The organism is Bradyrhizobium sp. ARR65, from assembly GCF_000472385.1.
Lineage (GTDB): Bacteria > Pseudomonadota > Alphaproteobacteria > Rhizobiales > Xanthobacteraceae > Bradyrhizobium.
On sequence record NZ_AWZU01000020.1, the window covers coordinates 1 to 56,557 of the forward strand.

The following is a 56,557-nucleotide window of genomic DNA, read 5'->3' on the forward strand; positions in this document are numbered from 1 at the left end:
AAACCACTGCGCAGGGAAGGCCGGAGTGTTCTCCGCCTACACCTGTGGTCTTCGCGCTCTTGCGCGTACTTTTTCGCGCGAGGGCCCACGGGTGCCGGCGGGCACCCGGTCTTCCCTGCGCCCTCTGTTTTCTAAGAGGGTGATGGATCCTGCAAAACTCGGACGCTGTGCGCCGCGAGAACGCGGAACTGCGGCAGCGGTCTCTTATGGCCGATCCTTGGGGACGCTTGCTTCGCAAGCTCCTTAAGATGAGGTCATCATGCGTGGCGCGCTCTGAAATCCTCATGGTGAGGAGGCGCGCAAGCGCCGTCTCGAACCATGAGGCCCGGATGTATGCCGCCATTGCAATGACCGACCGAATTGGAGCCAGGCGCATAGCCCCATGCCCCTGCCGCAGCTTGATCTCACTTCCGCCCTGCCGTTAGGTGGCCCGATCAAAACATCGGGAGGAGAAATGGGGCCGCTGCAGGGCATAAAAGTCGTCGACATGACCACCGTGCTGATGGGGCCGTATGCCACCCAGATGCTCGGGGATTACGGCGCCGATGTCATCAAGGTGGAGTCGCTCGATGGCGATGTCACGCGGCTGATCGGCCCGACGCGGCATCCCGGCATGGGCCCGGTGTTCCTCAATACCAACCGCAGCAAGCGTTCGATCTGCCTTGATTTGAAGAAGCCTGCGGGACGTGAGGCCGTGCTGCGTCTGATCAAATCCGCCGATGTGCTCGTTTACAACGTGCGGCCGCAGGCGATGGCGCGGCTCAATCTCGGCTACGATGTGGTGGCCGACATCAATCCGCGCCTGATCTATGCGGGCGTGTTCGGCTTCGGCCAGGACGGGCCCTATGCCGCCAAACCCGCGTATGACGATCTGATCCAGGGCGCGACTGCGCTGCCTGCGCTGATGGCGCAGACCGGCGACGGTGTTCCGCGCTACGTTCCGAATGCCCTGGTCGATCGCATCGTCGGCCTCACAGCCGTCGGCGCCATCTGCGCCAGCCTAGTGCATCGCGACCGCACCGGGCGCGGTCAGCGCGTCGACATTCCGATGTTCGAGACCATGGCGAGCTTTGTGATGGGCGACCACATGGGCGGCCTCACCTATGAGCCGCCGCTGGATAAAGGCGGCTATCCGCGGCATCTGTCGCGTGACCGCAGGCCCTACAAAACCTCCGACGGCCATATCAGCGTGATCGTCTACAACGACAAGCAATGGGAGAATTTCTTCCACGCGACCGGCCGTGACGATCTGCGCGCCGATCCGCGCTTCGCGACCTTCTCGGGGCGTGCTGCCAATATCGATATGGTCTATGGCGAGCTTGCGCGCATCTTCGAGACTCGCACCACGGCCGAATGGATGGAGCTTCTCAACAAGGCCGACGTCCCTGTCATGCCCATGCACGACCTGCAAAGCATCTTGCAGGACGAACATCTGGTTGCGACCGGCTTCTTCCCGGTGGTTCAGCACCCGACCGAGGGGCCGATCCGCAGCATGAAGGTCTCTGCGAACTGGTCCGACACCAAGGCCGAGCCGGTGCGACTTGCTCCGCGCCTCAATGAGCAGGGCGAGGAGATTTTGCGCGAGGCCGGTTTCTCAGGCGAGGAAATCGCCGCCATGCTCCGCGATGGCGTCACTCGGCCATCGCCGGCTACGGAAGGATAAGAGCCATGGATTTCGCGCTCACTCCCAACCAGGAATCGATCCGCGATGCCGTGGCCAAGATCTGCGCGCGCTTCGATGACGCCTATTGGCTGAAGAAGGACAAGGAGGGCGGTTTCCCGGCCGACTTCCACAAAGCGCTCGCGGAAGCCGGCTGGCTCGGCATCTGCATCCCCGAAGAATATGGCGGCTCAGGCTTGGGCATTCTCGAAGCCGCGATCATGATGCGGACGATCTCGGAATCCGGTGCCGGCATGTCCGGTGCCTCCGCGGTGCATATGAACGTGTTCGGGCTCAATCCCGTGGTCGTGTTCGGCACGCAAGAGCAGTGCAAGCGCATGTTGCCGGGCATCGTGGAAGGGCGCGAAAAAGCTTGTTTCGCGGTCACCGAGCCGAACACGGGCCTCAACACCACGCAGTTGAAGACGCGGGCGGTTCGCCAAGGCGACAAATATGTCGTCAATGGCCAGAAGGTCTGGATCTCGACCGCGCAGGTGGCAAACAAGATCTTGCTGCTCGCCCGCACCACACCTCTGGAAGAGGTGAAAAACCCGACCTTTGGCTTGAGTCTGTTCTACACCGATTTCGATCGCAGCCGCATCACGGTGCATGAGATCGAGAAGATGGGCCGCAAGCCCGTCGATTCCAACGAATTGTTCTTCGAGAACTTTGAAATCCCGGTCGAGGATCGTCTGGGCGAGGAAGGCCGCGGATTTGAATACATCCTGCACGGCATGAACCCGGAGCGCATCCTGATTGCGGCGGAAGCCGTGGGCCTCGGCCAGCTCGCACTGTCGCGCGCCAGCGGCTATGCCAAGACGCGCAACGTCTTCAACCGTCCGATCGGCACGAACCAGGCGATCCAGCATCCGCTCGCGAAGAACTGGATGGAGCTGGAGGCGGCCTGGCTGATGACGCTGTCGGCGGCATGGCACTACGACAAGGGCCTGAGTTGCGGCCCCGCGGCGAATTCGGCGAAATATCTGGCGGGCGAGGCCGGTTTCCACGCCTGTGAGCAGGCGGTCATGACACACGGCGGCTTCGGCTACGCGAAGGAATTTCACGTCGAGCGCTATTTGCGGGAATCGCTCATCCCGCGCATCGCACCCGTCAGTCGCGAACTGATCTTGAGCTTTATCGCCGAGAAGGTGCTGGGCCTGCCGAAATCGTATTGAGATGCTGGTGGCCCTCAACCCTTGCTCGTCATTCCGGGGCGCGCGCAAGGCGCGCGAACCCGGAATCTCGACATTGGCTTGCGTGCGTTCCCACTTCGAGATTCCGGGTTCGGCCCTGTCGGGCCGCCCCGGAATGACGGAACGAGAGGCATCAGCATGAGCTACATCACCGGCGTTGGGCTCACATCATTCGGTAAGCACGAGGGCTCGTCCTCGCTCGACCTTATGAGCAAGGCAGCAAGCCTGGCGCTTGGCGATGCCGGGCTGAACCATGGCGAGATCGACGGCATCCTCTGCGGCTACAGCACGGTCTCGCCGCATATCATGCTGGCCACCGTCTTTGCCGAGCATTTCGGCATCCGGCCGTCTTATGCGCATGCGGTGCAGGTCGGCGGCGCGACGGGACTCGCGATGACCATGCTTGCTCACACGCTGGTCAATGCCGGTGTCGCCCGAAATGTGTTGGTGGTTGCCGGCGAGAACCGGCTGACCGGCCAGAGCCGGGACGCCTCGATCCAGGCGCTTGCCCAGGTCGGCCATCCCGATTACGAGGTGCCGCTCGGGCCGACCATTCCCGCCTATTACGGCCTCGTCGCCTCGCGCTACATGCACGAGTATGGCGTGACGCAGGAAGACCTCGCGGAGTTCGCCGTGCTGATGCGGCGCCAAGCGTTGACCCATCCCGGTGCGCAGTTCCACGAACCGATCACGGTCGCGGATGTGATGGCATCGAAGCCGGTGGCGCTACCGCTGAAGCTTCTGGACTGCTGCCCGGTCTCCGACGGTGGCGCCGCCGTCGTCGTGAGCCGCGATCCGACGACGGAGGCATGCGTGCGTATCCGCGGCTGCGCGCAGGCCCATACGCATCAGCATGTCACGGCGGCGCCGGCATTAAGCGAGTTCGGCGCGGAGATCGCGATCGCCAAGGCGAAGGCCGCCGCGGGCGTCGGCATCTCCGACGTGCGCTATGCTGCCGTCTACGACAGCTTTACGATAACGCTAGCGATGCTGCTGGAGGATCTGGGACTGGCCGGCCGCGGCGAGGCGGCGGCGCGGGTTCGCGCCGGCTATTTTTCTCGCGATGGCGAGATCCCGCTCAATACCCATGGCGGGCTATTGAGCTATGGCCATTGTGGCGTCGGCGGCGCCATGGCGCACCTGGTTGAGACGCATTTGCAAATGACGGGCCGCGCGGGCGACCGCCAGGTGCGCGACGCCTCGCTCGCGCTCCTGCACGGCGATGGCGGCGTGCTCTCCTCACACGTCAGCATGTTCTTGGAGCGGGAGCGATGAACGAGAAGCTTGGCGATTGGACCATGGGCGAAGCCGCGATCGTCTATCAGAACTGCAGGTCCTGCGGCGCCAAGCAATATTTCCGCCGCGCCTTTTGCGCGTCCTGCGGGGCGACGGATCTGGTCGAGCAGCGCGCCAGCGGCGAGGGGACGATTTACGCCACCTGCTTGGTCTGCCGCGCCGCAACGCCGGAGACCCGCGCCCATGTGCCGTATAATCTTGTGCTGGTCGATACTGTGGAGGGCTTTCGGATGATGGCTCATGGCGAGAGGAATCTCGCCATTGGCGATTCCGTCACTGCGCGCTTTGTTCAATTTGGTGGACGGCTCGTGCCTTGCTTTGCGAAGGCCTCTCAACCCGATAAAACAGAATGCTGGCGATGACGAGCATCGCCGTCACCGCCAGCAAATGCGCAAGCGCCTCCGAGGTTGCCCTCTTGGTGGCATGCTTCATGCCTGTTTTCTCCCTAAACTTGGGCGCGACTCATCGTTGCGCGACGTCCGCGCTCGACGGTCAGTTTCTTGACTCGGAACACCCCACGAAACGTATTCGCCCGATTGAGTCCCCACTCGGCGAATATCGACTGTATCAAGGTCGAACAGTAATGCGGCGGCAATTTGACTCACTTATGTTGCCCTTGCGTCGGACGCGCGAGACTCTTTCAGCAACTGATCGCTGAAGAAATTAGCAGAAGGTTGGAAAGCTCAAGGTGGATCATGGCCCGAATTGCATACAGCGATCCCGCAAAGCACAATGAGCGCACGCAGGAACTCCTGGGCAAGAATCGCAACGCCAACATCTTCCGCATGATGGCGCATTCGCCGAGCTATCTTGAGCAGTATTGCCGGCTGGGTGGCGCTATCAGGCACAAGGGCGAGCTCGATCCGGTGGTGCGGGAGCTTGCGATCACCCGCACGGGCATTTTGTGCGAAGCGCCCTATGAAGTCGCGGCCCACAAGCGCATCGGCAAGAACGTCGGGGTTACCGATGAGCAGAATGAATCGCTCGAAGACTGGCAATCGGCGGCCTGCTTCAACGAGGTGCAGCGCGCCGCGCTTGCTTTCACCGACGAGATCGTCAAGCTGCGCCGCCCACAAGATGCGACCTTCAACGCGATCGCGTCCAAGTTGACGCCCGCGGCCCTGGTCGAACTGCAACTCGCGGTCGGCTTCTACATCATGACATCGAAGTTTCTCGAAACCTTCGATATCGACATGCAGCCGGTGAGCGAGGTTGTGTAAGGCGCAGGCCCCGTATCTTGACCGTCACAAGCCTCGATCCGACGCCGACTCCGCTTGAGACCGCACGCTCGAGGCCGCTGCCCGTGAAGTGTCAGGGCTGCATTTGCGAGTATCAAGTGGTTGGCCAAAGCTTGAGCAAGCAGCGCGTCAGGTCTCGAGGATCGCCACCACTTGGCCTTCGGCCACGACATCGTCGATCGCGACGAGAATGGACTTCAATGTGCCCGCCACAGGCGAGGCGACCGGAATTTCCATCTTCATCGCTTCGACGAAGATGATGTCGTCGCCGCCGCCGACGCTCGCGCCAGGCTCGACGGGAAGCGCGCAGATGCGTCCGGCGACCTCGGTAACGATCCTGATATCTGGCATGCCAATTCACTTACTGTTGTCGGCGCAGATTGCCTGAGGTAGCTTGTTCTGCAAGCGGAATTTTATTCCGCACAACGGAATTGGGTGGAAGCTATGGGACGACGCTCGGAGCGGCTCAGCAGGCCGAGAATGCTTTGCGGTGATGCAGCAGGCGAGGGCGACGTCATTCAGGTGGTCTCACGCGCCTTCGACGTGCTCAGATGTTTCGAGGGCCACGAAGCGCGGCTTGGCAATCTCGAAATCTCCAATCGCTGCGGCCTGCCGCGCTCGACGGTGTCGCGCCTCACACACACGCTGACGCGGATGGGCCAGCTCGTATACCTGCCGCGCGATCAGAAATATCGCATCGGTCCGAGCGCGGTGGCGATGAGCACCTCGATGATGAAGGGCTTGCAGCTGCGCAACCTGATCCGCCAGCGGCTGCAGGACGTCGCGGAGCAGTTGCCCGGCACCGTCGGTTTCGTGATCCCCGATCGCTTCCACCTCGTCTATCTCGAATTTGCTCGCTCGGCGAACGCGCTCGGCCTGCATGAGGTCACCGGCAGCCGCATCTCGATGGCGAGCACGGCTGCGGGCCACGCCTATACCGCTGCATTGGAGCCTGAAGTCGGCGATGCGCTGCTGGCCGAGATGGAGCGTGAGGTGCCGGAAAGCGCCAAGGTGCTGAAGCCGCGGATGGAGAACAACCGTCGCTTCCTCAAAGAGAACGGTTATGTCGTTGCTTGCGGCTTGTGGTCGCCGCATATCAATGGCGTCGCGGTGCCGCTGTGGTCGCCGCAATATCAAACTTTCGTCGTGGTGACGATCGGACTGCTCGCTGCGATGTATGACGAACAGCGTCTGCACCAGGAGGTCGCGCCGTCTATGCGCGAGCTCGCTACAGCGATCGGCAGCCTGCTCGAGAGTGCGGAAGGCGATCTCTTCAACAACCGGTTGGAGCGAAAGCCGCTGGCGATGGCCGCACCAAATAACAAGATCACCCGGACGGAGGAAGCGAATGAACTGGAAGCCCGAACTCGACGAGCTCGCTCGGCGCGAGGCCTTCGCGCGCGAGATGGGAGGCGTTGAGAAGGTCAAACGACAGCGCGACCAGGGCCGCCTCACCGTCCGCGAACGGATCGACAAATTGGTCGACCCGAAGAGCTTCCACGAGATCGGCGCGATCTCCGGCATCGGCGAGTATGACGAGAGCGGCGAGCTCAAGCATGTGACGCCGGCGAATTGCGTGTTCGGCCGTGCCAAGCTCGACGGCCGCACCGTGGTCGTGGTCGGCGACGATTTCACCGTGCGCGGCGGCTCCGCGGATGCATCGATCTCGGCCAAGCCCTTGATGGCGGAAGAAATGGCGCATGATTTCCGCCTGCCGATCATCCGCATCATCGAGGGCTCCGGCGGCGGCGGCTCAGTGAAGACCATCGAGACCAAGGGCGCGGCCAATCTGCCGGGCGGCATCGGCGGCAACCGTTGGTACCGCTACACGACCGAGAATCTCGCGCATGTCCCGGTCGTGGCTTTGGGGCTTGGTTCGGTCGCAGGTCTTGGCGCGGCGCGGCTTGCTGCGAGCCATTACTCGATCATGACGCGCAACTCCGCCATGTTCGTCGCGGGGCCGCCGGTGGTGAAGCGGCTCGGCCAGGACTTGTCCAAGCAGGAGCTCGGCGGCGCCGACATCCAGACCCGCGCCGGCGGCGTCGATGACGCCGTCGACACCGAGGAGGAGGCGTTTGCGCGCGCACGCCGCTTCCTCTCCTACCTGCCGTCTTCCGTGTTCGAGTTGCCGCCGACGCTGCGCTCGAGTGACGATCCGGAACGCTCGGAGGAAGCGCTGGTCCGGGCGGTGCCACGCAACCGCCGCCAAGTCTATAAGATGCGCCCGATCATCGAGTCCGTGGTCGACAAGGGTTCGTTCTTCGAGGTGAACAGCAATTTCGGCCGTCCGATCATCGTGGGGTTGGCGCGACTAGAGGGACGGGCGGTGCTCTTGCTCGCGAGCGATCCTTTCCACTATGGCGGCTCGTGGACCGCGGAGGCCTGTCAGAAGGTGGTGCGCTGGGTCGACTTCGCCGAGACCTTCCATCTGCCGATTGTCTATCTGATGGATTGCCCCGGCTTCATGATCGGGCTGGAGGCGGAGAAGGCGGCGACCATCCGCCACGGTGTGCGCGCAATGGCAGCAGTCAACCAGACTACCGTGCCTTGGTGCACGGTGATCATCCGCAACTCCTTTGGGGTCGCAGGGGTCGTGCATCAGCCGGCGGATCGCTTCTCGATCCGCTACGCCTGGCCCTCGGCCTATTGGGGTTCGCTGCCGCTCGAGGGCGGCATCGAAGCGGCGTACCGCGCCGAGATTGACGCGGCAGACGATCCGGTCGCAAAGCTGAAAGAGATCGAGGACCGCCTCAACAAGCTGCGCTCGCCGTTTCGCTCCGCCGAGAAATTCTGGGTGGAGGAGATCATCGATCCCAGGAAGACGCGATCGTTGCTCTGCGAATTCGCGCGCCTCGCGGAGCCGCTGCGAACGCCGGGACTGGCGAAGAACATGGCGATCAGGCCGTAGTCCTCGTCGTTCAACCACGATGGTGCTTCCGCCTGCGCAGGCAGTGGCTTGGGCTTACTCCGCACAAAGCATCATGCTGGGCACCGGTCTGCACAATTAGGTCACCACCGGCTTTGGATGGCGCGAAATTGCGAGCACGCTCGCTGCCGCGATGATACAGAGCGCACCGGCGGCGAAGAAGGCGGGCAGATAGCTTGCGAGCAGCGTCCGCGACAGCCCGGCGCCGAAGGCTGCGGTTCCGGCACCGAGCTGGTGGGCGGCGAAGATCCAACCGAACACCAGATTGGCGCGCTCGGGGCCGAAGCGCTGTGCCGTGAGCCGCACCGTCGGCGGCACGGTCGCGACCCAATCGAGCCCATAGAACATCGCAAACAGCGACAGGCCGTAGAAGGAGAAGTCGCTGAATGGCAGGAACACGAGCGACAGCCCGCGCAGGCCGTAATACCAGAACAGGAGCCAGCGATTGTCGTAACGATCCGACAGCCAGCCGGACACGATGGTACCGAAGAAATCGAAGATGCCCATCGCCGCGAGTAGGCTTGCGGCCTGGACCTGCGGGATGCCGAAGTCGAGGCACATCGGAATGAGGTGAACCTGGACCAAGCCATTGGTGCTGGCGCCGCAGATGAAGAAGGTCGCGAACAGAATCCAGAACACGCTTGACCTGGATGCATCGCGGAGCGTGCCGAGCGCGGCGGCCATGATCGGCGCGTTGCTGGCGGGTGCTACGGGTAGCGGCTCGGTGCCTTTGTCGCCAAACGGCCGCAGGCCCACGTCACTCGGGCGGTCGCACATCACCATCGCCACCGCAAGCGCGGATGCGCCAAGCACCACGCAGACAAGGCCAAGTGCAATGCGCCAGCCGAAACGCTCAGTCAGGCTGGCGAGCAGCGGCAGGAACACCAGTTGCCCGGTAGCGACGCTCGCGGTCATGATGCCTACCACAAGCCCGCGGCGCGCGGCGAACCAGCGGGCGGCAATCGTTGCGCCGAGGACCAGCGCGGTCATCCCGGTGCCGATGCCGATCACCACGCCCCACAGCACTATGAGCTGCCAGACCTGCGTCATCTCGAGCGATGCCAGTAGGCCGCAGACCACGATGAGCTGCGCTGTCAGCGTCACGTTGCGAAGGCCGTAGCGGTTCATGAGCGCCGCCGCGAATGGCGCCATCAGGCCGAACAGCACGAAGCGGATCGAGAGCGCAGAGGAAATTTCGGCGGTGTTCCAGCCGAACTCGCGCTGCAAGGGAACGATGAAGACGCCGGGGGAGCCGACCGTGCCGGCCGCGATCAGCGATGCAAAGAAGGTGACGCCCACCATCACCCAGCCGTAGTGAATGTTGCGGCGGGCGAGGGCCGCCGCGAGCCAGTTCGAAATCATTGATCCTCAGAAAAATCTACGTGGAGGTGCGTTTGACCCTGGCCATCCTGACGCAAGGCTTGCGTGACTTAAATGCCGTACTTCCCTCATTTTCGGACATGCCCGAAACACTAGATCCTAAACGGAATCGGACCATGATCTCATCTCTTTGTTTGAGCATGATCTCCGCGCGAACGCTTCGCGTTTGTCGGCTAAGGGCAACCGGTTTCCACTCTGCGTCAACGCGGCCCGCCGGGTCCGGATCATGCTCTAATGCGCGATCCGTTCCACCGCGATCGCAGTTGCCTCTCCCCCGCCGATGCAGAGTGCGGCGATGCCGCGCTTGGCGTTGTGGGCTTCCAGCGCATGCAAGAGCGTCACAATCAACCGCGCGCCGGTGGCGCCGATGGGATGGCCGAGCGCGCATGCACCGCCATTGACGTTCAGCCGATCACGGGGAATGCCAAGGTCGCGCTGCGCCGCCATCGCCACGACCGCAAAGGCTTCGTTGATCTCGAATAGATCGACATCGGAGACTTGCCAGCCGACTTTGTCGAGCAGTTTGCGTATCGCAGGAATCGGCGCGGTGGTGAACCATCGCGGTTCCTGGCTGTGAGTGGCGTGGCCCCTGATTTCCGCGAGGATCGGGAGGCCCCCGCGGTCCGCAAGCGAGCGCGTTGTCAGCACCAGCGCGGCGGCGCCATCGGCGTTGGCGGAGGAGGCCGCGGGCGTAATGGTTCCGTTGGTGCGGAAGGCCGGCTTCAGCGCGGGAATTTTGGCCGGATCAACTTTCAGCGGATGCTCGTCGTCGGCAATCATTTTAGGACCGGTCTTTTCATCGATGGCGACCGGCGCGATCTCGGCCCTGAAGGCACCGCTCTCGACTGCCTTGCGCGCCCGCGTGAGCGTCTCCATCGCGTAGGCATCCTGGTCCTTGCGGGTGAATTGGTAGGCTTCCGCGGTCGCCTCGCCAAAGTCGCCCATGGAGCGGCCAGTCTCATAGGCGTCCTCCAGGCCGTCCATCATCATGTGGTCGATGATGCGGTCATGGCCGGCGCGATAGCCGGAGCGCGCCTTGGCGAGCAGATAGGGCGCATTGGTCATGCTCTCCATGCCGCCGGAAATGACGATATTGGCGGACCCGGCCCTGATAATGTCATGCGCGAGCATGGTTGCCTTCATCCCCGAGCCGCAGACCTTGTTGACGGTGGTGGCGCCGGTCGCATCCGGCAATCCGGCGCCGCGCGCCGCCTGTCGCGCCGGTGCCTGGCCCTGTCCGGCCGGCAGCACATTGCCCATGAAAACCTCGTCGATCCTTTCTGGCGCGAGTTTCGCGCGTTCCAGCGCGGCACCGATCACGTGGGAACCGAGCTTGTGGGCGCTCAGCGGCGAAAGCCCACCCATGAAGCGGCCGAGCGGGGTGCGAGCGGCGGATACGATGACGACGGGGTCGGAGGCGGCGGCCATGGCGGATCTCCTTGGCATCAAAGTTGTATGATTATCATCATATGATGCGCCGCAAGATTTGCAATGGTGGGGAGGGAGGAACCTCGGCAGCGAGCTGAGAGCTGCCACTTGCCGCCATCAGGCTCGACGTCGGCCGAGATGGTACAGGAGTGGCGGACGTCAGGCTTGGTCGCGAACTCCACCGTTTCTCTCGCTGTGGGAAAGATGTCCGGGACGTACTCCGGGAGCTTTGTTGCCGCTGATTACCCCGGTTTTTGCCACGAATCAGCGCTTACCATCGGCTTGCCATCTCGAACGGGCGGTCCCCCGCCGGATGGTCAAGGCCCGAGGAGTGCCGTCCGGACTCGTCGCGCATCGGGCCGCTTTTGCTCACGGGGTAAAGTCCGGTCCCGAGTAAAAGGATGGACCTATGGCAAATGTCGAGCAATTTCCAAAGTCCAAGTCGCTGGACCTAGCCAAGCTTGAAGCAGATGTCACAGCGAACCTTCCGGTTCCGGCCAAGGGGACGCCTGGTCAAGCTGAGCCGTTGCCAAGCTATGTCGAGCACCAAAAGGGCGTTCCGCGCGTCGGCGTACTCAGTGCCGAGGCGGTGGTGCGCGACTATGAAGCGGCCGCCAAGGAAATCGAAGCCATGGGAGCCGAACTGATCAGCGCGGCGAAAAAATGCGAGGCGATGACGGCCGAGGTGCACAACGCGATCGCGTATATGCGTGATACGGCAGCGGCTTATCGTGAAGAAGCCAAGAAAATATTCAAGCGCATCGAGGATTGCGCGATGTTCACTGAGGACGTTCGCAAGACCTGCGAAAGCGTTAAACGTAGAATGATGGACGGCGGCGGCCCCGCCTAGACGGATCATAGTCAACCCTGCGGCGCAGCAGGCCCGACGTGATTTTCGTGCGCTATGTCGAGCGTCGGGGCGCTTCGTTTACGCCATTGTGCCATGAGCGAGGCCACCGCTTTGAGCGTAGCGCTCGTGCCGTTCCCGGGTGTCGCTTCGCTCCCCGGGGCCGCGCTTTCTGTGTTCCAATCTCGGATCCACCATCAGCTCAGACCGCGTGGCTGGAACGCCGTTCCCGCAGCGAGCGTTTTCCTCAATGCGGTATTAGGAGGAGAGCATGACCCGGATCCTGTTCATCACGATGACGGTGGCGGCGTCGCTTGCTGGTTCACCTGCCTTGAGCCAAGTCACCTCACATAAGCAGCAACAGGCGATCGAATCGACCGGCGAGTCGAATTCACAGAAGCAACTCGGCGGCCTGAAGCGCGATCGTCAGATCACACGTCACATCCTGCGGCATGAGCGGCACGGATACCGCCATGCCCACGCCCAGTATTCAGGGCGTTGATCGACGACTGGACGACGGAAGACGATATCGGCTACCGCTTCCGATCAATGAACGCCTGCATCAGATGCTTCGGCTCATCGGTGAGAAATGACTGGCCGAACACGCCGATGCTCAAATCGACCGACTGCTTCAATGGCAGTTCCTCCCACGCGCGCAGCAGCGCCTTTTGTGCGCGGAGCGCTTCCGCACCGCACTCAAGCAGCGCGCTCAGCGTATGCTCCACCGCTTCATCCAGCCCACCTTCCGGGGCAACCTTGTCGACCAGTCCCCAGGCGAGGGCGGTGGGGGCATCGATATTTTCGGCCGTCATCACCAGCCAGCGCGCGCGACCCCAGCCGATCAGCCGCGGCAGCAACGCGGCGTGAATCACCGAGGGAATGCCGACCCGCACCTCGGGCATGCCGAATCTGGCATCATGCGCTGCAATCCGGAAATCGCAGGCCGCCGCGACCTCCAGCCCGCCGCCGAGGCACCAGCCGGGCATGCGGGCGATCACAGGTGCGGGAAAGGCGCGCACGGCCTCGCAAAGATCGCGCAGGCGCGTGATGAAGGCTTCAGCGGAGGGCTGGTCGAGCCGTGCCATTTCCTTGATGTCGGCGCCGCCGATCAGGCTCTTTTCGCTGCCCCCTTTCAGCACCAGGGCGCGAATACCCCGATCCCCCGCGAGCTGCTCCAGCCCCTCGCGCAACGCACTGATCACGGGCGAGCTCAAAATATTGAGCGAGCCCGCATTGATGACCGTGAGCGTGATGACGCCGCGGCCGTCGCGATCGACGCCGCAATGGTGATTGAGCATGTGCATCAGAGGTCCCGTCGCTTGGGGTTGAGCGAGAATGCACTTCCGGCTCAAGCCTGGGCGTTGTCAAGCTGCGAATAGCTTGGACATGAACGCGAGTTAACGAAATAGGGGCAGCTTTTGCCCGGCCTCGATGCTATTATATGACTACGGACATTCCATAGGACGCCCATGCGCTATTCCAAGGAACACAAGCAGGAAACCCATGCGCGGATCGTGCGCAAGGCCGCGGTGCGGCTGCGCGAGAAGGGCGCGCATGGCGTCGGCGTTGCCGACCTGATGAAAGAGGCCGGGCTCACTCATGGCGGGTTCTATGCCCATTTCGAATCGCGAGACGCCCTGGTCATCGAGGCCTTCGCCTATGCGATGGATCGCTCGATCGAGCATTGGCGCAAGATCGCCGAGCAAACCGCGCCTGACAAGCGGCTGGCTGCGATCGTGGAGAGCTACCTGACGCCGGCCCACCGCGACGATCCCGGCCATGGCTGTGCCATCACCTCGCTGGGTGCGGAAGTCGCCCGGGAGAGCCCGAAGACTCGCAAGGCTTTCGCGGCGAAGGTTGAACAACTGATCGACCTCATGGCTGAGCAGATCCCGGGCGTGCCGCGCAAGGCGGCGCGCAAGCAGGCCGCCAGCCTGCTCGCCACGATGATGGGAACGCTGGTCCTGGCGCGGATTGCCGGCAATGGCGAATTTTCGGATGAGATCTTGCAGGCCGGGCGCGACGTCGCGCTCGGACGTGCGGCGAAGCCGCTGCCGAAGAAGCCGGCCGCCAAGAAAAACGCGGTGAAAACCGCGGCCGCGCGCCATTAAGCCGCAGATTTTTAGGGTATTGGCCTACGCCTTTAGGCGAAGCCGCGCCTCGTTGGGCCTAGGGCAGCATTTTCGCAAAACCGCCGCGCGGAAAAGAACTTCCCAAACGCTCCAAACACTGCAAGATGCCGCCCCAAACCGGCATCGAACAGGATTGGAGGAACGCATGCGTTCAATCGGACATTTTATCGGCGGACGCGAGGTCAAGGGCACTTCAGGGCGGACTGGCGACGTTTTCGAGCCGATGACCGGGGATGTTCAGGCCAAGGTCGCGCTCGCCTCGAAGGCGGAAGTGCGTGCGGCGGTGGAAAATGCCAAGGCCGCGCAGCCGGAATGGGCCGCCACCAACCCGCAGCGTCGCGCACGGGTGATGATGAAGTTTCTCGAGCTGGTGCAGCGTGACTACGACAAGCTGGCCGAGCTGCTCGCGCGCGAACACGGCAAGACCATTCCTGACGCGAAGGGCGACATCCAGCGCGGCCTGGAGGTCGTCGAGTTTGCGATCGGCATTCCGCATCTGATGAAGGGCGAATATACCGAAGGCGCCGGCCCCGGCATCGACATCTATTCCCTCCGCCAGCCGCTCGGCGTGGTCGCGGGCATCACGCCCTTCAATTTCCCCGCGATGATCCCGATGTGGAAATTCGCCCCTGCCATCGCCTGCGGCAATGCCTTCATCCTGAAACCCTCCGAGCGCGATCCCGGCGTGCCAATGCGGCTCGCCGAGCTCATGATAGAAGCGGGCCTGCCGCCGGGTATCCTGAACGTGGTCAACGGGGATAAGGAAGCGGTCGATGCGATCCTCGACGATCCTGACATCAAGGCGGTCGGCTTTGTCGGCTCGTCGCCGATCGCGCAATATATCTACGAGCGCGCGGCCGCGACCGGCAAGCGCTGCCAATGCTTCGGCGGCGCCAAGAACCACGCCATCGTGATGCCCGATGCCGACATGGATCAGGCCGTGGATGCGCTGATCGGTGCGGGCTACGGCTCGGCCGGCGAGCGTTGCATGGCGGTGTCGGTTGCGGTCCCCGTCGGCAAGGCCACGGCCGATCGGCTGATGGAAAAGCTGATCCCGCGCGTGGAGTCCTTGAAGATCGGCACCTCGATCGATCCGTCGGCCGATTACGGCCCGCTGGTGACGCGCGAAGCGGTCGAGCGGGTGAAGAACTATGTCGAGATCGGTATCAAGGAAGGCGCGACGCTCGCGGTCGATGGCCGCGCCTTCAAGATGCAGGGCTACGAGGACGGCTTCTACATGGGAGGCTGCCTGTTCGACAACGTCACCAAGGACATGCGGATCTACAAGGAAGAGATATTTGGGCCCGTGTTGAGCGTGGTGCGCGCGCATGATTACAACGAGGCGCTGGCGCTGCCGTCGGAGCATGATTACGGCAACGGCGTTGCGATCTTCACTCGCGATGGTGATGCCGCGCGCGATTTTGCGACCAAGGTCAATGTCGGCATGGTCGGGATCAACGTGCCGATCCCGGTGCCGATCGCCTATTACACGTTCGGTGGCTGGAAAAAGTCGGGCTTCGGCGACCTCAACCAGCATGGTCCGGACTCGATCCGCTTTTACACCAAGACCAAGACGGTGACCTCGCGCTGGCCATCCGGCGTGAAGGAGGGCGCGGAGTTTTCGATTCCGACGATGAAATGAGAGGCAAGGCTCCCACTAAACCGCCTAGTGCCGTCATTGCGAGCGAGGCGAAGCACTCCAGAGTTGGTCCCGGGCAGTAGCTGGATTGCTTCGTCGCTTCGCACCTCGCAATGACGCAGACGTAGGCCAAAGCTGAAGGAACGTGGACAACGCATGCAGTTCGCTCTGAACGAGGACCAGCTTGCGGTTCGTGACATGGCGCGGGATTTCGCCGCGGAAAAGATCGCGCCGCATGCCATCCGCTGGGACGAGGAGAAGCATTTTCCGGTCGAGGTCATGCGCGAGGCCGCCAAGCTCGGCATGGGCGGCATCTATATTCGCGACGATGTCGGCGGCTCTGACATGACGCGCTTCGATGCGGCGCTGATCTTCGAGGCGTTAGCGATGGGCTGTCCGACGGTGTCGGCCTTCATCTCGATCCATAACATGGCCTCGTGGATGATCGATGCCTTCGGCAACGAGGCGCAGCGCAAGAGATGGCTGCCAAAACTCTGCACAATGGAGTATCTGGCGAGTTACTGCCTGACCGAGCCTGGCTCGGGTTCGGATGCGGCGGCGCTGCGCACCCGCGCCGTGCGCGACGGCGATACTTACGTACTGAACGGCCAGAAGCAGTTCATTTCAGGCGCGGGCGGCGGCGATCTCTATGTCGTGATGGTGCGCACCGGCGGCGACGGGCCATCGGGCATTTCGACGCTGGTCGTCGAAGGCGACACGCCCGGCGTCTCGCTCGGCGCCAATGAACGCAAGATGGGCTGGAACGCGCAGCCGACGCGCGCGGTGATTTTCGAGAACGCCCGCGTGCCGGTTGCAAATCGGCTGGGCGAGGAGGGTATTGGCTTCAAGATCGCGATGGCCGGGCTCGACGGCGGACGGCTCAACATCGCCGCCTGTTCACTCGGCGGGGCGCAGGCTGCACTCGACAAGGCACTCGCCTATATGAAGGAGCGCAAGGCGTTCGGCAAACGGCTGGATGAATTCCAGGCCTTGCAGTTTCGCATCGCCGACATGGCGACCGAACTCGAAGCAGCCCGCACCTTTCTCTGGCGTGCCGCGGCGGCGCTCGACCGCAAAGACCCCAATGCGACCATGCTCTGCGCGATGGCGAAACGCTTCGGCACCGATGTCGGATTCGAGGTCGCCAACCAGGCGCTCCAGCTTCATGGCGGCTATGGCTATTTGAGCGAATACGGCATCGAGAAGATCGTGCGCGACTTGCGCGTGCATCAGATCCTCGAAGGCACCAATGAAATCATGCGTCTGATCGTGGCGCGCAAGATGATCGAGGGCGCGCGATGACGACGGCTCCCGCGACGGAGGAAAACGAAGGGGACCTGGTCGTTCGCCGCGAAGGCTCGGCCGGCATCATCCGGCTCAACCGCCCGAAGGCGATCAATGCCATGACGCTGGAGATGTCGCTCGGGATCGATGCGGCGCTCGACCGCTTCGAGGCCGATCCTGCCGTCGCGGTCGTTCTGCTGGAAGGGGCCGGCGAGCGCGGCCTGTGCGCGGGCGGCGATATCCGCGGGCTCTATCAGAGCTCGAAGGCCGGCGGCGATCTTGGCAAAGTGTTCTGGCGTCAGGAATACGTCATGAACGCGCGGATCGCGAAATATCCCAAACCCTATGTCGCGTTCATGGACGGGCTCGTCATGGGCGGCGGCGTCGGCCTGTCCGCACATGGCCGGCATCGCGTCGTCACCGAGCGCACCAAGCTGGCGATGCCTGAGGTGGGCCTCGGCTTCTTCCCCGATGTCGGCGGCACCTGGCTGTTGTCGCGTGCACCGGGCGAGCTCGGCACCTATTTCGGTCTCACCGGTCAGACGATGAACGGGCCGGATGCGATCTACGCGCGCTTTGGAGATGCGGTCGTGCCCTCAGGCAAGCTTGCCGAGCTGCGAGATGTCCTGACCAAGGTTCGACCGGGAACGTCGTCGGACGAGATCGCGTCGCTGATCGAAGGCTTTGCCACGGGCGAAACCTCCGGCCCCGTGGCAGCCTTGCGGCCGCGGATCGACAAATGGTTCGCCTTTGACCGCATGCAGGATATCCTGGCCGCCCTGCGGCAGGATGGATCGGACCTTGCGTTGTCGACGCTGAAGACTCTCGGCGAAAAATCGCCGCGCGGCATGGTGGTGACGCTCAAATTGCTGCGGCTGGCGCGAAGCGCGTCCTCGCTGGAGCACTGCCTGGTGCGCGAATATCGTGCCGCGCTCGAAGTGTTCCGGAGCGATGATTTTCGCGAAGGCGTGCGCGCCGCCGTAATCGACAAGGACCGCGATCCAAAATGGTCGCCCGCGGCAATTGAGGATGTCACGATGGAGATGGTCGCGCCTTATTTCGCCGAAATCGGCGCCGACGAGCTGGTGTTCGATCCGGCCAGATAAGATCGTTTTGAAGGGGAGGAGATCGAGATGGCAACCGTCGCATTCATTGGCCTCGGTAACATGGGTGGACCGATGGCGGCCAATCTGGTGAAGGCCGGCCACAAGGTGGTCGCCTTCGACCTGGTGGAAGCCTTGCGCAATCAGGCGGAAAGCGACGGCGCCGCGATCGCCGACAGCGCCGTGTCCGCGGTGAAGGGCGCCGAAGTCGTGGTCACCATGCTTCCCGCCGGCAAGCACGTGCTCGTGGTCTGGAACGACGTCGTCCCCGCGATGGATAAGGGCGCGCTGATCATCGATTGCTCGACCATCGATGTCGAGAGCGCCCGAGAGGCGCATACGCTGGCGGCCAAACACGGCATCCTCTCCATCGACGCGCCGGTCTCGGGCGGCACCGGCGGCGCCAAGGCGGCGACGCTGACCTTCATGTGCGGCGGCGAGGAGAAGGCGTTTGCGGCCGCAAAGCCGGTACTGGAGAAGATGGGCAAGAAGATCGTGCATTGCGGCGGCGGCGGCGCAGGCCAGGCGGCCAAGATCTGCAACAACATGATCCTCGGCATTTCCATGATCGCGGTGAGCGAGGCCTTCACTCTCGCCGAGAAGCTCGGGCTCTCGCACCAGGCGCTGTTCGATGTCGCCTCGACGTCATCGGGGCAGTGCTGGTCGCTGACTTCCTATTGCCCGGTTCCGGGCCCGGTCCCGGCCTCGCCGGCGAACAACGACTATAAGCCCGGCTTTGCCGCGGCCTTGATGCTGAAGGATCTGACGCTGGCGCAGGATGCGGCCAAGGCTGCTGGCGCGGCGACCCCGCTCGGCAAGCACGCGCAGGAGATCTACAAGTCGTTTGAGGCCGCCGGTCACGGCGGGGTGGATTTTTCGGGCATTATCCGGCACGTTAGAAGCCTTGCCGGGACGAGCTGATGACCACCTTTCAGGAAGCGCGCGCCTTTCTGCTGAAACATCGGACCGACTACGAGGCGGCCGTCAAAGGTTTTCGCTGGCCTAACCCCACCCCGTTCAATTGGGCGCTGGACTGGTTCGATGCGGAGTTGGCGCGCAATCCCGAGAGCAGGGATCGCGCCGCGCTGTGGATCGTCGATTCCGGCCAGAACCGCGAGACAAAGCTGTCCTTCGCCGCGCTGTCGCGCCGTTCCAACCAGGTCGCAAACTTCCTGCGCGCGCAAGGCTTGAGGCGCGGCGACCATCTGTTGCTGCTGCTCGGCAACGTCGTGCCGCTCTGGGAGACCATGCTGGCGGCGATGAAGCTGGGTGTCGTCGTGATCCCCGCGACCACGCTGCTGACGGCAGACGAGTTGCGCGATCGCCTCGATCGCGGCCGAGCGAAGGTGGTGGTAGCGGCGCAGGACCAGGTCGCGAAATTCGCGCAGCTCGGCGGCAGCGATCTGGTGCGCATTGCCGTTGGCGGAACCGCTCGAGACGGCTGGCTGCCGTTCGACCAGGCGGCGGCTTTCCCCGAGACATTTGCTCCGGATGGTCCGACGCAGGCCGACGACCCGATGCTGCTCTATTTCACCTCGGGCACCACGGCTAAGCCGAAGCTCGTGCGGCACAGCCAGCGCAGCTATCCGGTCGGCCATCTCTCGACCATGTATTGGCTTGGCCTGCAGCCCGGCGACGTTCACCTGAACATTTCTTCGCCCGGCTGGGCCAAGCATGCCTGGAGCTGCTTCTTCGCGCCGTGGAACGCCGGCGCGACGGTGTTCGTGGTCAACCAGCCGCGCTTTGATGCCAAGGGCCTGCTTGCCACCATCGGCCGCTGCCGCGTCACCACGCTCTGCGCGCCACCGACGGTGTGGCGGCTGTTCATTCAGGAGCGGCTGTCCGATTTCAAGGTGAGCTTGCGCGAAGCCTGCGGCGCCGGCGAGCCGCTCAATCCGGAAGTGATCGATCAGGTGCGCGCCGCCTGGGGTCTGACCATCCGCGACGGCTACGGCCAGACCGAGACCGCCGCGCTTGCCGGCAACTCGCCGGGACAGAAGGTCAAAGTCGGCTCGATGGGCCGGCCGCTGCCCGGCTATCGCGTACAGATCATCGATCCCGATGGCTATCCGACCACGGAAGGCGAAGTGACGTTGCTGTTGGGGGCCGATCGGCCCGCCGGCCTGATGCAGGGCTATCAAGGCGAGGACGGCAAGCTGTCGGGCGCCGACGGCGCGCTCTATCGCAGCGGCGACGTGGTGTTCGTCGACGACGAGGGCTATCTGACCTTCGTTGGCCGCTCCGATGACGTCTTCAAATCCTCCGACTATCGCATCAGCCCGTTCGAGCTGGAAAGCGTGCTGCTCGAGCATGAGGCTGTCGCGGAAGCCGCCGTGGTGCCGTCACCCGATGCGATCCGGCTGGCCGTGCCGAAGGCGTATGTGCTGCTCGCCGCCGGCGCTGGGCCGTCGCGGGACACTGCCCTTTCGATTTTCCAGCATCTGCACAGCCATCTTGCGCCCTTTAAGCGGATCAGGCGGATCGAGCTCGTGACGGAATTGCCCAAGACGATCTCCGGAAAGATCCGCCGCGTGCAACTGCGGCGGCTGGAGCAGGACAACGACCGCCACGATCCGCTGCGCGGCATCGAATTCCACGAAGAGGATTTTCCGGAACTGCAGAAGCTGCGCCCCGCAGGAGCGGCGGAGCATTAGCGCATGATCCGGACCCGGAGGGTCGCATCAGCGCAAAGTGGACACCGGTTTTCCTCGCGACAAACGCGAAGCGTTTGCGCTGAGATCATGCGCCAATAGAGAGAAAATAGCAGAGAATGAACGAAGTCTGGAAGAAGCCGCCGATCTCCCTGGAAGCATATCGGAACATGGTCGGCCGTGAGATCGGCGTGTCCTCATGGCATCTGATCGATCAAAGCCGTATCAACCTCTATGCCGATGTGATCGAGGATCACCAATTCATCCATGTCGATCCGGAGCGGGCGAAACGCGAAACGGCGTTTGGCACCACGATCGCCCATGGCTTTCTCACGATGTCGCTGATGAGCATCATGTCCTATGAGGTGATGCCCGTGATCGAAGGCACGACGATGGGCGTCAATTACGGCTTTGACAAGCTGCGCTTCATCTCGCCGGTGCGCGCGGGCTCGCGCGTGCGCGGGCGATTCACGCTCGCCGAGGCCAAGCTGCGCAAGCCCAAGGAGCTGCAGTCCCGCACCAATGTCACGGTCGAGATCGAGGGCGAGGACAGGCCCGCGCTGGTCGCCGACTGGATCGGTCTCATTTATTTCAGCTAGCTCTGCGGTCATTGCCGGGCTTGACCCGGCAATCCATCATTGCTCAAAGGACTTCTAGATTTTTGATGGATGCCCGGGTCATCCCTGATCGGATCGCGGACAGGCGCCGGGCATGACGAAAAACGAACATCCGGGAATTGCACTCATGACAATCAGGTTTGACGGACGCGTGGCCATCGTGACCGGCGCGGGCAATGGTCTTGGTCGGGCGCACGCGTTGGGGCTCGCCAGCCGCGGCGCCAAGGTCGTGGTCAACGATTTCGGCGGCGCGCGCGACGGCACCGGCGGCTCGCTCACGCCGGCGCAAGCCGTGGTCGAGGAAATCAAGAAGGCCGGCGGTATGGCGATGGCCGACGGCGCCGACGTCTCCAATTTCGAACAGGTCAAGGCGATGGTCGACTGCGCGACCAAGGAGTGGGGCCGGGTCGATCTGCTCTGCGCCAATGCCGGCATCCTGCGTGACAAGTCCTTTACCAAGATGGAAGCGGCCGATTTTTCCAAGGTGCTCGACGTGCATCTGGTCGGCACCTTCTACTGCTGCAAGGCGGTGTGGGAGGGCATGCGCGAGCGCAATTACGGGCGCATCGTGCTGACCACCTCGTCCTCCGGCCTCTACGGCAATTTCGGCCAGGCGAATTATGGCGCGGCGAAATCCGGCATGGTCGGCCTGATGAACGTGCTCGCCGAAGAGGGGCGCAAGTACAACGTCCGCGTCAACACGATCTCGCCGACCGCGGCAACCCGCATGACGGAAGAACTGCTTCCGCCGCAGGCGCTGCAGCTCATGAAGCCGGAAGCAATCACGCCGGCGGTGGAATATCTGCTGAGCGAAGACGCGCCGACCCGCACCATCATGGGCGCGGGCGCCGGCTCGTTCGCGGTGATCAAGATCTTGGAAAGCGAAGGCATCAACCTGTCGGAATCGGAATGGACGCCGGATGCGGTCGCCGCGCACTTTGCCGAGATCGCCGACATGTCGAAGGCCAGGGCGCTGGAGGGAGCCTTCCAGCAGACGCAGAAATACGTGGCACAAGCCGCGGCACGGCTGGGGATCAAGCTTTAACTGCTCGGACGCGGCCACATTCTCCGCCGTCATCGCCGGGCTTGACCCGGCCATCCACGAAAGGCCACTGGAGGGAAGGCGTGGATGCCCGGCCCTTCGCCTCGCCGAGGGGGCTTCGGCCCGCAGGCGGGACAAGCCCGGGCATGAGGACCCTTTGTGGCTCTGCACGGTGCATGATGTCTTCTACCACAAGCGACGTCGCCATCATCGGTGCCGGCCCCGCCGGGCTGATTGCGGCCGAGGTGCTGGCGCAGGGCGGCGCCGGCGTCACGGTGTTCGACGCTATGCCGTCTGCGGGGCGCAAGCTTCTGATGGCCGGCCGGGGCGGGCTCAATCTCACCCACAGCGAGCCGTTGCCGCAGTTTCTGGCACGCTATCGCGAGGCAAGGCCGAAGCTGGAAGCTGCGATCGCGGCGTTTCCGCCGGAACGCTTGCGCGAATGGAGCGAGGCGCTCGGCCAGCCGACCTTTGTCGGCTCCAGCGGGCGGGTGTTTCCCGAAGCATTCAAAGCCTCTCCTTTGCTGCGCGCCTGGCTGCGGCGGCTCGATGCCGCGGGCGTGCGCTTTGGGTTTCGTCATCGCTGGGCCGGATGGGACGCCGAGGGCCGCTTGCTGTTTCGCGCTCCCGACGGAGAAAGGCTCGTACAGGCGCGCGCCACCGTGCTGGCGCTCGGCGGGGCGAGCTGGCCCCGGCTCGGCGCGGATGCCGCGTGGGCCGAGATCCTCGCAACAAAGGGCGTCACGATTGCGCCATTCAAGCCGGCCAATTGCGGCTTCAAGGTTGACTGGTCGGATCTCTTTCGCACCCGTTTTGAGGGACAGCCGCTCAAGGGCGCTGCGTTGTCGTTCGGCTCGGAAAGCGTCCGAGGCGAAGCGATCGTGACGCGTAACGGGCTGGAGGGCGGCGCAATCTATGCGCTTGCGGCGGACTTACGTACTGCAATCGAAAGCAATGGCGCGGCGATGCTGCAGGTTGCCTTGCGTCCCGATCTCGAGCAGAGCGAACTTGCAAAGCGGCTGGCGGCGCCTCGGGGAAAGCAATCGCTGTCGAATTTTCTCCGCAAGTCTGTCCAGCTATCGCCCGTCGCAATCGGGCTGCTGCAGGAAGCGGCGATCGCTTCCGGTGTTTCCCTGTCCTCGCTGTCTCCGGAGAAGCTTGCCGCGCTGATCAACGTGGTACCGATCAGGCTGACCGGCGTGGCGCCGATCGCGCGCGCGATTTCGAGTGCGGGCGGCATAGCGCTTGATGAACTCGATACGGATTTCATGGTCCGCCGCTTGCCCGGCGTCTTCGCCGCGGGCGAAATGCTGGATTGGGAGGCGCCGACCGGCGGCTATCTGTTGCAGGCCTGTTTTGCCACCGGCGTCGCTGCTGGCGAGGGCGCGCTGCGGTGGCTGAAGAGGATTGAGTGCGATACGCCAGCGCGGATCGTGCGCTGAGGCCTGTGGGAATTTCCAAGATGGTTCAAGTGTGATTCACGCTGATCAATTCCCAACGTGGCCTAGCGTTTGACGCATCACCGGGCATCCTCTCGAAGGGTTCCGATGCCGGCCAGGATCAGGTCGATGCCTGCAAGGAATTGCTCGCGGTCGTCGTGCTCGCGTAGCTGCGTCGCCACCTGACGCACAAAGGAGTACTCTGAGGGGTCGAGCTGCGCCCACCGTGCGGCCACGGCCCCGAGAAACGTCGCCCGATCCGTCCCAGGCGGGACGAGGCGGGCATTCGCGGCGTTCTGTCCGGCGACGCCGAGGACGTAGTTCACGAGCGCAGACGCGGCGTCGAACTGCGCGCGTTCTGGGACACCAAGCGCCCGGAGCCGCCCGCCGATGCCCTCGAGGATCTGTAGCATTGCGGGCCGCCACGGCTCTCGGAAGAGCTGGGCGCCCGCCCAGGGGTGCGCATCGATCGCGTCGAACACACCAAGGGCGATGGCGCGGATTGCCTCCCGCGGCTCCGCGCCACTCACGACCCCAGTCATGACACGGGCGACGACCTCGTCGGTCGCGGCCGCGAGCAGCTCGCTCTTGTCGGCGACATGCCAGTAGATCGCCCCGCTCCCTGTCGCCAGACGAGCCGCGAGTGCGCGGAAGGTCAGGGCGCTCTCGCCGTCGGTGTCGAGGATCTTTATCGCGGCCTCGACGATCCGCTCCTTTGAGAGCGCGTCCATGCGCCGTTCGGTCCGTGGAGTCTTGGTTTGAGTCTTGGTCGCCATGAACTGTATCTTGACATGGATGGAACGCTGTTCCAATACCGCCAACTATGGAACGCCGTTCCAGTCCACTTCTGCCAGTCCACTTCCGAAAGGCACCAGATGACGATGCCCATCACGATTGTCGGTGCGGGCCTTGGCGGCCTCACCCTCGCACGCGTCCTCCATATTCACGGCATCCCCGCGACGATCTACGAGGCGGAGCCCTCGGCGGACGCCCGCACGCAGGGCGGGATGCTCGATATCCACGAGGACGACGGCCAGTTCGCGCTCAAGGCGGCAGGTCTGTTCGACGCGTTCCTCGGCTTGATCCACGAAGGTGGCCAAGCCTCGCGGGTGCTCGACCGGCACGGGAAGGTGTTCCTTGAGGAGCCCGACGACGGCAAAGGCGGACGGCCCGAGGTGCGTCGGGGCGATCTGCGGCGCATTCTCCTCGATTCCCTGCCTGCCGAGACGGTGCTGTGGGGGAAGAGGCTCACCGGTGTCGCGGCGCTCGGCGACGGCCGACATGAGCTGACATTCGCGGACGGCTCCACTGTGAGCACCGAACTCCTCGTCGGGGCCGACGGCGCCTGGTCGAAAGTCCGGCCGCTGCTGTCGGGCGCCAAGCCCGAGTATGTCGGCACGACGTTCATCGAGACTTACTTGTACGACGCCGACGCACGGCACCCCGCGGCGGCCGAAGCGGTCGGCGGCGGCGCAATGTTCGCGCCCGCCCCGGGAAAGGGGATCTTCGCGCATCGCGAGCCAGGGAGCGTCCTCCACGCATACATCGCGCTGAACCGTCCCGCCGAGTGGATTGCGGGCATCGATTTCACCGACGCCAGCACCGCGACGGCCCGGATTGCGGCCGAGTTCGACGGGTGGGCGCCGGCGCTCACCGCGCTGATCACCGACGGCGACACCCCGCCGGTCCCGCGCGTGCTTCACGCTCTTCCGAACGGGCATCGATGGGACCGCGTGCCTGGGGTGACGCTGCTTGGTGACGCCGCGCACCTGGCGCCGCCAGCGGGCGAGGGCGCGAACCTGGCGATGCTCGACGGCGCCGAACTCGGGAAGGCGATCGCCGCGCGCCCCGATGACGTCGAAGCGGCGCTCGCCGCCTACGAAGAAGCGATGTTCCCTCGCAGTCAGACGGCCGCCGCAGAGTCGCACCGGGTACTGGCGCTCTGCCTCGACGACCGCGCGCCGCTCGGACTCATCGACTTCTTCACCGGTGCGATCAAGGGGGAGCGCGACCGACCCGCACAGTCCTGATGCACCCCGCCGGCGTGCGACGGCGCGCGGCGCTTCTCATTCACCTGGAACCAGGCTCCTGAGTGGCTGCCGCGAGACTCGCTTGAGCTTCCGGCGCGACAGATACAACAGAATGCCCGTGATCATGAACAGCGGCATCAGGCCCGCCGCCAGCATGAACAGGAGCTTGCCCGGCCAGCCAAGAATGCTGCCGCGGTGAATGTCGAGCACGCTCGAAAGGATCCGCTCGCCGATGGTTTTGTCCGCGTAGATCTCGGACGATAGGATCTGGCCGGTAACGGCATCTACGCGAAATTCGTCGCGCGCGCCCTCATGCGACACGCCCTGCACCCAGGACCGGATGCGCACGATCGTCCCGGCGCCGGCCGGCAGTGTGAGCTGGGCGGTTGCAAAGCGGCTGCCCTGTTCGTGCAAGAAGGTGGACCATGCACGATCGAGTGCGATCGCTCTGCCATCGGCTGTGCCGGTGCCGCGCGGCGGTTTTGGTTGCGTCATCGCAGCGGTCGGACGCGACAGCAGCCAAGTGGCGCCGTTGCGATACCATTCGAATGAATACCAGAGGCCCGTGGAGGCGATCACCAAATAGATCGGCAATACCCAGGTGCCGACGACAGCATGCAGCGACCTGTGCAGGCCCCGGCCGCGCAACATCAGATTGGGCTTCAGCCACATCTTCACGCTGCCGGCGCGAGGGGGCCATCGTAGCACGAGGCCTGAGATCAGGAGCACGACCAGGCAGACGGTTGTGATTCCTGTGATCGTTCGGCCATAACCATTGCCGTCGCCGGGCAATAGCAGCCAGCGATGGAGTTTGCGGATAGTGACGAAGAAGTCCTCGCCGCGAGGTTTGCCCAGCACGTGCGCATCGTAGGGATCGACATAGACCGAGGATGGCCGCGAGCTGTCCTCGCTGCGAACAAACCGAACGCGCGCCGCCACGGCGAGATTGCTCGACAGCGTCACCGCCGAAACTTTCCCAACGCCGCCAGCCGCCCGCAGTCGTGCGATCAGCTCATCGGGTGTCAGCCTCGGAGTCGGGCGAGCCTCAACCCGCATTAGCCCGGCATTCAAATAGGCCTCGATTTCATCTTCGAAGCTCATTGTCGCGCCGGTGATCCCCATCAGGGCCAGCACCAGCGAGAATGCAAGGCCGATGATCGAATGAACCTGCAACAGCGCCGGTTTGATTGCGCGCATGTTCATGAATGAAAGCATGTGCGGCGCGCTCAAAACTTCACCGTCGCCGAGAGCGACACGCGCCGCGCATCACCGATCGCGACGTTCAAGATGTTCACGGCCGACGGATAGTAGACGGTGTCGAACAGGTTGTGGACGTTCAACTGGTAGATGACGGGCAGGTTTTCGTATTTTGTCTCGTAGGTCGCAAAGACGTCCGCGACGGTATAGGCCGGCAGCACGAACGTGTTGCTTGCGTCGCCGGGCCGATCGAGATCGAACTTGATGCCCGTCTCCCATTGCGTGCCTTCTTCGGGCGGGATGTTGGAGCCGATGACGATCCCGCCCGTGAGCGGCGCGATGGTCGAGGACGGCTTCGCCGACTGCATATAGCTTGCGTAGAGCGAAAGCTGTTCGGTGAGCTTGAGAATGGCCCCGCCAAGCGGGAGCACCTTGTCTCCGCTCAGATCGGTGTTGGTGACGAACGGCCGTCCTTTTCCGGCCAGTTGATCGAACTGCATGTAACGCACGCCGCCGACGAGCGCGAGGCGGTTGGTCAGGTGCAGCGTGTCCTGAAAAAACAGGGATTGCTGGCCGAGCTTGTCGGTCTGGTCGCTGTCGCTGGCCGAGACTGTCGTGCCCGGCTGGACCAATTCGTAGGCTGGATTGTAGAAATTGAAGTTGGGCGTCGCCTGCCGGATCATGTCCTTGCGGTAGATCGTGCGATATTGGGCGTCGCCGCCGAACAGCAAGTCGTTCCGCAGACCGCCCAGCCAGAAGCCGCCTTGCAGGTAGGACGTGCCATAACTGACATTGCTGAGCGAACCTTGCGTTCCGTCATCGCTGCGCTTTTCGATGCCAGTCTTGGCATCGACCGAGGTGATGCGGAGCTGATTGGCGCTGAAGGTTTCGGTATCGTAGCTGTAGGCCGCAAAAACCTTCCACTCCTCGTTGAGCCGCTGCTCGACGGAAGCCTGCATCAGGTCGGAAGTGCCCCACATGTTATTGAAGGGCTCGTCGAGCCTGCGCGTCGCGGGAATCGCAAGCGGCGCTTTCGTCGCCGCGTCGAAGGCGGTGCCGCGGTCGAACGGATAGAGAAAGTCGCGATGCTCATAGTTGAGCTGGACCGTGGTGGTCTCGCCATACCACGCGAGCGACGGGGCGATCAGCGTTTCGCGGTGGCGCCCGAAATTGCGCCAGTAGTCCTCGTTGACGCCATAGGCGATGAAGCGGTAGGCGAGACCATCCTGGCCGATCGGGCCGGTGATGTCGAACGTCGCGTCGGCGCCGTTCTTGTTGCCGTAGGTCGAGCCGAGCAGCGTGATCGAGCCGTGCTGATAGAGCTCGGGGCGCTTGCTGATCGTGTTCACGATGCCGCCGGGGTCCATGATCCCGTACAGCAGCGACGCTGGGCCTTTCAGGACCTCGACGCTTTCGACTGTGGCATTGAGGCTGCGGCCCTGAACCAGCGGCATGCCGTTGCGCATGATCGAGCCGTCGCGATTGTCGCCGAAGCCGCGCCGGATGACGGCGTCCTGGGTGCCGGCGAGCGTGTTGGTCTGGGTGATGCCGCTGACATTGACGAGCGCGTCGTCGAGGTTGCGCGGCAACTGATCCTTCAGCACCTGCTCGGGCACGACGTTGACGACCTGCGAGGTGTCGAGTGGCGATGCGCCGCTGCGCAGAGTGGTCGCGCTGGGCGTAGCACGATAGCCGAGCTTGGCTTCAGACAGCGCTGCCGCTGCAGCGGCGGCGCGCTCAGACGGCGTGGTTGAGCGGGCGTGGCGTTTCGATCCTGTCGATGCGCTGCCGCCGCTTGGGTCCACCGAACTGACGACGCGGTCGCCGTCGCCGGCTTCCGCCTTTGTGCCGGTGCATCGACCGTCACAGATGGCAGGGGCACACTCGATTGGGCACCTGCGTTCGTGTTGGAAAGGGAAACATCGGCAAGAAGGATGACGGCCCCGATGAGAAGGTGCGCGTGACACTTTCCGGTTCGATTTTGATCATCTCCTGTCCGCAGACAACGACAATCGACATTGATCGTCACTTCGATTCACTTCCAAGTCAGGCAACAACATTCGCGACGGCGCCTCTAGCAGCCGCTGCGGATGAAGAGAACATCTGCCGGAATTGAATCTCTCTAAGCGCGAATGAACATCGCGAGCCATTCGTGGGCAGCGGCCGCGCATGCGCTTGATAGTTCGCGACTCGCACCTTGGGGAGCGTCGACCAGCGGCTTTCTGTCGCAGCCTGCCCGTAAGGTGGCTTGTGCAGCAAAATGCACTGAATGATGGTGGCACGGTGATGGATTTCGCGGAGCCTGTCATCGGCGTGCGTCCGCCCGACCGGTTAACTCTACCTCATCGTATCGATCTGCGCTGAAGGATCCTGCCGCTCACATCGCACCACCGAGACAGCGAACCTGTCCTGTCGGAAGGGGGGAACGTTGACAGACCGGCGGCATTGACGGTCGTCGGCAACTAGGCCGGCGTGCAAAGAGGAGGGAATGCAGATGAGCAACGTTTATCTCGCGGCAGCATGCGGCATCGCGTTCCTGGGCGTTTGCAGCTTCGCAAACGCGCAAGGAACTGGGACGGGTTCAACTGCGACCGGCACGGCTACGAACCAGTGTTGGGACGTGAGCAGCAATGTGGTCCGCGACAGAAGCGGCACCAATGCAACCGGGCCATCTGGAAACAGCACGGTCGGATCGGCCACATCGCAGGGGCCAAGCTCCAGCACTTCTGCTTCGGGGTCTTCTGGTACCGGCGCTTCTTCAGGGACCAGCGCTAACGCCAATGCGTCGGCACGACCGCCGGGAATGCCAGACTGCTAGGTGCTGAGAATCCGAGGTAGTGTAGCGCGGCGAAAGCCGAACGAGTGCGACGGGGTGATGGGTTTCGCGGAGCCTGTCATCGGGTACATCCGCGTGACGCATTGGGTCAACTCCAGCCGAGATTGCTGGCCTCGTCGCGATAACGCGGCGCGTTACCGCAGCTTGCCGCGCGCGGCAACCGGCAGCGTGCCCAAGATCTCCTCGCCGCGCACCATGACGACCTCATCCATCATGTTGACGACGACGCACACGTGGTTCGGCACGATCCGTACGACGTCGCCGACATTGGGGCGGGTATTGCTGCGAGAGAGATCGAGAAAGCCGTGCTCCTCGGCAAAGCGCGCGATCCTGGCTTCGGGATGTTCGAGGATCAGACCATAACCCTCGAGGCCGCCCGAGTCGGAGGTCAGCGTCTTGGAGCCGGCGTCGAGAATGCCGCGCTCCGGCGCGGCGCGGCTCACCACCGTCGAATAGATGTTCAGCGCGCAATCGTCCCAGGTTGCAACACCGGCAGCGACCTGCATGCGGTCGTTATAGATATAGGTGCCGAAGCGGTGTTCGGTCGCGCCCTTGAGGCTGCCGAGGTTTTTCAGGTTCGGCGTACCGCCCGTCGAGACGATCGAGGCATCGAGCCCGTGTTCCCGCACACCAGCGAGGGCCTGGTCGAAAAACTTCTGCGCCTCCGGCCAGCCGGTTTCGGTGGGATAGAGCATGAAGCCGGCAAATCTCAGCCCCTTTGACGCGGCGATGTGGCGCGCGAGCGCAATCGCTTCCGCCGGCGTTTCGACGCCGGCGCGCTTACGCCCGGTGTCGCATTCGACCACGACCGACAAGGGACGCCCGGATATTTCGGCGGCTTGCGGCAAGCCGGCGATGACCACAGGATTGTCGGCGGCAACGGTCATATTGGCCTTCGCCTGCAGGGCGCCGAGGCGCGCCATCTTCTCCTCGCCGATCAGATTGTAACTGATCAGGATGTCGTCGATACCGGCCTCCGCCATCACCTCGGCTTCACCCAGCTTCTGGCAGGTGATGCCTTTCGCGCCCGCCGCAATCTGCATCTTGGCGAGTGTGGGATTCTTGTGCGTCTTGATATGCGGCCGGTTGGCGACGCCGGCTGCATCGCAGGCCGCCTGGATCCGCGCGATGTTGCGCTCGACCTTATCCATATCAATGACGGCGCAGGGCGTGCCGTATTCGCGGGCGATTTTTGCGGCGAGGGGAGTTGTCATTGGTTAAGCCTGTTCAATTTCTTCGCGTAACAATTCGAGCTCCAGCCAGCGATCCTCGGCCGCAGTCAGCTCCGCTTGCGCGGTCGCGATCGCGGTGGAAGCTTCGTCGAAGGTCTTGCGGTCTTTCTGGTAGAGATTGGGATCGTCGAGGAGCTTCTGCTGCTTGGCGATCTCGGCCTGCAATTTTGTGATCGTCTTCGGAAGCGTCTCCAGGGCGTGCTTTTCGTTGAAGCTCAATCGGCGCTTCGGCGCCGGTGCGGCCGGGGATGCAGCCTTCGTCTCCCTTTTCTCTTCTGTCGCCTGCTCCTTCGCGTCCTCGCGCTTTAAGTCCGCGCCGCGCTGGGCGAGCATGTCGCTATAGCCGCCGGCATATTCGACCCACTTGCCGCCGCCTTCGGGGACGATCACCGAGGTCACCACGCGATCGAGGAAATCGCGGTCGTGGCTGATCAGGATCACCGTGCCCTCGTAGTCGCCGAGCATGTCTTCGAGGACGTCGAGGGTTTCCAGGTCGAGATCATTGGTCGGCTCGTCCAGCACCAGCAGATTGGAAGGCTTTGCCAGCGCGCGCGCCAGCATCAGCCGGCCGCGCTCGCCGCCGGAGAGCACCTCTAAGGGCGTGCGCATCTGCTCCTGCGCGAACAGAAAGTCCTTCATGTAGCTGACGACGTGCTTCGGCTTGCCGCCGACCATCACATGGTCGCCGCGGCCGCCGGTCAGCGCCTCGGCCAGCGTCGATTTCGGATCGAGGCTTTCGCGGTGCTGGTCGAGCGTGGCCATCTCCAGGTTGACCCCGAGCCGCACGCTGCCGCTATCAGGCGCGATCGCGCCGGTTAGAAGATTGACAAGCGTGGTCTTGCCGGCGCCGTTCGGCCCGACAATGCCGACGCGGTCGCCGCGCTGGATGCGAATGGAGAAATTGTCGACGATCTTGCGATCGTCATAGGCCTTGCTGATGGCCTTGGCCTCGATCACCAGCTTGCCGGATTTGTCCGCCTCCGCCGCGGTGAGATTGGCGTTGCCGGCGGCGCCGCGATAGTTGCGCCGCTGCGCGCGCAGGGCGTGCAGATTGGCGAGCCGTTTGACGTTGCGCTTGCGCCGGCCGGACACGCCATAGCGCAACCAGTGCTCCTCATCGACGATCCTGCGCTCGAGCTTGTGCTGCTCGCGCTCCTCTTCCGCCAGCACCTCGTCGCGCCAGGCCTCGAAAGCGGCAAAGCCGCGGTCGATCTGCCTGACCTGGCCGCGGTCGAGCCAGGCGGTCGAGCGCGAGAGGTTGGTGAGGAAGCGACGATCGTGGCTGATCAGGACCAGCGCGCCGCGGCGGTTTTCGAGCTCGGCCTCCAGCCATTCGATCGTCGGCAGATCGAGATGGTTTGTGGGCTCGTCAAGCAGGAGAATGTCGGGCGAGGGCGCGAGCACCCGCGCCAGTGCCGCGCGGCGCGCCTCGCCACCGGAGAGATGGGCAGGATCTTCGTCGCCGGTGAGTCCGAGTTGCTCCAGGAGGTAGCGCGCCGGATAGTGGTCATCGCCGGGACCGAGGCCGGATTCGACGTAAGCCAGCGTCGTCGTGTGGTCGCCGAAATCCGGCTCCTGCGGCAGGTAGCGGATGGTCGCCCCCGGTTGCGCGAAGCGGGTGCCGCTGTCAGGCTCGACCAGGCCTGCCATGATCTTCAGCAGCGTCGACTTGCCGGAGCCGTTGCGGCCGATCAGGCAGACGCGCTCCATCGGCGACACCGAGAGCTCGACGCCGGTGAGCAGCGCTGTGCCGCCAAAGGTGAGGCGGATGTCCTTAAGCTGGATCAGCGGCGGGGCCATGAATTCGGTCGTCCGTTCCGTCTTGCGTGATTTGCGCGGGTGGTACTCCATCCCGGCATAAATGGCGAGCGAAAGGCGGGCCTTGCCAGCGCAGTTCCCGGGCGTACCATGATGGCCCGGAGCGGCCCATCAATCACGGGAAATGAGCCATGAGCAGCGCGTTTCAAAGCTATCGCGTGTCGGCCTACAACACCGCGAAACAATCCGAAAACAAGATGCATGACGATACGGTCGCGCGCCGGTTCGGCTTCTCGGGTGGCCTCGTGCCCGGTGTCGATGTCATGGCCTACATGATGCATCTGCCGGTCGCGAAGTGGGGCCGCGCGTTTCTGGAGCGCGGCCTGATCGAAGCGCGCTTCGTGAAGCCGGTCTATGACGGCGAAACTGTCGACCTCAGGGCTATCGAGAGCGACGGGGCGTTGTCCATCGAGGTCGAAAGCCGCGGCGAAGTCTGCGCGACCGGCAGTGCGTCCTTGCCCGCCGCTGCGCCGGCGGTTTCGCTGGCCGATTTCAAGGAGGTTGCCGCGGTCGCCGAGCGCAAGCCCGTGAATGCGAGCTCATACGAATTTGGCAAATGGCTCGGCACGGTGCCGCGGAGCTGGGCGGGCGACGCCGCCAAGGACTATCTCGCCGATATCAGGGAGACCGATCCGATCTACTTACGCGAAAGCCTCGCCCATCCCGGCATGCTGCAGAAGATCATGAACCGCGTGCTGGTCGACAATGCCATTCTGGGGCCTTGGATTCATGTCGGCAGTCGCATGCAATTGTTGTCCGCCGGCAAGGCTGGCGATGAGATCACCGCGCGGGCCAAGGTGACTGGCAATTATGAGAAGAAGGGCCACCGTTTCGTCGAACTCGACGCGCTGGTGGTGGCCAACGGCGCCACGCCGCTGGCGCATTGCTGGCACATTGCGATCTACCAGCCGCGCGAGCAGGCCGCGGCATGAGAGAGTTACAGCCGCCAATCTTTCCGCTCGTCATGCCCGGGCTTGTCCCGGGCATCCGCGTCTTTCCGCACGTGATGCGCCACGTGGATGGCCGGGACGAGCCCAGCCATGACGATCGTGGAGTGATCGTCCGTCCCTCGCATCCTCACGCCGCCTTGGCTTTCGCCTCCTGAATCGCCCGCCAGACGCGCTCGCTCGTCAGCGGCATGTCGATGTGCTTGATGCCGTAGTCGGAGAGCGCATCGACCACCGCGTTGACGATGGTGGAGAGGCTGCCGGCGCAGCCGGCTTCGCCGCAGCCCTTGGTGCCCAGCGGATTGGTCGTGGCCGGCACCGGATGGTCGCCCACCGTCATGAACGGAATGTCCTCCGCGCGCGGCATGGCGTAATCCATGAACGAGCCGGTGACGGGCTGGCCGCTCTCGTCATATTGCACGTGCTCCATCAGCGCCTGGCCGATGCCCTGCGCGACGCCGCCGTGGAGCTGACCTTCGACCAGCATCGGGTTGACGACCGTGCCGAAGTCGTTGACGCCGGTGTAGCGGACCACTTGCACCACGCCGGTGTCCGGATCGACCTCGACTTCCGCGACATGGCAGCCGTTCGGGAACGCCGAGGGCACCGGCTCGGTGGTGTGGTCGACATCGAGCGAGTTGGGCACGCCTTCCGGCATCTTGCCTTCGCGCAGGCGCTTTGACAGCTCGATGATGTCGATGCTGCGGTCAGTGCCCGCGATGGTGAAGCGGCCGTCGCCGAATTCGATGTCCGCTTCGGAGGCCTCCAGCAAATGCGCAGCGGCGCGCTTGCCTTGTTCAATCACGAGCCTGGAGGCCTCGACGATGGCCATGCCGCTTGCCGTGATCGAGCGCGAACCGCCGGTGCCATTGCCGGTGTGCACGATGTCGCTGTCGCCCTGTTCGAGCTTGATGCTCTCGAAGGGCACGCCGAGCTGGGCGGACAGCACCTGCGCGAACGGCGTGGCATGGCCCTGGCCGTAGTCGAGCGTGCCGGTGATCAGCCGCACGGTGCCGTCGGCCTCGAACATGATCTTGCCGAGCTCGACGCCAGGAGGGGCCGTGACCTCGAGATAGGAGCCCACGGCAATGCCGCGCAGCTTGCCGTTCTTCTTGCTCTCGCGCTTGCGCTTGGGGAAGTTCTCGTAATCCGAAAGCTCCAGCGCCTTCTCGAACACGCCCTGGAAATCGCCGCTGTCATAGGTGACGCCGGAAGCCGCATTGAACGGCATCTGGGCCGATTTGACGAAGTTGCGCTTGCGCAAGGTGAGACGGTTGATGCCCATTTCGTCCGCGGCGCGGTCGATCAGGCGCTCCATGTAGTAATTGGCCTCAGGCCGCCCGGCGCCGCGATAGGCGCCCATCAAGGTCGTGTTGGTCAGCACCGTTTTGATGTCGATTTGAATCAGCGGCGTGCGGTAGACGCTGGGGAGATTCTTGCCTGTGTTCAGCGACAGCGGGCTTGGCGCGACGCCCGTGATGTAGGCGCCGAGATTGCCATAGCCGGACAATTTGACCGCCAGGAAATGGCCTTCGGCGTCGAGCGCGAGCTCGCCATGGATTTTCTGTGCGCGGCCCTGGCTGTCGGACAGAAAGCTGGTCGAGCGCTCGTCGGTCCATTTCACGGGGCGACCGAGTTCCTTCGCGGCATGCAGGATGCAGATATATTCGGGATAGTTGATGTTCTTCATCCCGAACGAGCCGCCGACATTGGCGGTCAGCAGATGAACCTTCTCGGGCTCGACCTTCAGCAGCGTCTTGAGCATGTTGCGGTTGCCGGACACGCCTTGCGTCGGCACCTGGATCGTGTAGCGGCCGCTGTTCTTGTCGAAGGAAGCAAGACCTGCGCGCGGCTCCATCGGTACCACGGCGACACGGGTGTTGATCATATCGAGCTTGGCGATATGCGCGGCCTTGGCAAAGGCCGCCTCAATCTTGTCGGTATCGCCATAGTGATAGTCGAGCGCGACATTGTTGGGGATGTGATCATAGAGCTGTGGCGCGCCGGGCTTTGCCGCCTCCTCGGGGTCGGTAACCGCGGGCAGCGGGTCGATGTCGACGACAACCGCCTCGGCCGCGTCGCGCGCCTGAGCTGCCGTCTCCGCCACCACGAACGCGACGGGATCGCCGACGAAACGCACCTTGTCGGTCATCAGCGCGGTGCGGTTGGTCTGCAGGAGCGGCGTGCCGTCGCGATTCTTCAGCGGCAGGCCGCAAGTGAAGGGGCCGTAGCCGGCGGCGGCAAGATCGGCGCCCGTCCAGACGCCGAGCACGCCGGGCATGGCCTTGGCGGCCGAGGCGTCGATGCCCCTGATGATGCCGTGGGCGTGAGTGGAACGCACGATCCAGGCATGCACCTGGCCGGGCAGGTTGAAATCGTCGGTGTATTTGCCCTTGCCGCGCACCAGCGTATCGTCCTCCTTGCGGCGGACGGGTTGGCCGACACCGAATTTTTGCAGTGCGATAGCGGTTTCCAGAGCGGACGCGGGCGTGTGATCTTGCATGGGAAAATGCCTAATTTGCGCGAATTCGCGGGGCATTCCTCAAATATCGCACCGATACCTCCCGGACAACGCCCGTTTGGACATGGTCCCATTGGCCTGTTGCACACCCCCTTGGCACTGCTAATGTTTCAGCCGAATGAGAAATTCCGGGCCGGTCGACGAGGCCGGCGGAAAGACTTTTTGAATGAACGATGACACGCGGCTTCGCGACGGCCCCGCGCTGGCCGAAGAGCTGCAAAGGCCTGTTGCTGTGGATACGGCACCGGAGCTTTCGCGCGCCTCGGGAACCAGCGTCTACGCGGCGCTGGATCTCGGCACCAACAACTGCCGCCTGCTGATCGCCTGTCCGTCCGACGACGGCTTTCGCGTGGTGGATTCCTTCTCGCGCATCATTCGCCTGGGCGAGGGTATTTCCGCCACGGGGTGCATCAGCGAGGCCGCGATCGAGCGCGCCATCGCCGCGCTGTCCATTTGTCGCGACAAGATCGAGGCGCGGAAAGCGAAACGGCTGCGGTTGATCGCCACCGAGGCCTGCCGCGCGGCCTCGAACGCGGACCGTTTTCGCGACAGGGTGGCCGCCGAGACCGGCATAGCGCTCGAGGTGATCGACCGCGAGACCGAGGCGGCGCTGGCGGTGATCGGCTGTTCGCCGCTGGTTGACCCCAGAGGCCGCGGCGCCATTCTGTTCGACATCGGGGGCGGCTCGACCGAGCTGGTGCGGATCGAGCGCGATCCGGGCGAGCCCAATTCCGAGCCGCGCAGCAAGGCCTGGATGTCGATCCCGCTCGGCGTCGTCACGCTGGCGGAGCATTTCGGCGGCCGGGACGTGACGCGGGAGTCGTATCGGCGCATGGTCGCGGAAGTGGCGAGGCATGTCGCGCCCTTTGCGGCGGAGCACGGACGCGACCTCCGCGACATGCACCTGCTCGGGACCTCCGGTACCGTGACCACGCTCGCTGGCATTCATCTTAACCTGGCGCGCTACGATCGCAGGCGGGTCGACGGCATCTGGATGAACGGGGCCGAGATCACCACCACCGTCGACCGCCTGCTCGCGATGAGCTATCAGGAACGCGCCAGCAATCATTGCATCAGCGTCGATCGGGCCGACCTGGTGCTGGCGGGTTGCGCCATCCTGGATGCGATTCGCAGCGCCTTTCCGCTGCCCCGGCTGCGGGTCGCCGATCGCGGCCTACGCGAGGGCATGCTGGTCGAGATGATGCGCGAGGACGGCGCGCTGCGAGCGTTCTGATTTAGCTTCGTTGACGTCACCCTGGGGGCCCACCTTCCGCCATTCCGGGGGAGCCTGCAGGGCTGAACCCGGAATCTAGAGGTTGTGGTGCGAGATTCCGGGTTCGATGCTTCGCATCGCCCCGGAATGACGGTAGACAAGCATATGACAAAAGACTCCACCGGCCGGCTGCATGTCACGGTTAAGAGCAAAGGCAAACGAAAGCTGTCCTCAAAACTCTGGTTGGAGCGGCAGCTCAACGACCCTTATGTCGCTCAGGCCAAGCGGGAAGGCTTTCGCTCGCGCGCGGCCTACAAGCTGATCGAGATCGACGACAAGTTTCACGTGCTCAAGCCCGGTATGACCGTGGTGGATCTCGGCGCCGCACCCGGCGGCTGGAGCCAGGTCGCCGCCAAGCGCGTCGGTGCGCCGGCCAAGGGCAAGGTGATCGCGATCGATCTCCTGGAGATGGGGGAGATACCAGGCGTCGATTTCGCGCAGCTCGATTTCCTCGACGAGAGCGCGCCGGAAAAACTGCTAGCGATGCTCGGAGGCCGCGCCGACGTCGTCATGTCCGACATGGCGGCCAACACCACCGGCCACCGCAAGACCGATCAATTGCGCATTGTCGGCCTGGTGGAAGCCGCCGCGCTGTTTGCGAGCGAGGTGCTCAAGCCGGGCGGAGCGTTCCTGGCGAAAGTGTTTCAGAGCGGCGCCGATGCGGAGCTCTTGGCGCAGTTGAAGCGCGATTTTTCGAGCGTGAAGCACGTGAAGCCGGCGGCGAGCCGGCAGGATTCATCCGAGCGGTATGTGCTTGCAACGGGGTATCGGGGCGGCCCGAGGGCTGCGCCGGAAGTTTGATCAGTCTCTCCAGTCGTCATGGCCGGGCTTGTCCCNGCCATCCACGTCCTAGCCTGGGGGAAGAAAGACGTGGATGCCCGGGACAGCCCGGGCGTGACGGTGGGGAGAAATCGTTCGCTCCAATCGCGCCGGGCGTTAAGCACCTTCGAATTCGCTCAGGTACGAAGCCCGCTTCCGTTGCTTGATCTCGTAGCAGATGCAAATCAGCCCAAGAGCAAAGACCGCGGCAGATGTCGCACCGTGGCTGAACAGACCAATAAAGATGCTGAACGGCAGAATGATCCTGGCGACGTCCCGGAAAACGATCTGATTGGTCATTATTGCTCCTCGAAGAGGAACCGATAGTCTGGGGCGTATGAACGTATTCTGAAGGGTGCCCAAGATAGACCCGTAAGGCGCAGCTCATGCCAATTGTTGGAGAACGACTTCTGCGAGTCAGCAGGGCAGGAGGTACAGCACCGCGACACCGATAGCAGCCGCGATAGTCGGGCCCGCTGTTGCGGCTACCGATGCGCAGTATGTCCGTGATTTGCGCCCTTGGCGAGTACCTGATGCTTCGACAGGTGAGATCACCCCAACCGCTGATCGCGTGCATCTTCCGTCGTTTCGCTCGGCGCCGATGCCGCCGCCAGCGCTGCACGCTTGCGGCTGGAGATCGCCGCCACCTTGCGGCCGGAGATCTCGTGGCCGGCATCACCGGGCATCTGCCAGAAGAAATAGGAGGAGGCGGCCGAAATGACGGCGACCACGACAAACGCCGGCGCGAAGATCGTGGCGTTGAGCTCATTCACATGCCGGAACCACATCGTGGTCTCCACCGAGAATGCGCCGACTGCAACGCCCGCGGAGACCGCCAATTGCTGGTTGACGCTCACTAACGTGGTGGCCCGGCTCATCTGGGTCGGCTCGACTTCGGCATAGGCCACCGTGTTGATCGCGGTGAATTGCAGCGAGCGGAAGAAGCCGCCGACGAGAAGGATGATCATGATGAGCAGCAGCGGCGTCGTCACCGTGAACAGAGCGCAGGCCGCCAGGAAGAAGGCGCTGACAACTGCATTGACGGTCATCATGTTGCGAAAGCCGAAGGTGCGGATGATCCTCGCGGCGAGTGCTTTCATCCCCATCGCACCTGCGGAGGAGGCGAAGGTGACGAGACCGGATTGAAACGGTGTCAGCCCGAAGCCGACCTGCATCAGAAGCGGCAGGAGAAACGGCAGGGCGCCGATGCCGACGCGGAACATGAATCCGCCGATAATGCTCGCCCGCAGGGTCGAGAGCCGCAGCATCGAGAAATCGAGCACCGGCGAGCCGGTCCGCCGTGCATGGATGATGTAGAGCGTCATCGAGATCGTGCCGATCCCGATCAACGAGATCACGACGCTCCAGGGCAGCAGGTTGAGCCCGGCAACCGACAGCCCGAACGCAATTCCCGCAAGCCCGATGCCTGCCAGCACCAGCCCATAGAGATCGAAGCGCTCGAGCTCCTCGCTCTTGATGGGATCGATGAAGCGCAGCGCCATGAAGATGCCGAGCAGCCCAATAGGGATGTTGATCAGGAAGATCCAGTGCCAGGAGAAATAGGTGGTGATGAAGCCGCCGAGCGGCGGGCCGATGACGGGGCCGATCAGCGCCGGCACGGTGACCCAGGCCATCGCGTTAACCAGCGCGCTCTTGTCGATCGAGCGCAGCAGCACCAGTCGGCCGACCGGCGTCATCATCGCACCGCCCATGCCCTGCAGGATGCGCGCGATCACGAAATCGGTCACGGAGGATGAGATCGCGCAGCCGATCGAGCCCATCATGAAAACGCCGACCGCGATCGCGAACACGAGACGCGCGCCAAAACGGTCGGCGGTCCAGCCGCTCGCCGGAATGAACACGGCGAGCGACAACAGGTAGGAGGTGATGGCGAGCTTGAGCGTGAGCGGGCTTGTGCCGATATCGGCGGCGATCGCCGGCAGCGAGGTCGCAATCACCGTCGAGTCCATGTTCTCCATGAACAGGGCGGTGGCCACGATGAGCGGGATCACGCGTTCTTTGTTCATCTAGGCTTCAACCGCGGCGAGAAGCGGAAAGGAGAGGGGCCTGTATCATCCCGTTGCCGCGGAGACTATTGCGGAACCTGCATGGCCCCCTACATCCTCTGCGGCGCGAATTCGCGCCCGGAGCCATCAAAACCATGATCTACATCCTCGCAGCGCTGCTGCCGCCGCTGGGTTTGCTTTTGAACGGACAGCCCTTTTCGGCGGTTTTCAACCTCGTTCTGCTGGTCTTTTGCCTGGTTTTGGGGCTGTTTTTCCATGTCCTGCTGCTGGTGCCGTCGGCGCATGCGCTCATTGCGGTCCATATGAAGCGGGAGGAGCGGAGGCACCGCGAAGTGGTGGCGGCGATCCGCCAGTACGGGCCGCCGCCGGGCTATCCGCGCTATTGAGGTGCAGCGCGAAAGGCCCGTGCGAAAAGCCGCCGTATGACACTTTGATTCGTCACGGGCCCGTGCTATCGACCAGCGTCAACCCCACCGATGGGCATCGATTCGGCGGCGTCGCCTAAGGCTTCGCCGGTGGTCGTGTTCATCCCAGAATTTGCTGCGGCCGCCTATGGCCGCCAGAATGAGGAGTTGGCGATGGCGAAGGTCGAGGCCCTTCAGGGCATCCGCGAAGCCTATACGTTCGACGATGTGCTCCTGAAGCCCGGCCTCTCGGACGTGCTGCCCGGCGAGGTCGATATCCGCTCGCACGTCACCCGTGCAATACCGCTCAACATCCCGATCATCGCCTCCGCGATGGACACGGTGACCGAGGCGCGGATGGCGATCGCCATGGCGCAATCGGGAGGGCTCGGGGTGATTCACCGCAACTTCGACCCCGAAGGCCAGGCCGCCCAGGTACGGCAGGTGAAGAAGTTCGAATCCGGAATGGTCGTCAACCCGCTGACCATCGCACCCGAGGCGACGCTTGCGGATGCGCTGGCCTTGATGAGCCATCACGGTATTTCCGGCATTCCGGTGGTGACGGGTGGTGGCGGCGGCAAGCCGGGCAAGCTGGTTGGCATTCTCACCAATCGCGACGTGCGCTTCGCCACCGATCACAGCCAAAAAGTGTCCGAGCTGATGACGCGTGACAATCTCGTCACGGTGCGCGAAAGCGTGAGCCAGGACGAGGCCAAGCGGATGCTGCACAAGCATCGCATCGAGAAGCTCCTGGTGGTCGACGATCAGTACCGCTGCGTCGGCCTGATCACGGTGAAGGACATCGAGAAGGCGGTCGCGCATCCGCTGGCCTCAAAAGATGAGCACGGACGGCTGCGCGTGGCGGCCGCAACCACGGTCGGCGAGGGTGGTTTCGAGCGCACCGAGCGGCTGATCGATGCCGGCGTCGACCTGATCGTGGTCGATACCGCGCACGGCCATTCCTCGCGCGTTCTCGAAGCGGTCAACCGCATCAAGCGGCTGTCCAATGCGGTGCAGGTGATCGCGGGCAACATCGCGACGAAGGATGGCGCGCAGGCGCTGATCGATGCGGGCGCGGATGCCATAAAGGTCGGTATCGGCCCGGGTTCGATCTGCACCACCCGCATTGTCGCCGGCGTCGGCGTGCCGCAGCTCACCGCGATCATGGATGCGGTGGAGGCTGCAAAGAAAGCAAATGTCTGCGTCATCGCCGACGGCGGCATCAAATATTCCGGCGATCTCGCCAAAGCGCTCGCGGCCGGCGCCGACATCGCCATGGTCGGCTCGCTGCTTGCCGGCACCGATGAGACACCCGGCGAAGTGTTTCTGTGGCAGGGCCGTTCCTACAAGGCCTATCGCGGCATGGGTTCGGTCGGCGCGATGGCGCGCGGCTCGGCCGATCGCTACTTCCAGCAGGACATCAAGGATACGCTGAAGCTCGTGCCCGAGGGCATCGAGGGCCAGGTGCCGTATAAGGGCCCGGTCGCCAATGTCATGCATCAGCTCGCCGGTGGCTTGCGCGCGGCGATGGGTTATGTCGGGGCGAAGAACCTGGAAGAATTTCACGAGAAGGCGCAGTTCGTGCGCATTACTGGCGCCGGCTTGCGCGAGAGCCACGTACACGACGTGACCATCACGCGCGAGAGCCCGAACTATCCGGGCGGGGCGTAAAGGATGCCGTCGTTCCGGGCCGCGCATGAAATGCGCGAACCCGGAACCTCGAGACTCCGGGTTCGATGCTTCGCATCGCCCCGGAATGAGAGCGAAACAAGCAGGAGGAAAACGCCATGCCCCAAGGCAAGCGCATCGTTCTGGCCTCGCGTCCCCTCGGCGAGCCCAAGCCGTCCGACTTTCGCACCGAAGACTATGAGGTGCCGTCCCCGGCCGAGGGGCAGGTTCTGCTGCGCACGATCTGGCTGTCGCTCGATCCGTATATGCGCGGGCGCATGAGCGATGCGGCCTCCTATGCGCAGCCGGTGCCGATCGGTGGCGTGATGGAAGGCGGCACGGTGTGCGAGGTGATCGCTTCCAAGAGCCCGGATTACGAGAAAGGCGATATCGTGCTGGCGCGCGCCGGCTGGCAGACGCATGCGCTTGCCGACGGCAAAGGCTTGCGCAAGATCGACCCGAAGCTTGCGCCGATTTCGACTGCGGTCGGCGTGCTCGGCATGCCCGGCATGACGGCCTATACGGGCTTGCTCGAGATCGGCAAGCCGCAACCAGGCGAGACCGTCGTCGTTGCCGCTGCCTCCGGCGCGGTCGGCTCTGCTGTCGGCCAGATCGCCAGGATCAAGGGGGCGCGCGCGATCGGCATCGCCGGCGGCAAGGAGAAATGCGATTACGTCAAGCACGAGCTCGGCTTCGACGATTGCCTGGATCACCGCGATCCCGAGCTCGCGGCCAAGCTCAAGCACGCATGCCCCAAGGGCATCGACGTCTATTTCGAGAACGTCGGCGGGGCCGTATTCGAAGCGGTGTTTCCGCTGCTCAACAATTTCGCGCGCGTGCCGGTTTGCGGCCTGATCGCGCACTACAACGACACCGAGGCAAAGCCGCCGAAATGGGCGGCGAGCCTGATGCGCGCCATCCTCACAAAGCGGCTGACCTTGCGGGGCTTCATTGTCAGCGACTTTGCCGCGCGCCACGACGATTTCCTGCGCGACGTGTCGCAATGGGTGCGCGAGGGCAGGGTGAAGTACAAGGAGTTCATCACCGAAGGTCTCGACAGCGCGCCTGCGGCGCTCATCGGGCTGCTCAACGGCGCGAATTTTGGCAAGCAACTCGTGCGCGTCGGGCCCGATAAAGCGTGATCAATCGACACTGCGTACGGTCGGAGCAGGGAACGCGGGAACTTCACATCTCCTTGAAGAGTTTTCAGAAACTCCGCATCCGTCTCGTCGTTGCTTCTCTGATCAACGGAGGCATAAATGAGAAGATTGAAACTTTTATCCGCCGCTTTTCTCGCCGCGGCGGCGTTCACAACTCCGGCGATGGCCGGTTGGCAAGCAACCCAGGAACCGGGCAACGTCGGGTTCAACTACCCCGACTCGCACTATCTGACTGGCGGTTACGGCGTGCGGGCCGCGCCGGGGCCGGGCTTCTATTTCCGCCATCCAGCGCCCGGCGCGATGTATGAGATACCGGCGCCCGTCTATGGCTATGGTTACGTGGGCGGTGGCTATGTCGGCGGGCCCGCCGTCTGGTACGGGCCTTAAAGTCGCTCTTTAAGTAATTCGTCCAGGTCGAGATCGATCTGGCCGGGCGCTCTGACGTGACGAACTTCGAACGAGTCGGGCTGGAAACGATATTCCACCAGCCCGACTTCTTTTATGCCGATCCGCTCTTGCCGCTGGTCGGAGATGATGAAACCGGCGGACGGAGCCCAGATATGCCGGACGCCGCGCCAGGTGAAATCTCGCCGTTGATGCACGTGACCGCTGGCGATCAGGCGAACATTCGCTGCACGCAACATCTCGACCAGCCGCCGCCGCGCCGGGAATGGAACGTAGCGGATGGCGGTCGCCTCCAACTCCGGGTCCTCTGGTGTATTGAGGAAGATCGGCTTGTGCAGGAACAGCGCGACCGGCTTGCCGCCGCTGCTGGCAAGCTCCGACGCGAACCAATCGAACTGCTCGGCCTCGCTGATGAGGCCTGAATTCATCACCAGCGAATCGAGGCCGATGAAGCACCAACCGGCTGCATCGAATCGCCAGTAGTCATCGCCAAAAGCCGAGATGAAGGCTTGCCGGCCCTTTTCATTGACCGGTTGCGCCGGCGCCGGGCCGATCTGGGTCGGATTGTCGCCGATGTCGTGATTGCCGGGCAGATAGCGGCAGGCGACGGGGAGGGCATCATGCAGCGCGCGGGCAAATTCGAGATCATCTGCTTGCGTCGGCGCGTCGAAGGCGAGATCGCCGCTGTTGACGACGAGATCAGGGCGCGTCGCGTCGATGTGGTCAGCGACCTTGTCGAAATTATAGGTCAATTTCGTCAGGCGCCGCGCAAGATGAGTGTCCGAAATCTGCGTCAGGCGAAATTCGCTCATGTGTCAGGTCCTTCCCCTCGAGCATACAGCGCGCCGGCTTCGGATTCGTGACGTGTGGACGAGCCTTTGTTGTCAGGCATCGCCGCGGGCGGTATTACATATGATGGCAGGAGACCGCGAGGGGGGATTCCAATGTCGGTTCAGATGGTTTTGCTGCCGCTCTTCGTGCAGATCGGCCTCACTTTCGCACTTCTGATCTGGATGGTCGGCTTGCGGCGGCAGACCTTGGTCTCGGGTGAGACCAAGATCAGGGATATTGCGCTGGGTCAGCCGAACTGGCCGGCTCGCGCCACCCAGGTCGGCAATTGCTATCGCAACCAATTCGAACTGCCGCTTCTATTTTACGCCTTGATTGCGCTGGCACTGCCGCTGCGTCATGCCGATCTGTTTATCGTCTTGATGTCATGGCTCTTCGTCATCACCCGCTTTGCCCATGCCGGCATATTCGTGAGTTCGAATGATCTCGGACGCCGCTCGATCGCCTGGCTCGCCGGTGCGCTGGTGCTATTGGTGATGTGGATCTATTTTGCGCTCAAGATTCTGCTGCTGATCTAAACAGTTGCGTCCACTTGCGAACTGAAAGTCTGAGATGACCCCCGCTGCCCGGCTGTCCGCGGCGATTGAAGTGATCGACACGATCGAGGCGCAACGCATTCCCGCCGCGCAGGCGCTGAAGGAGTGGGGAACTGTGCATCGCTTCGCAGGCTCCGGCGATCGCGCCGCCATTGCCGGCCTGGTTTGGGACGTGCTGCGGCGGCGCGCCTCCAGTGCTTACCTGATGGATGAGGAGAGCGCGCGGGCGCGCGTGCTCGGTATGCTCAGGCTTGAGCGCGGCCTTGATGTGGAGGCGATTGCGACGCTGTGCGACGGCGGCCGCTTTGCCCCGGCGCCGCTGACCGACGCGGAGCGCAAAGCGCTCACCGAGCGCTCGCTGAAAGATGCGCCGCCGCCGGTCGCCGGCGATTATCCGGAATGGCTCGATCCCTATCTCGAGCAGGCGTTTGGCGCGGACCGTGCGCTGGAAGCCGCGGCGATGGCGAGCCGGGCGCCGCTGGATCTGCGCGTGAACACTCTGAAGGCCAAACGCGAAAAGGTGCTCAAATCGCTTGGCCATCTCGGTGCGAAGCCGACGCCGTGGTCGCCGGTGGGCTTACGGATCGAGCTGTCTGCCGATGCCCGCAATCCCGGCATCCAGGCCGAGGAGGATTTCATCAAGGGCTTTGTTGAAGTTCAGGATGAAGGCTCGCAACTGGCGGCCTTGTTTTCGGCGGCAAAACCCGGCGAGCAGGTCGTCGACCTCTGCGCCGGAGCCGGCGGCAAGACGCTCGCGCTGGCCGCGATGATGCAGGGCAAGGGTCGGCTGATCGCGACCGACCGCGATAAGCGCCAGTTGGCGCCTATCCATGAGCGGCTGTCGCGGGCGGGCGTCCACAATGCCGAGATCCGTGCGCCCAAGGGCGAGGCCGATCCGCTGGCCGACATCAGGTCTTCGGCAGACGTAGTCGTGATCGACGCCCCGTGTACGGGAACCGGAACCTGGCGACGCAACCCCGACGCCAAGTGGCGCATGCGGCCCGGCGCGCTCGAGATCCGCTTGAAGGACCAGGCAGAGGTGCTTGATCGCGCGGTCGGCTTGGTCAAGCCGGGCGGCCGGATCGCTTACATCACCTGTTCGGTGTTACCGGTGGAAAACAGCCAGCAGGTCCGCGCCTTCCTGGCTCGCCATCGTGAATTTTCGATCGCGCCTCCGGATCAGACTGTGACGGTGCTCTGGGACAAGGCCGAGGACTTTACCGCGGCGGCCCTGCAGACGCATGAGGGCTGGCTGATGACGCCGCGGCGGACCGGAACGGACGGGTTTTTTATCTCGGTGCTGCGCCGGAAGAGTTAGGTCGGGACAACGTGCCCACCAGTCAAAGGGGGCGGGCATGGCGCTAAAGCCGTCTGGCCGACCTACGGATCATTGTCCTCCCTCCAAAACACGTGGACCCAGCCCGTCAAACCCCGGTTGGAGGGTTGCGGTGCAGCGTTCCGTCGCGTACTTCCTATCCATGACAGCCAGCACGCAAGCCCGCCCGCCGTCGACGCCCAAGGCCTCGGCGCATGAAAAGATTCTGATTGTCGATTTCGGCAGCCAGGTCACCCAGCTCATCGCCCGCCGCGTCCGCGAGGAGGGCGTCTATTCCGAGATCGTCCCGTTCCAGAAGGCGGAGGACGCCTTCAAGGAGATGCAGCCGAAGGCGGTGATCCTCTCGGGCGGCCCGGAGTCGGTGCATGTCGAGGGCTCGCCCCGCGCGCCCCAGCTCATCTTCGACTCCGGCGTGCCGGTGCTCGGCATTTGCTACGGCCAGATGACGATGGCCGCCCAGCTCGGCGGCGAGGTCGAGGGCGGCCACCACCGCGAATTCGGCCGTGCCGATCTCGAGGTGAAAGCGCCGAGCCGCCTGTTCGAGGACGCCTGGCTGACCGGCGAAAAGCATCCGGTGTGGATGAGCCACGGCGATCGCATCACCAAAATGCCGCCGGGCTTTGCCGTTGCCGGCATCTCGGCCAATGCGCCGTTCGCCGTGATCCAGGACGAGAGGCGCAAATATTACGGGCTGATGTTCCATCCCGAGGTGGTGCACACGCCCGACGGCGCCAAGCTGATCCGCAATTTCGTCCGCAAGGTTGCGGGGCTGACGGGCGACTGGACCATGCGCGCTTTCCGCGAGGAGGCGATCGAAAAAATCCGCAAGCAGGTCGGCAACGGCAAGGTGATCTGCGGCCTCTCCGGTGGTGTCGATTCCGCCGTGGCTGCCGTGCTGATCCACGAGGCGATCGGCCACCAGCTCACCTGCGTGTTCGTCGATCACGGCCTGCTCCGGCTGAACGAAGCCGAGACGGTGGTCGACCTGTTTCGGCATCACTACAACATTCCGCTCGTCCATGTTGATGCGTCGAAACAATTCCTGGCCGAGCTTGCCGGCGTCACCGAACCCGAGCAAAAGCGCAAGACCATCGGAAAACTCTTCATCGACGTGTTCGAGGAAGAGGCCAAGAAGATCGGCGGCGCGGAATTTCTCGCGCAGGGCACGCTCTATCCTGATGTGATCGAGAGCGTCTCCTTCACCGGCGGCCCGTCGGTGACCATCAAGTCGCACCACAATGTCGGCGGGCTTCCCGAGCGCATGAACATGAAGCTGGTCGAGCCCCTCCGCGAATTGTTCAAGGACGAGGTGCGCGAGCTCGGCCGCGAGCTTGGCTTGCCTGAGATCTTCGTCGGCCGGCATCCGTTTCCCGGGCCGGGCCTGGCGATCCGCTGCCCCGGCGACATCACCAAAGAGAAACTGGACATCCTGCGCAAGGCGGACGCTGTCTATATCGACGAGATCCGGAAAGCGGGCCTGTACGATCAGATCTGGCAAGCCTTCGCGGTGCTGCTGCCGGTGAAGACCGTGGGCGTCATGGGCGATGGCCGCACCTACGACTATGTCGTGGGCCTGCGCGCGGTGACCTCGACCGACGGCATGACCGCGGACTTTTATCCCTTCGACATGAGCTTCCTCGGCCGCACCGCGACGCGCATCATCAACGAAGTCAAGGGCGTGAATCGAGTGGTCTATGACGTGACGAGCAAGCCGCCAGGGACGATCGAGTGGGAGTGAGGGGGTGGGATATCCTGGAGGGCATCAGAGAGGAATAGCGTAAAAAAATTGAGGGTTATGGGATAGCTCTTTGCTCATTTGCTCTCCATCGTCTCTCCGATGCCGCCGTCGTCCACGTCATTGATTTGACGGGAGTCGACATTCGCGGTGGACGGACCAAGACGATTCATTTCACGGTTCTTCCGACGGTCTCATCAGAAGTAGCAAGACGCGACGAGAAAAGACCGTCAGGAATTGTGATCGTTCTGACGGTCTCTTTCTGAGCCCGGCTGCTCACAGTTTGCCGCGCCGCTCTTCGTGGAATTTTTGAGAAAGTGCCGGTCCTCGTAGCTTGGTTACAACTCACGCATCAAATAGATTCGGGGCTGGCACAGGAAGCGCGCAAGCGGTCAAGGTCTGATCGATCGATTGGTTCGCTCTCTAGCCCCAGCATGGCGAAAAACGCATTCATGATTTCGGCTTAGCGGCTCTCGTGCAACAAGCCGCTCCAAAGCACGCTTGGAAAAAGTCGGCCAATCGATGTCGATAGATAGCCTCCGACAATGTCCGGCGTCGTGAAGCCGTCGTACAAAAGAATAGACATACGCATCGTTGAGCCTCGCTGTCTGCGAACGATTACTGCTCTTCCCCCAGTGGGGTGTCTCAACCCTGCCAGGCGTGATCCTGAAACGGCGCATCGAGAGGCGGCCTCGTGATGTTGCCGGTGTAGTTCGTGATCGTCGACGCGGCGACCGCGGCGATGACTTCGAGGAGGTGATCCTTGCCGAAGCCGGCCGCGAGGAAGCGGTTGACGTCCTCGTCACTGAGGCGTCCGCGCTTTTCGATCATCGTCTTGGCCAGACTCGACAGCGCGGCGAGTTTACCATTCTTCGGCAGGCGACCTTCGCGAATGGCTTCGACATCAGCCGGATCGATGCCCTCTTTGAGAGCCAGAGTCGTATGGAACGCCACGGCCCATGTGCTGCCGTTGGTCACCGCGTCGGTGAGCAGAACGGTCTGAACCTGCGCTTCGGTAAAGCTGCCGCCATGCACGTTGCCGAACAGAGCGACGAGGCTGTTGATCAGGACCGGCGAGGTCGCCATCGCACCGGCGATGTTCGGGATCATGCCAAAAGCGGACTGCAGTTGCTGCAGTGCCGGCTTCGAACGTTCGGGGGCGGTTTCAATGGTGTGAACGGGAAAGTTTGTCATGTGAGTCACTCTCTGTTGGGATCGATTGTGTGATCTATCTAGGGCTACAGCCTTTGGCGGGTGCGCCAATAAACCCTCGATTCTCGCCAAGGGAGGCTCGGCGCCTGCGAAGTCACTCTCTGCATGCGGTCGGGACGGCGATGTCGAGTTTTGCGGCGACGCGCCGCGCGGTCTGTTCCCGTTGCGCCGTGATTAGGCGCGCCGATCGTCGCGCTTGGTCCAGGATCGCGGCCGGCGCGGTTTCCGGCTTGCCGCTGTCGAAGGGTGGCTCCGGCGCGTAGGCCATATGAAGCTGAATCGCTTGTGCGACCTCATCGCCGCGCAGCTCGGCGGCGAGGCGCAAGGCGCCGTCGATGCCGGCTGTGACGCCCGCGGCAAAGACCCAGGCGCGATCCACCACTACGCGCTCGTTGACGGGGATCGCGCCGAAATAGGGCAGCAAGTGAAACGCCGACCAGTGGGTCGTCGCCCGGCGCCCATTGAGCAGGCCCGCCGCGCCGCAGATCAAGGCGCCTGTGCACACCGAGAAAATGCTGCACGCGCCGGACGCCTGCTGACGGATCCAACCCAGCACTGCGGCGTCTTCCATCAAGGCTTCCTGGCCATGGCCGCCCGGCACATGAAGGACATCCAGCGGCGGCGCATCGGTCAGGGCCGCATCAGGCGTAAGCCGCAATCCTTTCAGGTCGCGGACAGGCGCCGCGGTCTTGCTGTAGATGCGATAGGTTGAATTCGGGATGCGCGACAGCACCTCGAACGGTCCTGTCAAGTCGATCTGATCAATGCCCTCGAACAGGAGGGAGCCGATATGCAGGTGCGTGTCATGCGGGATCATAGTGATCTCCAAGTTCGAAGTCGGAGCTGGACAAGGCGAAACTAGCCGGGCATGCTTTGGCGGAAATGCCAAAGCCCCTCATTTCTCGCCAAATTCGATCCGGGCCATCGAGGTGCTCACCTTCCCGGCGGTGCAACTGCTCGATGTCACGGGGCCGGTTCAGGTGTTCGCCTCCGCCAACGATCTCGTCGCCAACGCCGGAGGCGCGCCGCCCTACCGGCTCAAGCTCGTGACGCAAGGCGATCAAGGCGTCGTCTCGTCGGCAGGGGTGACGCTGGCGGCGGGCCCGCTCAGCCGACGCAGCGAGGCGCTGGATACTTTGCTCGTCGCCGGTGGGCGGGGAGTGGAGGTGGCCGCTGCAAATCCAGCGCTGGTCGATTGGCTGCAGCAACGGGCGACGCAGGCGCGCCGCGTCGCCTCTGTTTGCACCGGCGCGTTCTTGCTTGCCGCCGCAGGCCTATTGGACGGACGTCGCGCGGTGACCCACTGGAAGGATTGTGCCAGACTCGCTCAACGCTTTCCCGCCGCGCGCGTCGAGCGCGATCCAATCTTCGTGTGCGACGGTCCAGTCTGGACTTCGGCCGGGGTGACGGCCGGGATCGATCTGGCCCTGGCGCTCGTGGAAGAAGATCTCGGCCGCTCCATGGCGCTTGCTGTAGCCCGCTACATGGTCGTCTTCCTCAAACGTCCCGGCGGACAGGCGCAGTTCAGTGCCGCTTTGGCTTTGCAAGCCGCAGACGACAAGTTCGGCGCGCTCCATGATTGGATCAACCGTCATCTCAGTGACGAACTTTCACTTACAGTCCTGGCCGATCGAGCGGGAATGAGCGAGCGCAGTTTCAGCCGACATTATGCGGAGGCAACCGGGCAAACGCCGGCTCGGGCGATCGAGCGGCTCAGGGTGGAGGCGGCGCGTCGCCTGCTTTCGGAGTCGCGCACGCCGGTCAAGCGCATCGCACAGCGGTGCGGCTTCGGCTCGGAGGAAACGATGCGCCGCAGCTTCCTGCGCCTCCTCGCTGTGACGCCGCAAGACTACCGCTCTCGATTCACATTTTGAAATTCGCCCAGTGTCCAGCGAAGACCGCATCGAGCCGAGCCGTCTTGCAATCGGCGCAACCGCTACACCAAGGACGGATGCGCGCTTCGCCATGGCTGACGGTTTTTTTGGCAAACGGGCGATGTCGCCTTCGCGGAAGGTTTGCGCCTGGAATTCAACGCGTACGATCGTTTAGAACAATCGAGTGGGAGTGAAGGGGAGTACCGTGGAGTAGTATCGGATAGCAGAGGACACTCGAGCGAATCCTAGGCCATCGATAGCAGTCGACAGATGCTAAGCGATTCGCAGATCTGCCGCTCCGTCTGGAGACTCCCCGCTCTTCGAACGGCGCCCATACGCCGATTACTGCTCCTTCTTGAACAAATCCTGGAAGATGAGCTGGCCCCAACTGCGGCCGCGTGCGTGCACCAGCGCGCCACCCTCGTTGAGCTTTCCCAGCTTGACGGGTGCGAACCCGAGTTGTTTGGCCAAGGCCGCCACGGGAGCGATCGCGTCCTCGTCGTCGCTCGACAGAAAGACGACCCGGTGGCCGCCCTCGACGATCGGATCGGCAGCCAGGGTGGCCGCAATCAGGTGATTGAAACCTTTCACGAGCTTGGCGCCGGCGAACGCCTTCGCGACGAACGCGGAGGACAAGAGACCGTCCAGCTCCTCAAGGGGAACTAACGCGTTCATCGCGTCGATGACCGTCTTGCCTTCCCAGTTCGGCAGGGCCTTCGCAACCTCGCGATGCTCCCCGAACGGGACCGCCAAGATGATTGTGTCGGCCTCGAGTGCATCCCGCAGCGACTTGGCGACGACCGTGGGTCCAATCGCCCGAGCCTGCGGCGCCAACGCCTCGGGCGGCCGGCGGCTCGCGACGGCCACCTTGATGTGCTTCCGGGCGAAGGCCCGGGCGAGGGCCTGGCCTACCGCACCGAATCCTACAATCGCATAGCTCATAATACTTCTCCGATCCGTGTTGATATTGATTCCCCAGCGCGAATTCAGATGGCCGAGAAGCCGCCGTCGACAGACAACTCCACCCCATTCACGAAGCTCGAATCGTCTGAAGCAAGAAACAGCGCGGCCGCCGCAATTTCCTCAGGACGACCCATCTTTCCTCGCGGGATCAGGGATTCGAACATCCGCTTCGCCTCGTCGTCGAGAACTTGGTCCTGCATCGGTGTCGCGATCGGCCCCGGGTGCAGCACGTTCACCCGGATATTCCTGCCCTTCAGTTCGTTGAGCCACCCGCGTGCGAATGCGTGCAGCGCCGCCTTGCTCGCCGCATACACGCTGTAACCAGGAAAACCTTTGATCGAAGCAACTGACCCGGTCATGAAGATCGATCCGCCATCGTTGAACAGCGGCAACGCCTTCTGGACCGTAAACAGCGTGCCGCGCGCGTTCAGGCCGAAGGTCGCGTCGAAATGCTGCTCGGTAATCTCGCCCAGTGGGACGGCTTCGCCCGTGCCGGCGCTCGCATACAGGATGTCGACCTTGCCCTTTTCCCGCTTGACCGTATCGAACAGGCGGTCGAGGTCGTCGAGATTGGACGCGTCGCCGCGCACGCCGGTCACGTTCCGGCCAATCAGTTTGACGGCCTCGTCGAGTGCCTCCTGCCTCCGGCCCGTGATGAAAACATAGGCGCCTTCTTCAACGAACCGCTTGGCACTCGCCAGCGCCATGCCGCTCGATCCACCCGTGATAACCGCAACTTTGCCCTCAAGCTTTCCCACGACTTCTCCTTTCACGTCCTTTCACGCTCCGCCTTTGGTCGTTCGGGGAGGCCCCCGAGAGCCTCCACATGGGTCGGCCCGCGTCGGGCGTTGAGTGCGGAAGCGCGCACATCGGTGGTGCGAAATCGATCCGGCTGAACGGCTGACGCCAGCCGCGACGATCGGTGTCCGCCGTTCGGGATTGCGCTGCGCTTCTCGGCATGGGCTATGATGACCGCTCGTGCTACCCACATACGAGATGCTGTCCGATGTGTTGGACGCGGGCTTTGGAAGGCGCACCCCAGCGGTGCCGGATTGCACCATGATCGACTGGGATGACGTTCGCTACTTTCTTGCCGTCGCGCGCGGAGGCTCGGTGCGGGCTGCCGCCGAGCGGCTCGGGGTGAACCACTCGACCGTGCTGCGACGCGTCGCCCAGCTCGAGGAACGGCTCGGGGCGCACATGTTCGAGAAGCTGCCTTCGGGCTACCGCCTGACGGATGCGGGGGAGGAGGTCCTCGAATTCGCGGACCAGATGGAAGCGTCGTCGCACCTGCTGGAGACGCGCGTCTTCGGCCGCGACCAGAGCGTGCGCGGGCTTCTGCGGGTGACGCTGGCACCGAGCCTCGCGACACACCTGCTCATGGCGGACTTCGCCGATTTCGCGCGTCTGCATCCGGACATCGAGATGGAAATCTTGTCGTCCGGCGAGCTGGCAAATCTGACCAACCGGGAGGCCGACGTCGCGATCCGCGTCGTCTACGACCGCAAAACCCTGCCGCTCAATCTTCACGGCCTGAAGGGACCGGAGCTGTTCGGCGGCATCTATATGTCCCGCGATCGACTAGCCGCGTGGCGTGCGGGCGCGCCTGATCCCATCCGGTGGATCGTCATAAGTATTCATGGAATTCCGGATTGGGTCCGCGAGGGTGAGGTTCGCGCCACGGGGGTTCCATTCAGGATTACTGACGCCGAGGCGCAGATCGTTGCGGTACGGCAAGGGCTCGGGATGACGACACTGCCGTGCTTCGTCGGAGATGCCGACCCCCTGCTGGTGAGGGTGCCGGGCACCAACCTGCACATGTACGGAACGCTCTGGCTTCTCACACAGGGGGAGACACGCAAGACGAAGCGCGTGCGGCTTTTCACTGAGTTCTTATCCCGCAGGCTCGCCGCATACGCTCCGCTTCTCGCGGGGCTGTCCGTATCGCGCGACTGACGCGCGGCGGGTCGCCGCGACGCTTGCCGTAATTCGGTCGGAAGCCGAGCCGCGATCGCTCCAAGCGACATCGCGGTCAATCCCTCGGCACCCGGCGATCCTGCATTTGCTCCACGGCAATTGCCGTTAACCGGTCTCGACCCCGGTTGCAGGCTCAACCGCGCGCCTCTCCCGTTCGCATATTCTCACAACGGGACCCGATATGCCCTTCTCATCGCCGATGCCGGCGAGACGCCACTTCCAGGAGCGCCAGCGCCGCATCGATCTGACGCTCGAAGACCTCGCGCTTGGGCGACCCGGTCCCCAGGACCAGCTCCTGGTACGCGTCTCCTAGCGCGAGCTGGACGAGCTGCTCGGCGACGACAGGCGCCGTCGCGGTATCGTGCTCTTCGGCCCATAGCTGTGCGATTGCAGCTCGGACCTGACGCGGCCCAGCCTCCCAGAACAGGCGCCCCAGGCCCGGCATCCGGTCGGCCTCGGCGACAATGGCGCGGTAGAGCCGGACGCTGTCCGGACTGGCGACGCCGGTCACGAACGTCAGCAGCAGTTCGCGAAGCCGCTGTCCGGACGGCAGCGACCTTGTTGGCGGTCGGACGACCTCTGGCGCACACATCGCCTCGACCAGCGCCTCGACCAGCGCCTCCTTCGATCGGAAGTGGCGATAGATGGTCTGCTTGCCCACGCCGGCTTCGGCGGCGACCGCGTCCATCGAACCTTGCGCGAACCCCTCGCGCATGAACACGGCGCGCGCGCCTTCGAGAATCGCCGCCCGCTTGGCGGGGTCGAGAACGCGTCCGGGTCGCGGCGGGGCAGAGGTGGTCATAGCTGTCCTTGACGAGACTGATCAGTCTCGCTATATAGCATATACGAGACCGATTAGTTTCGTTTAAAGCAGGAGACCTTAATGTCAACCGATCCTGTAAAGCTCGGCTACCTCTTCGCCGAGATCGTGTCCGGTCACGACCTGTCGCGCTTCGATGAGATCGTCGCGCCCGGCTATTTGAACCACAACGCCTTCGCCGAACCCGGTCCAGAGGGCGTCAAGAAGGTCTTCGGCGCGATCATCGCGGGCGTACCCGACCTGAAGGTGTCCGCCGAAGACGTCTTCGTGTCGGCGGATGGCTCGCGCTTAGTGGGCCGCTACCGCTACGAGGGGACGCACACGGGCAGCTTCCTCGGATATCCCGCGACAGGCAACGCTTTCGCCATGCGCTCGATCGATATCTGGCGTGTGGAGGACGGGCGCCTCATCGAGCATTGGGACGAGCTCAACACCCTCGACATCTTCACCCAGATCGGCGCCCTGGCGCCCCTTGGCCAGCCGCCAGCGCATGGCGGACTCCAGCAGTCAGCAACATGAGGAGCATCCTGTGCCCGTAGGCAAGCTCTTCGCGATCGGGCTTCCGATCGCGCTCGGCGTCGTGATGATCGGGGCTGGCGCGGTCAACTTCGTCGGCCCTAAATCAGTCCGCGACTCCTTTGTGCGTTGGGGTTATCCGGCCGGTTTTCATCGGGTGACAGGCGGGCTCGAGGCGATAGCGGGATTGCTGCTACTGGTCCCGGCTACGTCGTGGGCCGGCGCGATAGGCAGTGTCGTGATCCTGGTGGCCGCGGTGATTACGCTGATCCGTTGTCGCCAGTGGGGCCATCTGCCGGGCGCCGTCGTTCTGACCGCGGCGGCGGTAATCGCGGTGGCGATCCTTGGTTAGAATCTGGCGAGCGGCCATTGGCGCTTTGCGCCTCGGCGGTAAAAAATCTGCAAGATGATGTCGGGCTTCGAACGCCCCGTTCGTCGTTCCGATGCGAGGCCAATGAGGCTGGCTAAAGCAAGGAGATAGACGATGCGTGTGATGGTGCTCGTGAAGGCTACCGAAGACAGCGAAA

General features: G+C 63.5%; 51 protein-coding genes and 2 pseudogenes (1 of these 53 cut by a window edge). 35 read left to right on the forward strand and 18 right to left on the reverse strand.

Going from position 1 to position 56,557, the window contains the following annotated elements; translation table 11 throughout:
• The first annotated feature begins 454 nt into the window (after positions 1-454).
• The 5 genes from F758_RS0121490 to F758_RS0121510 all read left to right on the forward strand — a co-directional run bounded on the left by F758_RS0121490 (position 455) and on the right by F758_RS0121510 (position 5,369).
• Positions 455-1,663, forward strand: a complete 1,209-nt coding sequence (locus F758_RS0121490; protein ID WP_024509810.1) for a CaiB/BaiF CoA transferase family protein — start codon at positions 455-457, stop codon at positions 1,661-1,663.
• A gap of 5 nt (positions 1,664-1,668) precedes the next feature.
• Positions 1,669-2,835 (forward strand): acyl-CoA dehydrogenase family protein, encoded by a 1,167-nt coding sequence (locus tag F758_RS0121495; protein ID WP_024509811.1) that lies wholly within the window; start codon positions 1,669-1,671, stop codon positions 2,833-2,835.
• Between the two features lie 156 nt (positions 2,836-2,991).
• Positions 2,992-4,128, forward strand: coding sequence for a thiolase family protein (locus F758_RS0121500; RefSeq protein WP_024509812.1), 1,137 nt, complete (start codon positions 2,992-2,994; stop codon positions 4,126-4,128).
• Positions 4,125-4,511, forward strand: coding sequence for a Zn-ribbon domain-containing OB-fold protein (locus F758_RS0121505; protein ID WP_024509813.1), 387 nt, complete (start codon positions 4,125-4,127; stop codon positions 4,509-4,511). Before F758_RS0121500 ends, F758_RS0121505 begins: the two co-directional genes overlap by 4 nt.
• 333 nt (positions 4,512-4,844) lie before the next feature.
• On the forward strand, positions 4,845-5,369 hold the full coding sequence (locus tag F758_RS0121510; protein ID WP_024509814.1) for a carboxymuconolactone decarboxylase family protein: 525 nt from the start codon (positions 4,845-4,847) through the stop codon (positions 5,367-5,369).
• Between the two features lie 147 nt (positions 5,370-5,516).
• Here the strand turns inward: F758_RS0121510 and F758_RS0121515 are convergent, their stop codons facing one another.
• Positions 5,517-5,738, reverse strand: coding sequence for an acyl-CoA carboxylase biotin carboxyl carrier protein subunit (locus tag F758_RS0121515; protein ID WP_024509815.1), 222 nt, complete (start codon positions 5,736-5,738; stop codon positions 5,517-5,519).
• Positions 5,739-5,831: 93 nt separating this feature from the next.
• On the opposite strand from F758_RS0121515, the gene F758_RS0121520 reads away from it, so the two are divergent.
• Complete coding sequence (locus tag F758_RS0121520; protein ID WP_035722688.1) at positions 5,832-6,806, forward strand: IclR family transcriptional regulator; 975 nt, start codon at positions 5,832-5,834, stop codon at positions 6,804-6,806.
• Positions 6,736-8,295, forward strand: coding sequence for an acyl-CoA carboxylase subunit beta (locus tag F758_RS0121525; protein ID WP_024509817.1), 1,560 nt, complete (start codon positions 6,736-6,738; stop codon positions 8,293-8,295). The genes F758_RS0121520 and F758_RS0121525 overlap by 71 nt, the downstream gene beginning before the upstream one ends.
• Positions 8,296-8,391: 96 nt before the next feature.
• Here F758_RS0121525 and F758_RS0121530 read toward each other — a convergent pair whose 3' ends face one another.
• Complete coding sequence (locus F758_RS0121530) at positions 8,392-9,675, reverse strand: MFS transporter (protein WP_024509818.1); 1,284 nt, start codon at positions 9,673-9,675, stop codon at positions 8,392-8,394.
• A gap of 249 nt (positions 9,676-9,924) precedes the next feature.
• Positions 9,925-11,121 (reverse strand): thiolase family protein, encoded by a 1,197-nt coding sequence (locus F758_RS0121535; protein ID WP_024509819.1) that lies wholly within the window; start codon positions 11,119-11,121, stop codon positions 9,925-9,927.
• A 409-nt stretch (positions 11,122-11,530) separates the two neighbouring features.
• Between F758_RS0121535 and F758_RS0121540 the strand changes: the two genes are divergently transcribed.
• The gene (locus tag F758_RS0121540) at positions 11,531-11,971 is read left to right on the forward strand and encodes a hypothetical protein (protein ID WP_024509820.1); all 441 of its coding nucleotides are present in this window, start codon (positions 11,531-11,533) and stop codon (positions 11,969-11,971) included.
• 268 nt (positions 11,972-12,239) lie between these two features.
• Positions 12,240-12,470: a hypothetical protein gene (locus F758_RS0121545; protein WP_024509821.1), complete on the forward strand. Its 231-nt coding sequence runs from the start codon at positions 12,240-12,242 to the stop codon at positions 12,468-12,470.
• Positions 12,471-12,501: 31 nt separating this feature from the next.
• Here the strand turns inward: F758_RS0121545 and F758_RS0121550 are convergent, their stop codons facing one another.
• Positions 12,502-13,272: an enoyl-CoA hydratase gene (locus tag F758_RS0121550; RefSeq protein WP_024509822.1), complete on the reverse strand. Its 771-nt coding sequence runs from the start codon at positions 13,270-13,272 to the stop codon at positions 12,502-12,504.
• 165 nt (positions 13,273-13,437) lie between these two features.
• Between F758_RS0121550 and F758_RS0121555 the strand changes: the two genes are divergently transcribed.
• From F758_RS0121555 to F758_RS0121595, 9 genes and pseudogenes are all read left to right on the forward strand, one after another.
• Entirely contained in the window at positions 13,438-14,079 is a 642-nt protein-coding gene (locus tag F758_RS0121555) for a TetR/AcrR family transcriptional regulator (protein ID WP_024509823.1), read from the forward strand.
• Between the two features lie 166 nt (positions 14,080-14,245).
• Entirely contained in the window at positions 14,246-15,742 is a 1,497-nt protein-coding gene (locus F758_RS0121560) for a CoA-acylating methylmalonate-semialdehyde dehydrogenase (RefSeq protein ID WP_024509824.1), read from the forward strand.
• 153 nt (positions 15,743-15,895) lie between these two features.
• On the forward strand, positions 15,896-17,041 hold the full coding sequence (locus tag F758_RS0121565) for an isobutyryl-CoA dehydrogenase (protein WP_024509825.1): 1,146 nt from the start codon (positions 15,896-15,898) through the stop codon (positions 17,039-17,041).
• Complete coding sequence (locus F758_RS0121570; RefSeq protein ID WP_035722692.1) at positions 17,038-18,129, forward strand: enoyl-CoA hydratase/isomerase family protein; 1,092 nt, start codon at positions 17,038-17,040, stop codon at positions 18,127-18,129. The genes F758_RS0121565 and F758_RS0121570 overlap by 4 nt, the downstream gene beginning before the upstream one ends.
• 15 nt (positions 18,130-18,144) lie before the next feature.
• Positions 18,145-19,047 (forward strand): annotated as a pseudogene (gene mmsB, locus F758_RS0121575) (3-hydroxyisobutyrate dehydrogenase); the annotation flags it as partial.
• Positions 19,047-20,780: an AMP-binding protein gene (locus tag F758_RS0121580; RefSeq protein WP_024509828.1), complete on the forward strand. Its 1,734-nt coding sequence runs from the start codon at positions 19,047-19,049 to the stop codon at positions 20,778-20,780. The pseudogene mmsB and the gene F758_RS0121580, both read left to right, overlap by 1 nt.
• A 116-nt stretch (positions 20,781-20,896) precedes the next feature.
• Complete coding sequence (locus tag F758_RS0121585) at positions 20,897-21,376, forward strand: MaoC family dehydratase (RefSeq protein WP_024509829.1); 480 nt, start codon at positions 20,897-20,899, stop codon at positions 21,374-21,376.
• A 145-nt stretch (positions 21,377-21,521) separates the two neighbouring features.
• Positions 21,522-22,439: an SDR family NAD(P)-dependent oxidoreductase gene (locus F758_RS0121590; protein ID WP_024509830.1), complete on the forward strand. Its 918-nt coding sequence runs from the start codon at positions 21,522-21,524 to the stop codon at positions 22,437-22,439.
• Positions 22,440-22,612: 173 nt separating this feature from the next.
• On the forward strand, positions 22,613-23,878 hold the full coding sequence (locus F758_RS0121595) for a BaiN/RdsA family NAD(P)/FAD-dependent oxidoreductase (RefSeq protein ID WP_502689167.1): 1,266 nt from the start codon (positions 22,613-22,615) through the stop codon (positions 23,876-23,878).
• 77 nt (positions 23,879-23,955) lie between these two features.
• Here the strand turns inward: F758_RS0121595 and F758_RS0121600 are convergent, their stop codons facing one another.
• The gene (locus F758_RS0121600) at positions 23,956-24,651 is read right to left on the reverse strand and encodes a TetR/AcrR family transcriptional regulator (protein ID WP_024509832.1); all 696 of its coding nucleotides are present in this window, start codon (positions 24,649-24,651) and stop codon (positions 23,956-23,958) included.
• A 99-nt stretch (positions 24,652-24,750) separates the two neighbouring features.
• Here F758_RS0121600 and F758_RS0121605 point away from each other — a divergent pair, with 99 nt between their 5' ends.
• On the forward strand, positions 24,751-25,905 hold the full coding sequence (locus tag F758_RS0121605) for an FAD-dependent oxidoreductase (RefSeq protein WP_024509833.1): 1,155 nt from the start codon (positions 24,751-24,753) through the stop codon (positions 25,903-25,905).
• A gap of 36 nt (positions 25,906-25,941) precedes the next feature.
• Here F758_RS0121605 and F758_RS0121610 read toward each other — a convergent pair whose 3' ends face one another.
• Together F758_RS0121610 and F758_RS44290 are read right to left on the reverse strand one after the other, a co-directional pair.
• Complete coding sequence (locus tag F758_RS0121610; RefSeq protein ID WP_024509834.1) at positions 25,942-27,108, reverse strand: PepSY-associated TM helix domain-containing protein; 1,167 nt, start codon at positions 27,106-27,108, stop codon at positions 25,942-25,944.
• Positions 27,109-27,131: 23 nt separating this feature from the next.
• Positions 27,132-29,050, reverse strand: a pseudogene (locus F758_RS44290) (TonB-dependent siderophore receptor).
• Here F758_RS44290 and F758_RS51945 point away from each other — a divergent pair.
• Complete coding sequence (locus F758_RS51945) at positions 28,991-29,218, forward strand: hypothetical protein (protein WP_245286552.1); 228 nt, start codon at positions 28,991-28,993, stop codon at positions 29,216-29,218. The pseudogene F758_RS44290 and the gene F758_RS51945 overlap by 60 nt on opposite strands.
• Positions 29,219-30,072: 854 nt before the next feature.
• On the opposite strand, the gene F758_RS0121625 is transcribed toward F758_RS51945, so the two are convergent.
• Positions 30,073-31,152 (reverse strand): D-TA family PLP-dependent enzyme, encoded by a 1,080-nt coding sequence (locus F758_RS0121625; RefSeq protein ID WP_024509836.1) that lies wholly within the window; start codon positions 31,150-31,152, stop codon positions 30,073-30,075.
• A gap of 3 nt (positions 31,153-31,155) precedes the next feature.
• Positions 31,156-32,970: an ABC-F family ATP-binding cassette domain-containing protein gene (locus F758_RS0121630; protein WP_024509837.1), complete on the reverse strand. Its 1,815-nt coding sequence runs from the start codon at positions 32,968-32,970 to the stop codon at positions 31,156-31,158.
• A 149-nt stretch (positions 32,971-33,119) separates the two neighbouring features.
• Here F758_RS0121630 and F758_RS0121635 point away from each other — a divergent pair, with 149 nt between their 5' ends.
• Positions 33,120-33,920 (forward strand): hotdog family protein, encoded by an 801-nt coding sequence (locus tag F758_RS0121635; RefSeq protein ID WP_024509838.1) that lies wholly within the window; start codon positions 33,120-33,122, stop codon positions 33,918-33,920.
• Positions 33,921-34,065: 145 nt separating this feature from the next.
• On the opposite strand, the gene F758_RS0121645 is transcribed toward F758_RS0121635, so the two are convergent.
• On the reverse strand, positions 34,066-36,438 hold the full coding sequence (locus F758_RS0121645; RefSeq protein WP_024509839.1) for a xanthine dehydrogenase family protein molybdopterin-binding subunit: 2,373 nt from the start codon (positions 36,436-36,438) through the stop codon (positions 34,066-34,068).
• Between the two features lie 184 nt (positions 36,439-36,622).
• Here F758_RS0121645 and F758_RS0121650 point away from each other — a divergent pair, with 184 nt between their 5' ends.
• Together F758_RS0121650 and F758_RS0121655 are read left to right on the forward strand one after the other, a co-directional pair.
• Positions 36,623-37,690: a Ppx/GppA phosphatase family protein gene (locus tag F758_RS0121650; RefSeq protein ID WP_024509840.1), complete on the forward strand. Its 1,068-nt coding sequence runs from the start codon at positions 36,623-36,625 to the stop codon at positions 37,688-37,690.
• 144 nt (positions 37,691-37,834) lie between these two features.
• Positions 37,835-38,530, forward strand: a complete 696-nt coding sequence (locus tag F758_RS0121655; RefSeq protein ID WP_024509841.1) for an RlmE family RNA methyltransferase — start codon at positions 37,835-37,837, stop codon at positions 38,528-38,530.
• A 135-nt stretch (positions 38,531-38,665) separates the two neighbouring features.
• On the opposite strand, the gene F758_RS0121660 is transcribed toward F758_RS0121655, so the two are convergent.
• Both F758_RS0121660 and F758_RS0121665 read right to left on the reverse strand, forming a co-directional pair.
• Positions 38,666-38,848: a hypothetical protein gene (locus tag F758_RS0121660; protein ID WP_024509842.1), complete on the reverse strand. Its 183-nt coding sequence runs from the start codon at positions 38,846-38,848 to the stop codon at positions 38,666-38,668.
• Between the two features lie 251 nt (positions 38,849-39,099).
• Entirely contained in the window at positions 39,100-40,575 is a 1,476-nt protein-coding gene (locus F758_RS0121665) for a DHA2 family efflux MFS transporter permease subunit (protein ID WP_024509843.1), read from the reverse strand.
• A gap of 134 nt (positions 40,576-40,709) precedes the next feature.
• On the opposite strand from F758_RS0121665, the gene F758_RS0121670 reads away from it, so the two are divergent.
• The 4 genes from F758_RS0121670 (at position 40,710) to F758_RS44295 (ending at position 44,194) form a co-directional block, all read left to right on the forward strand.
• Complete coding sequence (locus F758_RS0121670; RefSeq protein ID WP_024509844.1) at positions 40,710-40,961, forward strand: hypothetical protein; 252 nt, start codon at positions 40,710-40,712, stop codon at positions 40,959-40,961.
• A gap of 192 nt (positions 40,962-41,153) precedes the next feature.
• Positions 41,154-42,650, forward strand: a complete 1,497-nt coding sequence (gene guaB / locus F758_RS0121675; RefSeq protein WP_024509845.1) for an IMP dehydrogenase — start codon at positions 41,154-41,156, stop codon at positions 42,648-42,650.
• Positions 42,651-42,766: 116 nt separating this feature from the next.
• Positions 42,767-43,789: an NADPH-dependent curcumin/dihydrocurcumin reductase gene (curA, locus tag F758_RS0121680; protein WP_024509846.1), complete on the forward strand. Its 1,023-nt coding sequence runs from the start codon at positions 42,767-42,769 to the stop codon at positions 43,787-43,789.
• Between the two features lie 117 nt (positions 43,790-43,906).
• Positions 43,907-44,194: a hypothetical protein gene (locus F758_RS44295; protein WP_157450097.1), complete on the forward strand. Its 288-nt coding sequence runs from the start codon at positions 43,907-43,909 to the stop codon at positions 44,192-44,194.
• Here F758_RS44295 and F758_RS44300 read toward each other — a convergent pair.
• On the reverse strand, positions 44,191-45,024 hold the full coding sequence (locus tag F758_RS44300) for a metallophosphoesterase family protein (protein WP_035722700.1): 834 nt from the start codon (positions 45,022-45,024) through the stop codon (positions 44,191-44,193). The genes F758_RS44295 and F758_RS44300 overlap by 4 nt on opposite strands.
• A gap of 132 nt (positions 45,025-45,156) precedes the next feature.
• Between F758_RS44300 and F758_RS0121690 the strand changes: the two genes are divergently transcribed.
• From F758_RS0121690 to guaA, 3 genes are all read left to right on the forward strand, one after another.
• On the forward strand, positions 45,157-45,579 hold the full coding sequence (locus F758_RS0121690) for an MAPEG family protein (RefSeq protein ID WP_024509847.1): 423 nt from the start codon (positions 45,157-45,159) through the stop codon (positions 45,577-45,579).
• Positions 45,580-45,613: 34 nt separating this feature from the next.
• Positions 45,614-46,915, forward strand: a complete 1,302-nt coding sequence (locus F758_RS0121695; protein WP_024509848.1) for an RsmB/NOP family class I SAM-dependent RNA methyltransferase — start codon at positions 45,614-45,616, stop codon at positions 46,913-46,915.
• Positions 46,916-47,075: 160 nt separating this feature from the next.
• Positions 47,076-48,671, forward strand: a complete 1,596-nt coding sequence (gene guaA, locus F758_RS0121700) for a glutamine-hydrolyzing GMP synthase (protein ID WP_024509849.1) — start codon at positions 47,076-47,078, stop codon at positions 48,669-48,671.
• A 642-nt stretch (positions 48,672-49,313) separates the two neighbouring features.
• Here the strand turns inward: guaA and F758_RS0121710 are convergent.
• Both F758_RS0121710 and F758_RS0121715 read right to left on the reverse strand, forming a co-directional pair.
• Positions 49,314-49,952: a carboxymuconolactone decarboxylase family protein gene (locus F758_RS0121710; protein ID WP_245286545.1), complete on the reverse strand. Its 639-nt coding sequence runs from the start codon at positions 49,950-49,952 to the stop codon at positions 49,314-49,316.
• A gap of 22 nt (positions 49,953-49,974) precedes the next feature.
• A complete protein-coding gene (locus tag F758_RS0121715; RefSeq protein WP_024509851.1) occupies positions 49,975-50,697 on the reverse strand; it encodes a DJ-1/PfpI family protein in 723 nt (240 codons plus the stop codon).
• A 106-nt stretch (positions 50,698-50,803) separates the two neighbouring features.
• Between F758_RS0121715 and F758_RS0121720 the strand changes: the two genes are divergently transcribed.
• On the forward strand, positions 50,804-51,754 hold the full coding sequence (locus tag F758_RS0121720; protein WP_024509852.1) for a GlxA family transcriptional regulator: 951 nt from the start codon (positions 50,804-50,806) through the stop codon (positions 51,752-51,754).
• A 342-nt stretch (positions 51,755-52,096) separates the two neighbouring features.
• Here the strand turns inward: F758_RS0121720 and F758_RS0121725 are convergent, their stop codons facing one another.
• The gene (locus F758_RS0121725) at positions 52,097-52,696 is read right to left on the reverse strand and encodes an NADPH-dependent F420 reductase (RefSeq protein ID WP_024509853.1); all 600 of its coding nucleotides are present in this window, start codon (positions 52,694-52,696) and stop codon (positions 52,097-52,099) included.
• A gap of 44 nt (positions 52,697-52,740) precedes the next feature.
• Complete coding sequence (locus tag F758_RS0121730; protein WP_024509854.1) at positions 52,741-53,475, reverse strand: SDR family NAD(P)-dependent oxidoreductase; 735 nt, start codon at positions 53,473-53,475, stop codon at positions 52,741-52,743.
• Positions 53,476-53,776: 301 nt separating this feature from the next.
• Between F758_RS0121730 and F758_RS0121735 the strand changes: the two genes are divergently transcribed.
• Complete coding sequence (locus tag F758_RS0121735; RefSeq protein WP_024509855.1) at positions 53,777-54,673, forward strand: LysR family transcriptional regulator; 897 nt, start codon at positions 53,777-53,779, stop codon at positions 54,671-54,673.
• Between the two features lie 211 nt (positions 54,674-54,884).
• Here the strand turns inward: F758_RS0121735 and F758_RS0121740 are convergent, their stop codons facing one another.
• Positions 54,885-55,496, reverse strand: a complete 612-nt coding sequence (locus tag F758_RS0121740; RefSeq protein ID WP_024509856.1) for a TetR/AcrR family transcriptional regulator — start codon at positions 55,494-55,496, stop codon at positions 54,885-54,887.
• A gap of 81 nt (positions 55,497-55,577) precedes the next feature.
• Here F758_RS0121740 and F758_RS0121745 point away from each other — a divergent pair, with 81 nt between their 5' ends.
• From F758_RS0121745 to F758_RS0121755, 3 genes are all read left to right on the forward strand, one after another.
• The gene (locus tag F758_RS0121745; protein ID WP_024509857.1) at positions 55,578-56,033 is read left to right on the forward strand and encodes an ester cyclase; all 456 of its coding nucleotides are present in this window, start codon (positions 55,578-55,580) and stop codon (positions 56,031-56,033) included.
• A gap of 10 nt (positions 56,034-56,043) precedes the next feature.
• Entirely contained in the window at positions 56,044-56,382 is a 339-nt protein-coding gene (locus F758_RS44305) for a DoxX family protein (RefSeq protein WP_198026537.1), read from the forward strand.
• 132 nt (positions 56,383-56,514) lie between these two features.
• Positions 56,515-56,557 carry the 5' end (the start) of a YciI family protein gene (locus F758_RS0121755; protein ID WP_024509859.1) on the forward strand. It continues 317 nt past the right edge of the window, so only the first 43 of its 360 coding nucleotides appear in the window; the start codon lies at positions 56,515-56,517; the stop codon falls past the right edge of the window.

Bases quoted from the DNA above. Each gene is read 5' to 3' on its own strand.
- guaA (WP_024509849.1), top strand. From the start codon at position 47,076: ATGACAGCCAGCACGCAAGCCCGCCCGCCGTCGACGCCCAAGGCCTCG.
- F758_RS0121630 (WP_024509837.1), bottom strand. From the start codon at position 32,970: ATGGCCCCGCCGCTGATCCAGCTTAAGGACATCCGCCTCACCTTTGGC.
- F758_RS0121560 (WP_024509824.1), top strand. From the start codon at position 14,246: ATGCGTTCAATCGGACATTTTATCGGCGGACGCGAGGTCAAGGGCACT.
- F758_RS0121555 (WP_024509823.1), top strand. From the start codon at position 13,438: ATGCGCTATTCCAAGGAACACAAGCAGGAAACCCATGCGCGGATCGTG.
- F758_RS0121745 (WP_024509857.1), top strand. From the start codon at position 55,578: ATGTCAACCGATCCTGTAAAGCTCGGCTACCTCTTCGCCGAGATCGTG.
- F758_RS0121490 (WP_024509810.1), top strand. From the start codon at position 455: ATGGGGCCGCTGCAGGGCATAAAAGTCGTCGACATGACCACCGTGCTG.
- F758_RS0121585 (WP_024509829.1), top strand. From the start codon at position 20,897: ATGAACGAAGTCTGGAAGAAGCCGCCGATCTCCCTGGAAGCATATCGG.
- F758_RS0121735 (WP_024509855.1), top strand. From the start codon at position 53,777: ATGATCGACTGGGATGACGTTCGCTACTTTCTTGCCGTCGCGCGCGGA.
- F758_RS0121690 (WP_024509847.1), top strand. From the start codon at position 45,157: ATGTCGGTTCAGATGGTTTTGCTGCCGCTCTTCGTGCAGATCGGCCTC.
- F758_RS0121590 (WP_024509830.1), top strand. From the start codon at position 21,522: ATGACAATCAGGTTTGACGGACGCGTGGCCATCGTGACCGGCGCGGGC.
- F758_RS0121670 (WP_024509844.1), top strand. From the start codon at position 40,710: ATGATCTACATCCTCGCAGCGCTGCTGCCGCCGCTGGGTTTGCTTTTG.
- F758_RS0121595 (WP_502689167.1), top strand. From the start codon at position 22,613: ATGATGTCTTCTACCACAAGCGACGTCGCCATCATCGGTGCCGGCCCC.
- F758_RS0121530 (WP_024509818.1), bottom strand. From the start codon at position 9,675: ATGATTTCGAACTGGCTCGCGGCGGCCCTCGCCCGCCGCAACATTCAC.
- F758_RS0121645 (WP_024509839.1), bottom strand. From the start codon at position 36,438: ATGCAAGATCACACGCCCGCGTCCGCTCTGGAAACCGCTATCGCACTG.
- F758_RS0121550 (WP_024509822.1), bottom strand. From the start codon at position 13,272: ATGCACATGCTCAATCACCATTGCGGCGTCGATCGCGACGGCCGCGGC.
- F758_RS0121740 (WP_024509856.1), bottom strand. From the start codon at position 55,496: ATGACCACCTCTGCCCCGCCGCGACCCGGACGCGTTCTCGACCCCGCC.
- F758_RS0121665 (WP_024509843.1), bottom strand. From the start codon at position 40,575: ATGAACAAAGAACGCGTGATCCCGCTCATCGTGGCCACCGCCCTGTTC.
- F758_RS0121495 (WP_024509811.1), top strand. From the start codon at position 1,669: ATGGATTTCGCGCTCACTCCCAACCAGGAATCGATCCGCGATGCCGTG.
- F758_RS0121635 (WP_024509838.1), top strand. From the start codon at position 33,120: ATGAGCAGCGCGTTTCAAAGCTATCGCGTGTCGGCCTACAACACCGCG.
- F758_RS0121510 (WP_024509814.1), top strand. From the start codon at position 4,845: ATGGCCCGAATTGCATACAGCGATCCCGCAAAGCACAATGAGCGCACG.
- F758_RS0121715 (WP_024509851.1), bottom strand. From the start codon at position 50,697: ATGATCCCGCATGACACGCACCTGCATATCGGCTCCCTCCTGTTCGAG.
- F758_RS0121515 (WP_024509815.1), bottom strand. From the start codon at position 5,738: ATGCCAGATATCAGGATCGTTACCGAGGTCGCCGGACGCATCTGCGCG.
- F758_RS0121565 (WP_024509825.1), top strand. From the start codon at position 15,896: ATGCAGTTCGCTCTGAACGAGGACCAGCTTGCGGTTCGTGACATGGCG.
- F758_RS0121610 (WP_024509834.1), bottom strand. From the start codon at position 27,108: ATGAACATGCGCGCAATCAAACCGGCGCTGTTGCAGGTTCATTCGATC.
- F758_RS0121650 (WP_024509840.1), top strand. From the start codon at position 36,623: ATGAACGATGACACGCGGCTTCGCGACGGCCCCGCGCTGGCCGAAGAG.
- F758_RS44295 (WP_157450097.1), top strand. From the start codon at position 43,907: ATGAGAAGATTGAAACTTTTATCCGCCGCTTTTCTCGCCGCGGCGGCG.
- F758_RS0121605 (WP_024509833.1), top strand. From the start codon at position 24,751: ATGACGATGCCCATCACGATTGTCGGTGCGGGCCTTGGCGGCCTCACC.
- F758_RS0121725 (WP_024509853.1), bottom strand. From the start codon at position 52,696: ATGAGCTATGCGATTGTAGGATTCGGTGCGGTAGGCCAGGCCCTCGCC.
- guaB (WP_024509845.1), top strand. From the start codon at position 41,154: ATGGCGAAGGTCGAGGCCCTTCAGGGCATCCGCGAAGCCTATACGTTC.
- F758_RS0121570 (WP_035722692.1), top strand. From the start codon at position 17,038: ATGACGACGGCTCCCGCGACGGAGGAAAACGAAGGGGACCTGGTCGTT.
- F758_RS0121660 (WP_024509842.1), bottom strand. From the start codon at position 38,848: ATGACCAATCAGATCGTTTTCCGGGACGTCGCCAGGATCATTCTGCCG.
- F758_RS0121540 (WP_024509820.1), top strand. From the start codon at position 11,531: ATGGCAAATGTCGAGCAATTTCCAAAGTCCAAGTCGCTGGACCTAGCC.
- F758_RS0121580 (WP_024509828.1), top strand. From the start codon at position 19,047: ATGACCACCTTTCAGGAAGCGCGCGCCTTTCTGCTGAAACATCGGACC.
- F758_RS0121500 (WP_024509812.1), top strand. From the start codon at position 2,992: ATGAGCTACATCACCGGCGTTGGGCTCACATCATTCGGTAAGCACGAG.
- F758_RS0121545 (WP_024509821.1), top strand. From the start codon at position 12,240: ATGACCCGGATCCTGTTCATCACGATGACGGTGGCGGCGTCGCTTGCT.
- F758_RS0121600 (WP_024509832.1), bottom strand. From the start codon at position 24,651: ATGGCGACCAAGACTCAAACCAAGACTCCACGGACCGAACGGCGCATG.
- F758_RS0121520 (WP_035722688.1), top strand. From the start codon at position 5,832: ATGGGACGACGCTCGGAGCGGCTCAGCAGGCCGAGAATGCTTTGCGGT.
- F758_RS0121625 (WP_024509836.1), bottom strand. From the start codon at position 31,152: ATGACAACTCCCCTCGCCGCAAAAATCGCCCGCGAATACGGCACGCCC.
- F758_RS0121655 (WP_024509841.1), top strand. From the start codon at position 37,835: ATGACAAAAGACTCCACCGGCCGGCTGCATGTCACGGTTAAGAGCAAA.
- curA (WP_024509846.1), top strand. From the start codon at position 42,767: ATGCCCCAAGGCAAGCGCATCGTTCTGGCCTCGCGTCCCCTCGGCGAG.
- F758_RS44300 (WP_035722700.1), bottom strand. From the start codon at position 45,024: ATGAGCGAATTTCGCCTGACGCAGATTTCGGACACTCATCTTGCGCGG.
- F758_RS0121525 (WP_024509817.1), top strand. From the start codon at position 6,736: ATGAACTGGAAGCCCGAACTCGACGAGCTCGCTCGGCGCGAGGCCTTC.
- F758_RS0121505 (WP_024509813.1), top strand. From the start codon at position 4,125: ATGAACGAGAAGCTTGGCGATTGGACCATGGGCGAAGCCGCGATCGTC.
- F758_RS0121695 (WP_024509848.1), top strand. From the start codon at position 45,614: ATGACCCCCGCTGCCCGGCTGTCCGCGGCGATTGAAGTGATCGACACG.
- F758_RS0121535 (WP_024509819.1), bottom strand. From the start codon at position 11,121: ATGGCCGCCGCCTCCGACCCCGTCGTCATCGTATCCGCCGCTCGCACC.